The sequence below is a fragment of the Undibacterium sp. RTI2.2 genome (genome assembly GCF_035018705.1).
GTDB lineage: Bacteria > Pseudomonadota > Gammaproteobacteria > Burkholderiales > Burkholderiaceae_D > Undibacterium.
The window spans coordinates 1-46437 of sequence record NZ_JASJXN010000036.1 but is presented as its reverse complement, the minus strand read 5'-3'; the positions used below and the strand labels follow the sequence as shown (position 1 = coordinate 46437).

Here is a 46437-nt window from a genome sequence, read left to right as displayed (position 1 = left end):
AAACAAGAAAACCAATCGCAACAGTGGCCACACCCATGCTCGACTTTACTGGTTTGGGTATTTTGCAAGAAGCTCGACTGAAATAACATTGCAACAACGTAGACGAAAACTAATCAGTAGTTTGTTCACATTACTGATACCCAGCTTTGCCTGGTCAGAAAAGAGTAGCGTCGTCTTGCTGCTGGCGGAAGCAAGCCCTGATCAAAATCCACAAATTCCCGTCAATGATACTTTTCGCAAAACGATGGAGTACGTCGAAAAAGAACTCGATGTTAACTTTGAAATACGGCACTATCCATGGAACCGCTTACTCAAAAATCTCAATCAAGGCGAGGGCTTAGCCTTTGGATTATCCAAGACCAAAGAGCGCCTGCGGACATTACACTTCTCTAACCCTGTATATACAAGCTATGTATGGATGATCACCTTAAGCAACAGCGTTTTTCCATACCAATCTATACAAGATTTAAAAGGTAAAAAAATTGGAATAATCCGTGGCTCTAGTTATGGAGATGAATTTGATGCACAAAAAAACAGTGCGTTCACTGTAGATGAAGACACCTACTCAATTACGTCACGATTACAAAAATTAATTAACAAGCGGACCGATGTTATTTTGGTAGGACATCGTAGCGATAACCCGACCAAAATCGAAAGCATCATCAACAACTTAATCCCAAAACTGTCACTAGAATCCGCCTTGCCAGCGGGTGTGAAGTTTGCCGTATTGCGCAAGCCACTGAGTACCGATCACATCCATTTCGCCATTTTAGCGAGCCAGGATAATGGGATCATCAACCGCATTAATACAGTGATCCATAAAGCAAAAAAAACTAGCGCACTGGAATAATCTGTACGCTAGTCTTCTAAGACTCTTTTAATAGCGCAGCAAGCGACTACTTCTTGGCACCAAAAACCAAAAGTAAACCACCAACAACAATCGCACCAATGCCAGCCCAGACTGGTACATTGACGGTTTCTTTTTCTTTTACAGATAATTCAATTGGCCCTACTTTTAACGCTGTGCTGTCTTTGGTATAGCTAAAGCCGCCATAAATTAAACCCAGCACGCCAGCCAGGATTAAAGCGATAGCGACGAATTTGATTGCATTCATTTTTTGCTTTCCTTGATCAGTGAAATCTCAGTTATACCTCAGTTAAAAATTAACGCCAGAAGGGATTTTCTGGCGGCATTACAAATCTAATGGCGCAGAAATCGTCTTGCCCGACACATGGGTAGTCAGCACAATCGCGGTCGAGGTCGAGCCAAATGCGTTCAGCGCATTGATGATGCGTTGCAGATGTTCGACATCGGTTGCCAGTACCCGCATCACAGCCCCGTCCTCACCCGTTACGGTATAGCAATCAATAATCTCCGGGCAGTCGGCAACGTATTGTGCATAGGGGCGACCTTGCTGAGTCGATAAACGTATCATCGCCGTGATCTGGTAGCCAAGTGCTTTGGGATTGATATCAGCGCGGTAACCACGGATTACCTGGGCGCTTTCCAGCCGTTTGATGCGTTCGGACACAGCCGGTTGGCTCAGATGGATTTGACGACCAATTTCTGCGTGCGTCATGCGGGCATCTTGCTGCAAGAGCTGTAGAATTTTTTGGTCAAAGTTATCGATTTTTTGGGTCACGATTTTTGAGTCACGAATTTTTGGTCACGATTTTCTGGTTACTTAATGATCGTCAGCGCTTGCCACAGGTTTGATAGGTGTCTGCCATGATATTCAAGCCAATCCATTGCAATCGCCCTATTTTGCTGATGGAATGCTCTTTAAAAGAGTGTGCTTACTTGTTACAGTGTAAATCAAATTTACCTAATCTTTTAAAGAAAATACTATGATTTCTCATCAGCAGATCGCCCGCATTGCGCAACAATTCCAGACTCCTTGCTGGGCTTATGACGCTAACATCATTCGCCAGCAAATCGCCCGTTTGCGCCAGTTTGATGTCATCCGTTTTGCGCAAAAAGCCTCAAGCAATATTCATCTGCTGAGCCTGATGCGGGAAGAAGGCGTCATGGTTGATGCAGTCTCGCTAGGGGAAGTAGAGCGGGCGCTGGCCGCTGGCTATGTTCCAGATGCGCAAGCAAAGCATGCGCCCATCGTTTTTACCGCTGATTTACTGGACAAGCATGCCTTAAAGCGTGTGGTAGAGCTGAACATCCCGGTCAATTGCGGCTCACCTCAAATGCTGGAGCAGTTAGGGCAAGCCCATCCCGGTCATGCGGTCTGGTTGCGGATTAACCCTGGCTTTGGTCATGGCCACAGCCGCAAAACCAATACCGGTGGCGAACAAAGCAAACACGGTATCTGGTATGAGCATCTGGCAGAGAGCCTGGCACTGATCGCGCACTATAAACTAACGCTGGTTGGCTTGCATATGCATATTGGCTCTGGCGTGGATTACGATCATTTGCAAAGCGTCTGCGATGCGATGATTGCTCAGGTTAAAACTTGTGCTTGCGATATGTCGGCCATCTCCATTGGCGGTGGATTATCTATTCCTTACCGTGATGGTGAAGCGGTGGTAGATACCGATCATTACTTCCAGATTTGGGCGAAAGCGCGCGAGCAAATTGAGGCGCATCTGGGTCACGGCATCAGCATGGAAATTGAGCCCGGGCGTTTTTTGGTCGCACAATCAGGCATCCTGATCTCTGAACTGCGTGCGCAAAAACAAGTCGGCAATAACTTCTTCGCCTTAGTTGATGCAGGCTTTAACGATCTGGCACGTCCCGCGATGTATGGCAGCTACCACCGTATCAGCGCCCACGCTGCGGATGGCACGCCACGCACGATGGACTTAAAAGCCACTGTCGTTGCTGGCCCACTATGTGAATCCGGCGATGTATTCACCCAAGAAGATGGCGGCGTCGTCACTACCCAAGATTTGCCTGCATGTGAGATCGGCGATTTGCTGGTATTCCATGACACTGGCGCTTATGGTGCCAGCATGTCATCCAACTACAATAGCCGCCCGCTGATACCCGAAGTATTGGTCGATGGCGACCAGATCAAGCAGATTCGTCGTCGCCAGACAGTGCAGGAGCTGATTGCACTGGAACAAATTTGATCGTTTTTCTGAAAATAATTTATCAAATTCAATTAAATTAAATTTAGATCGTCCAATGATAATGCGGCTTCTGGAAGCTTTTCATGCCAGAAGCCGCATTATCATTGGACCTTTAATTTTGGAGGAGCTTCTACTTACTAAACACCAGTTTCAATTCATCACAAAGCCAACATCGGCAAGCAAAACCAAAACCTCGTGCCCTCGCCCTCGATACTGTCAAAACCTATCCTGCCGCCCATTTTTTCTATCAAGGTTTTGCTGATGTGCAAGCCCAGACCTGTACCGCCTTGGTTGCGGGTGCTGCTGCTATCGGCCTGCGCAAACTGGCCAAAAATCTTTGGTTTGAATAGTTCAGGAATACCGCAGCCTTGATCAATCACTTGCACCCGATAAGCACCGTCATGCAAATCAATCATGATCTTGATCGCCATCTGCGCCGAAGAGAATTTGATCGCATTAGAAATTAAATTGGCAAATACTTGCAGCAAGCGTCCGGCGTCGGCATCGACCATTGCCGCCGGTAAGTCGCTATTAAAATCAATGCTCACCTGAAACTCATCGGCATAGGCCTGATTGGCTTCTATCGACTGCTGCGCGAGCAATATCAAGTCGTGCCTTTGCAGATTCAGGATCAAAGCGCCCGCCGACAATTTGTTCATATCCAGAATATCATTGACCAAGGCCAGCAAGCGTTTGCTATTGCGGTGTGCCACTTTGATGAGCTGTTCTGCCTTTTCTGGCAATGCGCCGATGACGCCAGATTCCAGCAAACTTAAAGACCCGCGTATCGACGTCAGCGGTGTGCGTAATTCATGGCTCACCATAGAAATGAATTCAGTTTTAATCGTATCCATCATGCGACTCTCCGTCACATCCTGAAAAGTCCCTATCATGCGTACCGCTTGCTGATTTTCATACACGACTTCGCCGACAGAGCGACACCAGATCGCACGGTTTTTTGCTGTGGTGAGCGGGAATTCAATTTCAAAACCATTCCCGCTATCAATTGCTTTTTGGATTGCCTCTTGGACGATGGGGCGAACATGGGGTAAATAGAAATTAATCGCTTGTTCTAGTGTCGGCTGGAATCCCGGCTCTGTGTCATGAATCAAACACGTCTGATCAGACCAGGTCACTTCTGATGTAAGCAGATTAACGCCCCAGGCACCGACGCCTGCCAGACGCGCCGCAGATTGCAGCAAGGCTTCGCTGCTACGAATTTTTTGTTCATTTTCCCGACGCTCGGTGATGTCGGTTTGGATCGCAATAAAGTGACTTAGCTGGTTGGCCTGATCAAACACGGGTTGCATATTCAGACTGATCCAATACGCCTTCCCTTGCTTGTTGTAATGCAAAATCTCCGTCTTGCATTCGACCGCTTGCGCCAGGCAAGTCATGATGTAATCCACGGTGGCGCGGTCTGTGCCAGGCCCATGCAAAATGCGGTTAGGCTTTTGCCCCATCATTTCGTGCAGGCTGTAGCCCGACATCTTGGTAAAAGTCGTGTTGACCCACTCAGCCTCGCCTCGTGCATTGTTAATAATCACGCCATTATCGGTGTAGCGTGCGACCAAGGATAATTGTTCAAACTGACGGGCGATGGTGTTGAGGCGGGCTGCGCTATCTTCGGCAAGCGCCAGTTTTTTGACTAACACATTGGCTTGTAATTCTACTTCGACCAACTGTGCCAGAGTGCGTAAGCTCTCTTCATCGGCGCTGTCGAAATCCCGTGGCTGGCTATGCACCAAACATAGACTGCCAATCCGAAAACCGTTCGGACTACGCAAAGGCTGGCCTGCATAAAAACGAATATAGGGTTCGCCGGTAACGGCAGGATTGTCGCTAAACCGAGGGTCGGTCAAAGTATCACGCACAACCAGCGGCTGAGCATTCAGAATAGTATGGCCGCAGAACGAAGTGTTGCGAGGCGCTTCTTGTACGTCTAGCCCAACGGTAGATTTGATCCACACGCGGTCTTGATCTACCAGGTTAATCATCGCTATTTCTACCCTGAACAGGCGTTGCGCCAACAAGGTAAGCCGATCAAAACGATACTCTTTTGGCGTATCCAATACACATAAATCCCGCAGCTCTTGCAAGCGATCTGCATCGTTACTCGGGATTGGTGCTTCTAGCATGCAAGCTCCTGGATGAATGCCACGAAATCTATTTGTGGCCGGAGCTTAGAGCATACTCTGAGTGCCGTTTGTATGCTTCACATGCAGGCTGTTCTGAACTGCATTCAACGCCTAAGAGACAATTTTTTACAAAAAAATTCAATTAGTTGATAGATAAAAAACAAAATCCTTTGTCTATACATTCTGCGGCTTACCAAGCATTTTCATGCTGGAGACCGCATTCTGATTGGACATCTGTTTTTGACGTTTTATTTTAAGCAATCACTACTTCGATAAGCTGCGGCTTAATGACCAGCTAAAACTATTCCCGCCGAGCGCAAGATTACCCTGGCATTGTTTAAAAGCCTCGATAAAAGCATCGGTGTGTTCACTGGCATGATCGATGGTCTGGGTAAACGCCAGTGCTCTGATGACGCCGGGCGCGTTGGTAGTTAAAGTGGACGTCATCGTAGCGACAACCTGCTCTTTATCAACCAGCTCAGCAGCACAAGCAAAGACAGCGTCATCGGTAGATTCAAACGTGACGCTTAACTGGTAAGGGCCATCACCTATGGTTTTTGCCAACGCAGTTGGAGTAGAAGTTGATGCCGCAGAAGAACATGCTGACAAGACAAAAACAGCGCAGGCAACAGCCAAAATCGTGGGGACAAAATACTTAGTGACAGAACGAGACATGAATGATTTTTACAAAAACAAATAACACTAGATGATGATGCGGAGCGGCATTCTACCAAGCTATGCGGCGATATCCTGAAATTGCATGTAATTCAGTGTAATTCGATATTGCAGCGTACTACTTTTTACGACCCTCCAATAAAAAAGGAAGGTAAAAGCAAGCGCCTCTACCTTCCTTAACACTTCCTATGCAACAACTGCGTCTTGCTCATCATGGGTTTGAGGTTGACCATGCGCTTGATGAGCAATTGCCGCATGTCTGGCATACACAGCGCTGGCAAAAGCCCGGCCTTGCGACAGGGATCGCAGATCGGTCGTATGCCCGAACAATTTCTTGAGCGGGACATCAGCCACAACTTCTACCCGGCCTGCATGTTCCTCTATACCCAGCACCCGGCCATTACGACGTTGCAGATCACCGATCACATCACCGGCATTGGCCGCTGGTGCATCAACGGTGACTGTCATGACGGGTTCTAACAGGACTGGATTAGCGAGTTTCAGCCCGGATAAAACGGCTTCTTTCGCCGCCACCATAAACGCTATTTCGCTGCTATCTACCGCATGATAATCACCATCCAGCAAAGTAACTTTGATGCCCGTGACGCGATGCCCAAGCGGACCTTGCGCCAGTGCCTGCCGTATGCCTTTTTCTACCGCAGGGAAATATACATTGGGAACTACGCCGCCCTTAATGGCATTCTCAAATGCAAACTCACCATCAAACAGCGCCACCCTCATCACAACACGTGCATATTGCCCTTTGCCGCCAGTTTGCTTAGACACTTTGCCCTCAACCTCGACCGCCGGACCTGCAATCGTCTCTTTGTAGGCTACATGTGGCGCACCGACTTTGACTTCTACACCGGCCTCGCGCCGCACTCTTTCAAGTACGACATCCAGATGCAGCTCACCCATGCCCCATAAAATGGTCTCGCCGGTTTCTGGATTGCCTTCCAGACGTAAAGACGGATCTTCACGACGAAAGCGATCCAGCGCAGTGATCATTTTTGCTCTATCGCTGCTATTACCCGGCTCGATCGCAAGGGCCACAACAGGTTCACCGGCATAGATGGTTTCTAACACCAGCGGCACTACTTTCGACGACAAAGTCTGGCCTGTCAGCACATCTTTTAAACCAGCGATAGCAATAATACTGCCCGCCTCCGCCTGACTAACACCAGTGCGACGATCGGCATGCACAATATACAAACGCCCTACCCTGACTGGCGCCTGCAAACTGGCATTCCAGACCGTATCGCCCTCATGCAAAGTACCGCCGTAAAGTCGTACAAAGGACAAAGAACCATGCTCGTCATGTACCACTTTAAAGATCAGCGCAGCAAGTGGATCTGCCGCCCCTGTCGCAACTGGCACGGCGACATCATTTAACATCGCAGTCGGTGCAGCAACGTCATCCGGTGACGGCAACCAGTTAATCACTGCATCTAGCAATGGCTCTATCCCTGCATTTTTATAAGCAGAACCTGCCAGCACCGGAACAGCGCGACGTGACAAAGTCATCTGGCGCAAGCCTTGTTTAATCTCGGCAAGGGTGAGCGTGTCATTTGTCAGATATGCCTCTGTCAGATCATCATTGGCTTCCGCCGCAATCGCAGCCACATTGCCATAAGCATCTATTGCTTGCGTAGCCAGCTCAGACGGCAAATCACTTGCAGTCATCATGCCAGCGGCATCCCATGTCAATACGCGTTGGTGCAATACATCAATCGCCGCAGAAAAAGTATCTCCCGTACCGACTGGGATCATCAGCGCTACTGGACGCGCATGCAAGCGTGTTCGTACTTGCTCCATCACACGATCAAAGTCAGCCCCAAGCTGATCCATTTTATTGACGAAGATGATCATCGGCACAGCATGTTTTTCTGCCTGGCGCCAGACTGTTTCTGTTTGTGGCTGGATACCCGCGACGCCGCTTAACACAGTGATCGCACCATCCAACACCCGCAACGAGCGCTCAACTTCAATCGCAAAGTCGATATGACCTGGCGTATCGATCAGGGTAAAAGTATGGCCGTTCCAGACACATTGCGTTGCCGCAGCACCGATCGTAATGCCACGTTCTTTTTCCAGATCCATATGATCCATCGTGGCATTGCCATCATGCACTTCACCCGTGCGATGGATTTCACCCGTCTTGAGAAGAATGCGCTCTGAGAGCGTGGTTTTACCTGCATCAATATGGGCGATGATGCCGAAGTTACGGGCGAACTGATGTGTAGAAGTTTTTACAGCATTGCTCAGTGTTGAGCGAAGTGGAGTGGTAGTCATGATGGTACTTTCAACATAGCGAGCGGTCGTGGAATGTCTTGTGGGACAAGCGCCGCGGGAGCCATGCGACCACCCGTTGTTCAGTGGTCCCGCGCGCGTTCTTCGTCTGCTAACTTCATGATATATAGCTCCCGATTAATCAAACTGAAGTAAAAAAATGAGTACAAGATAAGTGATAAAACTATAGGCCTAAAAACAAAAAAGACCCTAGTGGGCCTTTAATTTTTTCATTAAGAATAATCTTAAGATGTCATTGAGGGCGCACTGTAGCAATCCGAAACCTTATAAAAAAGTTTCGAAACATCAGAGGTAAAAAAGAGAATGTCCATTGAGTTCATCAACACAGGATAGCAGGGATTATTTGAGAGTCAAGGTCGAATTACGCAATATGCTGTTTATTATTTGCGCAACATTAAATTGCGAACAATTTTATTCATGTGAAAAAATTAGCGACTCTACTTCTACATAAATGGTGACTTGATAAACAATATCAATAACTACTTAAAGCGCAATCTCATCCAGATGCGTGGAACGAGTATCGGCTACCGGAGGATTATCCGCAGCACGATAGGTCGTCACCAGAGAGAATTTAGTCTGTGTCGTTTGATTACAGCCTGCTGCATGGAACAGATTGCTATGGAACAGCAACACATCACCCTGCCGCAAAGGCACCGTCTTCGCTCGCGCTAACAAACTTTGGTTCTCGGGTAAATCAGCACGCAAAAATAAGGCCGCATCTAATTGCGAAGCAGCGATCGCCAAGCGATGCGAGCCGGGTATCACTAACAGGCAACCATTCTCTACCGTCTCATCGCGTAAAGCCAGCCAGGCGGACACCAGTTCAGCACGCTGAAAATTCCAGTAGCGGCTATCTCTATGCCATCCTGTCACACTAGAAAACCGCGGCTGTTTAGTCATGATGCAATTGTGATGCGACTGCACCAGACGTAAGCCCTCTCCCAAAATCTGCCGCAAAGGCTGCACCAACTGATCATTCATTACCCAGTCAGCTACCAAAGAACTGCGACCGATCACCTGCAACACCCGCCGCGCCGTCAATCCCCCCTCAGCATCCCGCGACACTGGCGCGCCTGGGTAACGTGTATCCGCCTCATACTCAATAGGCGCAATGTGTGACGCCAACTGTTGCTGAGCAAACGCGATCATCTGTTCGCAAACATTGCCATCGACTTGCGCCGGCAATACCAGATAACCGTTTTGTTGAAATTGCTGAAGTTGTTCTTGAGAGAGCATGATCGTACCAAGCCAAATGAAAATCAGATCGGCTATTGTTACATGAAGGATGGGATTGATAACAGATACAGTCTTGTGCTAGGTGTACTGAACAGATCAAAAATATTTTAGTGGTATCAGGTAACAGCGCCAACTCAAAATCAACACCAAATTGTCCATTACAACGGCGATGCAAACCGTTATTCAATCCAAACCCGATAAGTAGATACTGACTCAGTAGTTAATACTTGATACACAGCATCTAGAGAGAAGAATCTGAAAAACTACGACAATATTTTAGCTAAATTCATTTAAGCGTCTCCATTCATAGCACTCAACGTGAAAGAAAAAGGGTAATAATGCAAGGCATTATTACCCTCGATGGAAAATCAGTTAATTATTGTCTACAATTTTTTGGAAGTAATTTGTTTGACAATGTGTCACTGAAACAGCGCCATGAAACATGATTAGACGAATCGGTCGTTGGCAGCATTGAAAACGTCTTCCCTACGATGGTCGCAGATCCTGCCAAAGTAACTAATATTTCACCAGTACCCTTGTTGATCGTGACGTTTGCAATTGAGGCAGGCAGTGTTCGAGTAAAACCCGCTATTTGCAAAGAATCTGGAATTTGATGATTAGATTCGACATACTCGCCAACGACTGGAGTGGCTTGACTAATAATAAATACTGCCTCAGAAATTTTAGCTCGCGTAAGGTAATCTTGGTATGCTGGAATGGCAATTGCCGCAAGAATTCCTATCACCATAAAGGTACCCATTACTGCGGCGATTATTGCTATCACTAAGCCTGCACCAGAATCACCCGAGGAGGCCCCGTTGTTATATTTTGCGTCCCATTTTTCAATGTTTGTGCATGCAAATACGATGCCTTCGACAAGAGCGACAATTGCTGGAATCCCAGTCCAACAAAACAGCAGATAAAAAACACCCCACCATTTTCCAAGGTAAAACCGATGAATCCCTAGGCCACCTAAAAAAATAGCTAAAACTGCTGCAGCGGTTTTATTCTTAGTGCCTTTACCTGGTCGCTGGGGCGCACCACAATTCGGGCACGTTGGTGCACTAATATGTATTTGTTTACCGCAAGCGCGGCAGAAAACCATTTCGCTCATATGTTCCTTGGCTTATTAAGAAGTATTTTATTATTGAATTTACGTGTCACAAAAACATGCTAACTTGGTACACAATAAAATACAATTTATTTACATGTACTTGAAATTTCTGATGAACTTAGCGGAATTCAATTTGATTCTAGTCGACACTTCACTTACTAATTAGCTAATAAAGTATTTGCAATAAAAACCGCAACCTACAAAGAGGTATCTCATGGCATCAGGCAAAATTTTAGTGGCGCAGGGTGGTGGTCCGACTGCGGTGATTAATCAGTCTTTGATGGGTGTTGTGCAAGAAGCGCGGCGCTTTTCGCAGATTACTCGCATCTATGGTGCGCGGCATGGTGTGCGCGGGATTGTGGATGAGGATCTGGTCGATCTGACGCAAGAGACTACTCAGAATCTAGAACTGGTTGCTGCCACGCCATCGTCGGCCTTGGGTTCCACCCGCGACAAACCAGATGCGGCTTACTGTGCAGCGATTTTTAAAGTCTTGCAGGCGCATGAGATTGAGCACTTTTTTTATATCGGCGGTAACGACTCGTCCGACACCGTACGGATTGTTAGCTTGGAGGCGCAAAAAGCGGGCTACCCTTTGCGCTGTATCCATATCCCCAAAACCATCGATAACGATCTGGTCGGCAGTGACCATACGCCGGGTTTCCCCTCTGCAGCGCGCTTTGTGGCACAGGCATTTGCGGGTGCTAATTTAGATAATGCGTCATTACCTGGTGTGTATGTCGGTGTGGTGATGGGGCGGCATGCGGGATTTTTGACGGCGGCTGCGACAATGGCGAAAAAATTCCCGGACGATGGGCCGCATCTGATTTATTTGCCCGAGCGAGTGTTTTCCTTAGATAAATTTCTGGCGGATGTCAAAGCGGTTTATACCCAATATGGTCGCTGTGTGATCGCAGTATCGGAGGGGATTCATGATGCCAGCGGTGCTGCGATTGCCAGCCTGCTCGCCACCGAGGTGGAACGTGATGCGCACGGCAATGTGCAGTTGTCCGGCACCGGCGCCTTAGCAGATTTGCTATGTGATGAGATCAAATCTAAGCTCGGCATTAAACGTGTACGTGGCGATACGTTTGGTTATTTGCAACGCTCATTTATTGGTTGCGTGTCGGATGTTGATCAGCGCGAAGCGCGTGAGGTGGGCGAGAAAGCCGTGCAATTTGCCATGTGGGGGCAGCGTGATGGTTCTGTCGCGATCAAACGTCAAGGCGATTATTCGGTGGATTACGAGTTATTGCCGCTGGATGCGGTGGCCGGTAAAACCCGGGTGATGGAGGATGAGTTGATTGCGGGGAGCGGCACGGATGTGACTGAGGCTTTCCGGCGTTATTTGCGACCATTGTTGGGGTCAGGTATGCCAGATGCGTTTCGCCTGCGTTTTAGTCCGGTGGAGAAGATATTAGGAGTTAAGAAGTAAGCTGCGCGGAAAAGCTGTATAGCAAAGGGATAGCGCTATCGGTAAAACTTGGGCATCTTTTTTTTAAGTCAGCGTAGATAAGATTGCATGTCAGTTGGTTTTGACCTATATTAATACTCACTATGAGTATATTTAATTGTCCACAGAATTACTGGACGATTGGGCAGTTTTTAATAAAATGATGGGGAGTATATTGAAACATACTGCTATCCATGCACTTTAAAACAGTACCTTAAGACCGCACTTTAAAGTCGTACTTTTTGACTGATACAACTCTACGACGCAATGTTCTACGTTAAAGCATGGCGTTTTGCAGTCCCGCTACATCAGTAATTATTTTTTAGACACAGATCAAACTTATGCAAGCACGTCGCAATTTACTCAAAAAAACCTTGATGCTCACTGCCGCGGGCTTGGTAGTGGGTACGCGGCCACTCATCAGCCTTGCCAGCGATCAGGACAAACCGCATGAGCTTGCGCCGCCGCCAGATTTATTCGACTCGCAAGCGCTGGATATTGATTTTTGGGTACAACCACGAACACTGGATTTAATCCGCCCTGCCAGCGGTGAGCGAACTAAAATTTTGTACTGGAAAGATGGTGAAGTCAAAGAATCCGCCTACGAGCAATTGTGTCATCTGTTGCGTGACGTGAATGGCAAAAAAACCGCACCTATCGATCCTAAATTATTAGAAACTCTGTGGGCAACCCAAGCCTTTATCGCCCGTTTTGGTATGACCAAACCGCTAGAGATTTTATCTGGTTACCGCACGCCAGAATCGAATAAGCGTCTGATCGAAGAAGGGATTCCAGCTGCAAGAAAATCGCTGCATCTGGAAGGTAAGGCCGCCGATATCCGCATCGCGCAATTGCATGAAGAAGTACTGGGAGAATTGATACGCAGCTTCCGCCAGGGTGGTGTCGGTTTCTATTATCGTCCCAGCGCACGGGGCGGCTGGATACACACCGATACTGGTTTGCAAAGAACCTGGAAAGGTTGATGGAAAGGTTGGTATTAAGGTTGATAACTACAGTTTTTGCGAGCGGAAACCTCGTCCCAAAAGCAGCCGTCCAATGCCAGTGATCTTAATAGGGTATACGCCCGGATTCTTTTAGATAAGCGACCCAGCGGTGCGTAATCCCATACATCAAAGTCATGATGAAGACCCAGGCCAGATAGCACCGGACTAGCGACGGGTGATATGTCGAGGGCACACTCAGTCGCCTATCATCAAAATTGATCTGCTGATCAAATAACAGTTGCATCGTGATCGCACCCAATACATGAATCAGCATCACATGAACGCAATAAAAAAATAAGGGATGGCTGCCAAACAAGCTCAGCAAGGGTACTTCTTGCTTTACATATTTGTCCATCAACGCCAGCAAAGCTAGGCTAATACTGAGAGTTACGCATAAATACAGTAGGGATGGCGGATACTTATGAATATCGACAAACGACATCAAACTCATCAGCCAGCCACCAGCCTGTGGCGACCAAGGATCTGGATCGCCGTACCAGTTACCGCTACGCAAAGCGATAAAACTCAACATCAACAATGCCGATATCAGCAACAAAGTTTGCTGACGCCGCGCAGGTGGCTGCAACAGCAGCGGACCCAAACAATATCCTGCCGCCATCAAACCTATCCAGGGCATCAGCGGATATAAAACAAAAATACCAAATTGATCACCTAACGGTATCCAACCGCCCTGATGCCATAATTTGAACATGGCAGTCGCGTGCGGGTTATGCAAACTGTCCAGCAAGTTATGCGGCAATAGTAAGGCAGCTGCGACCAGCAAGATGACTGGTCGAGGTAAAAACTGCAATGCTGCCATCACAATCATCGCCACACCAAGAGCCCAAATCACTTGTAGGAATAAACTATCGAATGAAAATTGCCAGCTTAAATTAATCCAGGTCAGCTCCAGAAAAATCAGCAAAGCGCCGCGGCTGAGTAGATAGCGCGCCATATTCCACTTGTCTTGATGCTGACTACGTAGAAACGCTGAGATGCCAGCTAACAACACAAACGTCGGTGCGCATAAGTGTGTAATCCAGCGCGTCCAAAACCAGCCGGGGGTGGTGAGCGTTAAATCAAGAGGATTAAAAGGCGTAGGTGCAAAAAAATCGCGTACATGATCCAGCGCCATCAGGACGATGACCAGACCACGCAAGACATCGATAGCAAGTAGGCGATTTGAAGTTTTCATCACGCTGTCCTCAGAGATATTGCAGCCTTTACTTCACAATAAACAGCGTGAATGCATGCCGAAGGAATAGAACTAAACTTGCTTGTAATCAATAGGTTAGAGGACAATATCCTGATGGTCAAGTGCAAGAAAACGTCTTTATAAAAAATATCTTGATCAGAACACAGGTGAGGAAATAATCACAAAAATAAATGCTGTGCAGCTTCGCGGTCATCATCCATCACCAGTTGGCCCGCTTTGCGCCATAATGTCACACCGTTTTTTAGCCTCTCTTTAGATTCACACATCATGACCAGCCCAAACTTAGAAAATATTAATGTCACCTCCTTCGACAGCATGCCAACGCCAGAAGATTTGCATGCACGCTTGCCGTTGTCCGAGGCTGCCGCAGCCGTTGTCAACCAAGGTCGTGAAGATTTACGGAATATTTTAGAACGCAAAGACCCGCGTCTGTTTGTGGTGGTCGGCCCCTGCTCTATCCATGATCCGGTCGCAGGTCTGGATTACGCCCGTAGATTAAAAGTGCTGCAAGAAGAAGTGAAAGACACCTTACTATTGGTGATGCGCGTGTATTTTGAAAAGCCACGCACTACGACTGGCTGGAAAGGTTATATCAACGATCCTGATATGGATGATTCTTTCCACGTTGATCAGGGCATGGAAAAAGCCCGCCAGTTTTTGCTGGATGTTTGTGAGTTAGGACTGCCAACCGGGACCGAAGCACTTGATCCGATCTCGCCACAATATCTGGGTGACTTAATCGCCTGGACCGCAATCGGCGCCCGCACAACAGAATCGCAAACCCATCGCGAAATGTCATCCGGCTTATCGACACCGGTCGGTTTTAAAAATGGTACGGATGGCGACATCAGTATTGCGATTAATGCGATTTTGTCGGCATCGCATCCGCATTCTTTCCTTGGCTTAAATGGTCAAGGTCGCGTCGCTATTGTGCGTACCAGTGGTAACCAGCACGGCCATGTTGTATTGCGTGGTGGAGATGGTCGCCCCAATTACGATACGGTGTCAGTAGCGATGGCAGAACAAGCCTTGATCAAAGCAAAGTTGCCTGCCAACGTGGTTGTCGATTGCTCCCATGCAAACAGCTACAAAAAACCTGAGCTACAACCTTTAGTCATGGCCGATGTGATTAATCAGGTCGTCAATGGATCTAAGGCATTAGTTGGCTTAATGATTGAATCCAATATCGTCGCTGGCAATCAGCCGATTCCAGATGATTTGTCGCAGCTAAAATATGGTTGCTCAGTGACCGATGGATGTGTCGATTGGGCGACCACCGAGGCTATGCTGCGCGATGCAGCGACTAAGCTGCGGACGATTAAACGCTAATTTTGCTAATTTTTTTGCGCTTAATCTTCTTGGGCTGACTTAACTTCAACACTTAATCAACCCAAGAAAAAATCAACTCATCTCACACTGGCCGTTCTTGTTGCACCCATAACTGCACCGACGGACGTTGCCACTGATGCTGCGCATATGCCAGTAATTTTTCAGGAACCGGATCGCCATTCAAGGCCAAGCGATTGATCATTAAAGCGAGATCGGTATCCGCAATACACCAAGCATCAAACAAGTTGATTGCTCCGTCCTTGATCAGATCATTGGCGGCGGTAATTAGCTTATTGGCAGAGGCCTGAGCCGCGTCTGACAAAGGCGTGGTGATGGGCTTAAAAAATATTCCCTCCGTTGAGCGCTCTTCACGTATCGGCATAAAATCACTACGCAGCCAGGCTTGAATTTGCCTGGCTCTGGCTCTCTGTTGCAAGTCCTCAGGATAAACACGCGCATGTGTAGGAGCTGGAAATAAGTCTTCCAGATATTCGCAAATTGCTGAAGATTCTGACAAATAAAAACCCTCGTGTCCCAAGGTTGGTACGCGGCTAGAAAGCGACAGGCTGGCAAAGTCAGCATGGTGATTTTCTCGTGCGCTTAAATTCACTTTTTTCATTTCAAAAGGAATCGCTTTTTCTGTCAATGTCACAAAACTAGACAGTGCATATGGACTGGTCATTCGAGAATCGACATAGAGAGTGAAGTGTTCTTGCGTCAAAACACGCTCCTTTATTTTGTGGAAGTGATTGAGAAATGATTGAAAAATTATTTAGCTTAGGTGGGTGATTGTACGGGCGCTGTTCGTTGCTTATATTTGTCAGATGAGATCAATAAAGAAAAGTTTCCTTTAATTTACCTTATCTCTGTTTAATACATACGCAACCTCAGTTTTACTCTTCATCTCGCCACGCACCCAGCCTTGCAAAGCATAAAACCGGTCTGCCCGCGTATCTGGTTGCGTACCTAATTTAATCTGGTTTGCGCCCCGCTGAAATAGCCAGTCGGTAGCGAGCGTGAGTAAGTTTTTACCGATACCGTGGCCTTCAAATTGGGGCAAAACAAATCGCGCCCAGATCGAGTTATCTTCGGATGCAGCATAAGAAAATCCGACTACCTGCTGATCCATTTCGGCGACCCAACCATGCCCCAGTTTATCCAGATAATCGATACACATCGCTGGCGTAACGGCATTGGGATTGGTCAAGACATTTTCTTTTACGGCAAAGCGGATTTCCATGATGACGGGGATATCTTCGATGTTGGCTATTCTGTAGCTCATGGACATAGTATTGAGTCTAATAAGTTAGACTGATAATTAAACAGACTCAAACAATAAGCTGTTCTGTCTAATAAAGCAAAAATCCCTTGATCAGCAAATGCTATTCAAGGGATTTTCTATATCGTACTACCTATGTTGATCGTCTTATTTTTTACCGCTACCATCCAGACTCAATGCGCCGCTGCCGTGGATGATGACAAATAACAGGCCGCCCATCATAGAAATATTTTTCATGAAGTGGATCATCTGATTTTGTGCCTGATCGGCTGGCACACCCCAAAAGTTATGGAAAATTATCGCAGCGGAGGCAGTAAAAATCAGCATCGCGGCGGCAGCCCAACGTGCTTTCCAGCCGAGGATAACCGCTAAACCGCCACCAAGTTCGACAATAATAGCGGCGATAGCGGCTAACTGTGGCAAAGGCAAACCTTTGCTGGCGATGTAGCCGACGGTACCGTCAAAACCGGTAATTTTACCTGCGCCAGAAGCGACAAAAATCAATGCGATTAAGATGCGGCCAACTAAAGGGCCAAACTTATTCAGTGCGTTCATATTTTTATACTTTCTAAATAGAGATCAATACATTATTGGATAAGACACTGGTGCTTTAAAAAACTAAACCTGCAATTACTCAAAATTGACAGCAAATTACGCCGTCAAAGTTCCTGCCCGAAAATCATTAATCGCCTGGAATACTTCTGCCTGACTATTCATCACAAAAGGACCGTATTGCACTATCGTTTCACGCAATGGCTGACCGGCGATGAGCAATGCACGAGTTGGACCTTTAGCGCGAATCCGTACACCGTCGCTGTTGCTGTCGTTACGCAAAATTGCCATGCGTTGCTGCGCTAAGGTTTTCTCGCCTATCTGTAATTCACCACGATAAACGTAGATAAATGCATTCATGCTGTCAGCCATCGCCTGGGTAAATTCAGCGCCGTCTTCCAGATTGATATCCAGATATAAGGGCTCGGTCACCGCACGTTGCATCGCACCTGTTACGCCATGACTGGCGCCTGCAATCACGCGCACCGTGGCACCATTGGTTGTAAATTCTGGAATATCCGCATGTTGGAAATCTTTGTACCAGGGCGTCATCATTTTGTCCTTAGCAGCCAAATTGAGCCAGAGCTGAAAACCCTCCATGCGCCCTTCTTTTTGCTCAGGTAATTCCGAATGAATCACGCCACGGCCAGCAGTCATCCACTGTACGCCGCCGTCTTCCAGCAAACCCTCGTTACCAGCACTGTCGTGATGGCGCATGCGGCCGGAGAGCATGTAAGTGACGGTCTCAAAACCACGGTGCGGATGATCGGGAAAGCCGCCGATATAGTCCTGCGGATCATCAGTACCAAACGCATCCAGCATCAAAAACGGATCAAGCCGGTACTGCAAGTTTTGCGTTAACACGCGAGTCAGCTTGACGCCATCGCCATCCGACGTTGCCAACCCAACGATGACTTGCTCCACCGTGCGTGGCTGAAGAACAGTTTCGGAAGTAATTGCAGATGTCATGATGGACTCCATGTTGATGAAAACAATATCAAATTAAAAAATATACTCATTATCAGTATATTTTAATTGTCCATATATTATTTGGACAATAAGGCATTTTTACTAAAAATAATGGGGAGTATATAAAAATCTACCCTCTCCCCATCTTTTTAGCCGGACTTTTAAAGCTGACTTAAAAGCGGTGATTTAAGCAATGCCCGATATCAGTCAAGCATTATTATGCTGCAAGGGCCAATTCAATTTGCTGGATTTGCTCGTGCGCAGAAGCGAACGCGGCTTTCTCTGCATCTGGCCCCATTGCCAAGCCTTCAGCAAAAATAAACTGTACATCGGTCATACCCAAAAAGCCCAGGAAGGTTTTTAAATACGGTGTTTGCGTATCATTAGGCGTGTTGCGATACAAGCCACCACGGGTTAAGACGACGACGACTTTTTTGCCAGTTAATAATCCTTCTGGGCCATTTGCACCATAGCGGAAAGTGACTTGCGCACGTGAGATGGCGTCGATCCAGTTTTTCAATTGCGCTGAGATACCAAAGTTGTACATCGGCACGGCGAGGACTACGGTATCGGCGGCCTGAATTTCGGCGATTAAAGCGTCATCCAACGCAACACGGGCAGCTTGTTCTGTCGAACGATTTTCAGCGGGTGTGAACAAAGCACCCAAAGCAGCGCCATCCAAAGTCGGATGCGGTGTCGCACCCAGATCACGCACAGTCAACTGTGCATCTGGTGTGGCCGTACGCAAACGTTGTACGACGACATTGGCTAAATTGCTGGAATGGGAGGCATCAGCACGGACGCTAGAGTTGATTTGCAAGATATTCATTTTGGAACCTTTTCATGTGAAGTTGTAGTGCATGCACTGTAGCTGTTCCGAAATCAATGCAGAAGACCTTAATTTGGATATCATTGTGCCGATAATGGAACAATAAAGTACAATCGGATGCAAACAACGCAAAATCACCCCCCCGTTAACGCCCTTCAGCCACCACCCTTCAATGAAAGATCAGCATGAGCCTGGAAGCCAATGATTTACTGCTATTTGCCCGTGTGGTGGATGAAGGTAGTTTTAGTCGCGCCGCCGAGCGTTTGGGCTTGCCCAAATCCACCTTGTCGCGCCGGATCACGGAACTGGAATCGCAATTGGGCGAACGCCTGTTATTGCGCACCACCCGCAAACTCAGCGTGACTGATTTTGGGCATGCCGTTTTAGCACATGCGCATCAGGTGACGGCAGAAGTGGAATCGACCATGGCCTTAGCGCAGCACCGGCAAGTGCAGCCCAGTGGGCGCTTGCGGGTATCGATGCCGAATGATTTTGCGAACGATGTGCTGGCCAACTTGCTGGCGGATTTTATTGCGACTTATCCGGCGATCTCATTAGAACTCGATTTATCCGCACGACGGGTTGATCTGATTAGTGAGAATTTTGATGTGGCAATCCGCATGGGAGATTTACCCGACGACGCCACTCTTGCTGCCCGTCGCTTGCTGGTCGCTACGGTCGGCCTGTATGCGGCGCCCAGCTATCTGGAAAAACGTGGCATACCGCACGAGCCGGAGGCCTTGATGGAACATGATTGCCTGCGCATATTGACGCGTAATGGCGAGCCTGCCGTCTGGTCATTTATCCGTGATGAAGAAAGCTGGAAAGGCTCGCCGCCCGCAAGGGCGATTGCAAATTCGCCAGACGCACTGGTACGACTGGCGCGATCAGGCGCGGGGATTACGATGCTGTCTGATTATTTTGCAGAAGACATGATCAAGAGAGGCGAGTTAGTCCAGGTGCTGTGTGACTGGCAGATGCCCTCCGTCACTGCATGGGCAGTTTTCCCCGGAAGGCGCTTAATGCCAGCCAGAACACGGGTGTTTTTGGATGCGCTACAAGCCCATTTTTCCGGGTCTGGCTGCCAAATAATGGAAAACCAAATCAGCGCAAGAAAATCTGCCAACAAAGCGCTTGTCTAATGCTGAAATAAGCTGAGATTGTTTTGCTTATTAATGTCGCCATCACCGCAAAAAATGGATTAAGGGTGATGGCTAATTTAAATAATTTTCAGAATACGCTGAGCGAGTATTCATACAAAAATACTAGCTCAGCGCAGATCATTAAAACTTAAAGTTACCTGCATCCAGCACTAAAGTCGCCGCGCCACAAGCTGGCGTGACAGCTTCACGATTACCGCTAGTGGTGGATTGACTGCTTTCCCACACATCAGCTACTGCGCCGTGTTTCATAAATTTATATTGAATCGCCGTTGATGGCGGCAACTGGATAGTCTGCGACCAAGGCACGTTAGCACCACTTCCCTCAATTGTCATACTGGTCGCTGGCGTCCAATTACTCAGCTCATTTCGGTTGCCCAATACATAGACATTTTGGCCAACAACGGTATTAGCGTTGGCCACGCGGAACTTGACGCTCACCGTTGTGCAGGTTGTTCCGCCAACTGTGCCGCCACCGCCAGTGCCTGTGATTTTTTGGTTAATATGCAGAGCAACAGCGGGTACGGTAGAACCACCATTTGCCGCAATGCTGACGGTCGCAATCCCATTGCTGCCAACAACAACGCTGTCACTGGTGCATGCCGTTTTAGCGGCGTTCAACTGGCCATGTACGACGTTGCAATAAGTGCCCGCCGCCAAACCTGTTTGGAATGATGCATTCCAGACTGAGGCATCATTATTGATCGCCACAAAACCATTCGCGCCACGGCTAAACGCAATCTGATTAATTGTGCCATTGGTGAAATTACCCACACCCTGACCAGATGTAGCGGCGCGAAAAGCCACCATATTAGCGATATCAGACCAGCGATGAATAAAATCCCAATCGACATTAATTTTGGGATTACCACTCGCATCAAACGGACTGGCACTTGGTGCGTTCTGATCCTTATTACTAAAGCGGAAACCCGAGTGAATTTGCGCATGCCCATACGGCCAGGCCAGCATAAAAATATTCGCCAGATCGTAGCGTTTTGTCCCCTGTGTATCATTCGTCACACCGGTGAAATTGCTGGCATTCATTGAATCACCGTTGCGCTCTGTGTCCCAATTATTTACAAAGACAGTGGCTTTAGAACTATCCACAAATCCCCATGTGCCGCCCCAATTGCCCGGAGTGCCCATATAAGTACGAATTTGTGAAAGTTGATTGCCATTGGTAGACCGGAAAGTCTCACGCATGGCCGCAGCAAACTTAAATTCGTTGATGGTACCCGCCGAAAAATAGTCAGCGCGGTTGACGGTACCGTCCGCAATAATCTCCTGCGTTACCCAAACTGGCTCGCCAGCAGAAGTCGTGCTGGCGACGCTAGTAACAAATGCCTGCAAGTCAGCGGGTGCCATATGTTTAGCCGCATCAAAGCGGAAACCATCGACGCCCATGCCCAACAATTTGGTCAGATAATTTTTGACCTGTCCACGCACATACGTGCCTTCGGTTTTTAAATCCGGCAGACCGACCAAGCGACAAACGATGACGTTGTTGCGGTTATTGTTGTAATCACTATCCTGGATATCACATGCCGGATGGAAGTCGTTTGTCCCAAAGTTAGGGTATTGCAAGCTAGTCGAATTCCAGGTCGATCCGTCCGAACCAGTACCTGATCCGGCCGCCATATGATTCACCACCACATCTGCATAAATCCGCACTTTGGCTGCATGACAGGTGTTGATCATGGACTGAAATTCTGCCTCCGTACCCATATTACTTTTCAGCGCGGTAAAGTTCACCGGCTGATAAATGTCGTACCAGGTATTCAGATTGGCAGAGGCATGTGGCGGCGATATCTGCACACCACCATAACCTTGCGGCCCCAGCCAGTTTGTACATTCTTTAGCAATATCATTCCAACGCCAATGAAACATCTGCACCGAGGTATCAGCCGGATTAAAGTTAGCCGCTTGTGCTGGCAACGATGCGCCCAGCATGCCAAAGGCAATGGAACTTGCCAACACACTGCGACCAAACAGGCGGCGCAATGCGGGTGTATGTTGATGACGACTTACCGATTTAACGCGTGAATCTACTTTCATGTCTACTCCGTTATTTTTTAAGGTTTGGAAAGTCCCAAAATGCGCCGCGCCATGCCAGCCGTCTATGCGGAGTGCAGCTTGCGGTGTAAGGCAAATGGGTAACAAAAAAGCGTAGCAAAAGACCATGCCAGCATGTACAGCCTGGAAGACAGCAGAGATAATTATGCTAAGGGATGAGAGCTACTTCCGATTATTAATGTAGCATAACTACATTTATTTAATAGGTAAAACATCATTTTTTGAGAAAAATCAACCAAAGTACTTTGGATTTTGTAACTCAGCTACATTTATTCTACTAAAAATAATTGCTTAAAGAATCTAGCTGAAATCAAGCTAGAGCTTCAAAAACAACCATTCCTGCAACAAGCCCGATTTAGTGCTTTTGAACAATAAACCTGCTGCTATACTCGTTTTCGCTCAAGTTTTCGCTCTCTCACCCTAGACTCTTACATCAACGCCAATGTCGATATCTGATCCCGCTCAATTACTACAACGTATACCGGAGTTGCAGTCCTTAGTTGATGACCCGAAAATTAGCCGGGCGATTGAGAGTGGCGATCCGTTCAAAGTATATCGGGCGCTGGTGTTGGCGAAGTTATTCCGCCGTCTGCCCGAACACGCCGATGTCCTGCGTCTGCTGACCAGTGAACGGCGTTTGTTTGCCAAGCCACTCAGGGGGACACCATCGCTGGGCAATATCAACTCGGTCGGCTTTGGATTTGTTGGCAAGGCAGAAAAGGATCTGGACGATAGCTATATTGCTTTGCATGCGTTTGTCATTTTGTTTGTGATACCGCTGATACCGCTCGGTGCGTATGTCGTCAAAAGTACAGGGTCACGCAAATGGCAAATTTACGCCCGTGCGCCGCTGGGGATTTTAGGCTGGCTGTACACGCGTGGTCTGGCATTGAGCGCGGTGGTGTTGGTGCTGTCTGGCGCGGCGCATAGCTATCACGAATCTAACTCGCAAGACCTGCTGTTGCTCAATGGCTTTGATGTGCCGTTGACAGTCAATTTTGATCATCAGACCATCACGTTGCCGGCTCAGGGCAGAGCCACGGTCAATCTGAAAGCAGGAAAAGTTCACGGTACCGCGACTGCGACCAACTCCGCCAAAGTGGCTGAAGCGGCCGGCGTGATCGATCAATTTGATGAAACCCTCAACAGCAGCGACAGTTACAGTATCTGGAACATCGCAGGCGCTGCACCGCTATTGCTGAATACGATCGTGTACAGTAAAGTCGCCCCCGAGAATCCTGAAAATCAAGGCAGCCAGATAGTGTATTGCGGCAAGCGTTTTATTGAACTGAGCAACGTCAAATACGCATTTGAAGAGCCGCCAAAAACCATGAGCATGAGTAAGCATGAATCCAGCATCAGCATTAATCATCTGACCGTCGCCACCAGCGACAAGACGCCAGGCGTGCTTGCTTGCATCAACTACGCGATGGATCATGGTTTAGAAAAAGAGATTGCCAAAGCGACCGAAGCATTGGCGCAGCTGCATGACTGGGACATACGCTACTCCAGCGCCGCGATTGTGACTGCGCAGAGTGTGTCGAACGCAGAGGCTATGCGAGTTGCTGGCCGTATCATGCAAGCCAAACCTGGCGATGTAGTGTACGAGCGCATGGTGCAAAATATTCGTGAAGCAGCTGGTCAGCACGAGGCTTTGTTAAGTGAATATGGTGAACGCGCAAAACAGCAACCCGACTCCGCCAATGCGCAATATTTGTTTGCCTCTTTGCTGTCTGGCGATGAGGGAATTAATGCGATGCAGAACCTGACGCAAAAATTCCCGCAAGATCCCAATATCCTGCGCAGTCTGGTCTGGCGCAAAGCGGCGCATGGTGACTATCAGGGCGCAAACAATGACATCACGCGGCTGCATAAGTTATCCCCTAGCGATGCAGCGCGTTTGCTGGATGTTGAAGTCCGTATAAAGGTCGCTTTGCGTCGTGGCTTTGAGGCGATGAATTTACTCAATGCGGCGGTACGTGACAAGGTGGCAGATAACCGTGCCGGACATGCCGCAGACTTTGGCTTAGTCGCCCGTTATTTTGGCGCTGATCCTGAGATCTACCTGAAAGCCTTGCCGGGTGATGAGCAAAATTTTAGAGCCTTGGATTTTTATCGGGTGCGTGCTGGCTTGCCCGTGACATTGCCGCAAAACGCCCTGCTTCCAGAAATCAAATTAGCAATGGCTTTGCGCAATGCGCCAGCGACCGCCCTCACCATAGCGCGCGATCTCAGCCGCAACCAGATAAGCAGTTTAGGAACCGACCAGCTCACCCTGCTGTATGGCGAGGCTGTGCGTACCAACGACAAAGTATTGCTCATCAAGTTGCAAGGGATTTTACATTTATCAAAAACGGAAGAAACGGCTCTGCAAGGATATTTACGCGGTGAAGATATCTCGCTGGAGCAGTTTGATATTGAACTGGATATTCAGGCTGCCGCTTATCTGATCCGGTCCCGCAATACTCAACTGGCAGCGGCGGAGCGCAGCGCCCTGCGCGCCCGCGCCGCTAGAACCGATCTTCTGCATGGCGTCATCAGTACCGCACTCAATCAATGGCAAGGCTAAACCCATGGATACAACAACTAATTCCAAAATAAATAAATCCACAACCAAAGGGACTCAGATTGCTCAGCGCGCTAGCCTGGTGCTGGCCTTGTGGTTGGGTTTCTGGCTGCTCGCCATCGGCTTGGTGATAGGGCTGTTATGGATACCGTTCGCCCAATTGCATTACCGTTCATCGTTGCAGTTCACTGGCATCGTGGCAGGGCTTGCGGCTTTGAGTCTGGCGTACTCACTACGCCCTCGCCGACGTGAAAAAACTACCGCCTCCACTGCCAAGCCACTATCGCGCGAGACCGCAGCGCCGCTGTATGCCATGGTAGAAAAAATCGCTGCCAGGCTGCATATTCAAGCGCCGGTAAATATCCATTTAATCGGTGCTGCCAGCGCATTCATCAGCGGCAAACGCAACTGGCAAGGCAAAATTAAAACCCTAGAGGTCGGCCTTGGTTTGCCCTTGCTTGGTACCTTGTCTGAGCAAGAATTAGGTTCTGTCATCGCGCATGAATTTGGTCATTTTGTGGCGGGTGATTTATCGCTCGGACCTTGGGTGTACCGCACCCGCATGTCGATTGCGCATACCGTTACCGATCTGGATGATTCTTTATTTTTTCTGGATCTGTTATTTAGCTATTACGGCAAATGGTTTTTGCGTTTGTCGTCCAGTGTCTCGCGAGCGCAAGAGTTTGCGGCAGATGCGCTGGCATCCAAAACCTTCGGCATCGTCGCTACCCGTACCGCGCTGGAAAAAGTCCATCTGATTGATCCTATGTGGTCGACCTATCTGGACTATGAGCTTGGTCCCGCCATCAACCGTGGCGCACGGATGCCGATTTTTGAAGGCTTCCGTCGCTTTAGCAAACTAGGTGTCAAGCGCGCTGCAGTGCAGGTGGCGATCAAACGTGCGGAGACCCGCAAGGCATCCGAGTTTGATACCCATCCATCATTGGAAGAGCGGGTAAGTGCCTTGGTGCCAGGCGCTAAACCTAGCTTTCCTCCGCTGTCCCATTGCTGGGAATTATTGGGAGGCGAACAAGCTACCGAAGCCGCCTGGTATGCCTTGTTTGATGCCGACAAACTAACGACGAGCGACTGGGATGCGTTTGGCGAACAGGTGCTGCAAACACAAATCCAGCAACGTTTTGCCGGTAGCTGGATGGACCCCAAGCAACTAGCGTTCACTGAACTGGTGACAATGGCGCAGCGTCCAGAGGACTCTTGGGATAAATTAAAACCAGAAGGTGTGAGTTTTTTATCGCCGCAAGGCAAACGTAATCATGTGCTGGATATTTTAGAAGAATGGATTGCAGCCTGCCTGATTCATCGTGGCTTCAAACTCAAAGCAACGCCAGGTCAGCCCTGGGTAATGCTGCGTGAGGATAAAGCCATACAACCGGCGGAGCTGTTACAACAAGCCTTAGGCGGCTCGCTGCGGTCGGTACAGTTGGCGCAGTTTGACTTAAAAATTTGATTTGGAGTTTGATCTAGAAATTTGATTTAACCCAGATTTTCCGTTGCAACAGAGACAAGTGTGCCTTTGGCGAACTAACTGGCTAGACGCGACGACGACGCAAGCTGCATCTTGCTAGGAGGAGCAACAACGCCAGGCAGTTCGCCAAAGGTGCAATTGTCGCTGTAGCGTTTCCACTCAAATCGCGGTGGTGCTATCCCTCTGAAGACCGCACGCCGCCTGCGTTTTTTGCGAAGTGGTAGCGGTCCAATGGAAAATCTGGGTTTAAGCTTGGATGCGCAGTGTGATCGGCTAAGATAATTTATGAGAATAATTTATGAGAATAATATATTTATACTAGGTAATAGTATTTTTAATCGTCCAAGGGTTACTTGGACAATATGCCCTATTTATCAATATACTCCCCAATAAATATCGTTTACTGAGATAGATAACAGGTGAACTAATGAGCGTACTCCACCTGTATTTTTTTCCTTAAGACTGCCGCAACACCTGCATACAATCGGCATACCCAGCCTGAATACGTTCTTGCTCCACATGCCGTCCGTGCTGCACTACCAGGCGACCGCCAACACGCACATCACGCACCAGATTATCGTTGCCTGCAAAAATCCAGGTATTGAGTAAATCTGCCACTGGCAAGCCTTGCAGATTAGGATGCTGATCATCCAGCACTAACATATCAGCCCGTTTACCAATCGCGAGTTGGCCAACCTGGCGGCCGGATGCCTGCGTTCCACCTTGCAAACTGGCATGCCATAAAAAATCACCAACGCGGCGCTGCCCTGTTTGACTGGCGATATTGCGGCCTTGCAGCCGCAGCCGCTGACCGTATTCCAGCCAGCGCAATTCCTCGATGGGACTTTGCGAAGCGTGACTATCGCTGCCGATGCCAAAGCGACCTTGCGCCGCGATGTAATCCGGCAGATCAAAAAATCCATCGCCCAAATTACCCTCCGTCGTTGTGCAGATACCCGCGACGGCCTTGCTGGCGGCAACCGCCGCCAATTCGGCTTTATCCAGATGGGTGGCATGCACCAGACACCAGCGATGATCGACTTGCTGGGTGTCCAACAACAACTGCACTGGTCGTTTGCCGCTGTGCGCAATACAGGCATCGACTTCTCTCTGTTGTTCGGCAATGTGAATATGAATTGGCCTGTTCGCTGGCAAAGCAGCGACTAATTCCTTGATCTGTGCCACGTTAGCAGCGCGGAGCGAATGCGGTGCGACACCGACCTCAACCTGACCATTACGTGCGGTTTCTAACTGGCTGATCAACTGCAAAATCTGCTTGGTATTGGTAGAGAAACGACGCTGGTCATGCCGCAGCGGCACGTCACCAAAATCGGCAAAGCTATACAGCACCGGCAACATGCTGATTCCCATGCCGGTAGTATGTGCGGCAGCAATCACGCGTTGCGCGGTCTCTGCCATGTTGGCATAAAACCCGCCGTCAGGCGCGCGATGCAAGTAGTGGAATTCGCACACGCTGGTATACCCATGGCGCAGGCATTCCATATACAACTGGGCGGCAATCGCCTCCATCTGTTCAGGCGTGATTTGCAACGCCATGCGATACATCAGGTCGCGCCAGGTCCAGAAACTATCCGGTCCCTCGCCTGCGATTTCGGTCATACCCGCCATTGCACGCTGGAAGGCATGAGAATGCAAATTGATCATGCCAGGCAGGACAAATTCTTCCTGTACCTCGTGTGCGTCAGGCGTCACATCACAAATGACTTCTGTAAGATCACCGTCTGCACTCCAACTCAATCTGACGTTCTTGGCCCAACCATCAGCAAGACAAGCATTGCGGGCAAATAAAGTAGCACTCAAGACTGCACCATGCTGGTTGAAGTAGGCGGATTCGCCTGAGGTTTTAATTGAAAGTGCGATTGCTGTTGTGCCCATTCCAGGCAGGTTGTGAGTAACTGTCGCAGTAATGGCTGCACTTGTGCCGCCAGATCAGGGCGATAGGCATAGGGTGCTGGCTCATCCATGTAGATGCACTGACTCATTTCTAGCTGCACTGCATGGACACCATCATGCGGCTGACCATAATTACGGGTGATGTAACCGCCTTTAAAGCGACCATTAAATATATGGCTATAAGTTTGCGCCTCTGCTGACGTTTGCAGGCAATGCATCAGCGCTTGCTGCAAACCGGGATCACAGGATTTTTGATCTGCGGTACCAAAATTCAGATCAGGTAATTTGCCTTGAAAAAACCGTGGGACTTGCGACGCAATCGAATGGGCATCCCACAAAATCACTGTCCCAAACTGCGCACGCAAGCGATCCAGCTCTTGCTGCAATTGATCGTGATACGGCTGCCAGTAAGTCGCAATACGTCGCTGCACTTCTGCCGCATTGGGCGTTTGACCTGCGGGATATAAAGCTTGTTTGGTAAAGGTATCGACCGGGCACAAGCCCGTTGTATCCAGCCCCGGGTACAGATTACTGTCATCGCGGGAACGATTCAGATCAATCACATAGCGTGAGTAATCGGCATGGATTACTGAGGCGCCCAAGTCTTGCGCCATGTTGTAGAGCAAGGGCAAATGCCAGTCGGTATCGGCTTTATCAAAAGCCACAGACTCTAACTGGGCGCTGACTTCGGGCGGGATGTTGGTGCCGACATGCGGCATAGAAATCAATAAAGGCACACTGCCTTGCTGGAAATGGAATACGGGTTGCATGATGAACTTCTCTTGAAAAAAACTCTCAGGTGTATCGTAATTGTAGTGACTTATTGCTGCCGGGATTGTTGTCGCTGAGTTCTTAGATATTAAACACGTCTAAAAACTTTTTAATGAGACCTGATCATGATAAGTAGGGTGCGCGGAAGCGCACTGGCATACTTACTGTTCGTTACGGTTTGCTAAGGATTACTGCGGTACACATAGCGCATCCTGCTACAGCACGTCGATTAAACGGTTTTTAGAAAGTCAAATGGATCGTCCAGTCATTCTGCGGCTTCGCAGAGGTTTTCCTTCTGCAAGCCGCAGAAGTATTGGACTATCCTTTATAAATTCCACAGGCAAAATAAAGATCGTCGACTCGTTCTACGTAGGTGCTTTTTTGCTCTAAGACTTTGGTGATCGGGTTTGGCCACTTGTAGTCAACCCAGCCTTTGCCTTCTTTGCTGGCAGCGACTTCCGTCATTTTACGGACGAAAAAAACGCCGTCCACATCTTTCAACTCACCTAAACTTTTACCGATCAATTTAGGGTTAGCACCATGTGCCAGCGTCGGACCACCGCCTTTGACCGTGCCGGCAAAGATATATAAATCTTTCACGAGAAACTGTCCTTTGGGATCATTGATCTCGGCAAATGTTTTTTCTTTACCATTGGCTTTGTAATAGGCAATTACCTTCTTTACCAGATCGGTTGCCTCTTGCGCGCTGCCGTGCTCGACAGCCAAGGCGCTACCGGTAAATGAGATGGCAAATACACCGGCGAATACGGTCGCTACCAATATTTTGATGAATGCTTTCATATTGTCTCCTGTTATATTATTAGAGTTGCCACAGAATTATTGAAAAAAACTGTTGGCGGTTTTAGCATAATCCATCCTTAAGTCAGACACAAACTACTTATGCATGAATTAGAACAACACGACATGTTAGAGACGGCAGAAGTTGTACTGGCTGTTACAACCCAAATGTAACAATGGATGGTTAATGCGCTTATAATTTTTAGGTAACTTTCTAAGACGTATTTAAGTTTTAACCTCAAGTTTTAACCTCAAGTTTTAATATCGAGTTTTAATAGATCGCCCCTATGAAAAATCCAGATAGCGACCAACCTGCGCAAGACCAGTCAGACCATGTCGAAGACGAACTGGACGACGTGGATGGCGAGCCTCTGCAAGAGGCTAAGAATGCCTTATCGGATGCTTCAGCGGATACTTCATCAAGTGAGCCATCAAGTGGGCAGACAAGCGCGCCCTCCAACTTCGCTCCTATCTCTATTTCGACTAGGCTGCCCCGCGCCAACAATCGCATTTATAAACGTTATCTAGTTAAATGGCGCATGGCGATTGTGTATGAAGGTGGCATGGGCAAAAAGACTTTCCATGGACGCGTCAACGAGATATCGCTGGGAGGTTTGAGTATCCATTGCGATCACAATGTCTTTTATGAGGGTAAAGTGATTTTGCTACTGGCATTGCCGCCGCTGAATGCAGGCACTAAAGAGAAGATTCTGGAAATTAGTTGCCGCATGAATTACACCATCTTGTCACAAAAATTATTTCGCATCGGTCTGGAGTTTGTGGATTTCCGCAGCGGCGATAAAAAATTGCTGGAAGAGAGGCTAGAGATTAGCAATGCGGGTGGAATTTCGTACTCAGAAATGTGAGTTTGAACCGAATCAAGCCTCACGTTTTTAGCGCCAGCTCTGTCACAAGTCCCACACCACTCTTACCGCCACTAATTAGCTGGCAAGAGCGGGCCTCATCAGCTTAGTTTATGCTTAGTTTTTGCTTAATTTTTACTATATGCCGTGGATTGGCAGTTGCGTACATCTTGCTCCGAAAAGTCGAGTTTGATGATATCAAAACGGGCTTTTTCTTCTGCACTGAGCGCACGTAATTGGTAAGCAAATTTGTTAGTAGTGAGGGTACGTGCGCCAATGCGGGCGCTGTGTACGCCTTTATTGCTGAGTTTATTCAAATGCGCTTTGGCTGCATCTTCGGTTTTAAATACGCCGAGTGAAATGCCAAATCGCAGATTTGATTGATCCACCACAATGAAAAAATCGGTGATGCCAAGACGACGTAATTCACCGGCTTTTTTGTCGGCACCATCTTTGCTGCCTTGGGATGGAATAAATACCATATAGGTCACGGTATCTGCATCGACCACATTAATCCGTGATTGACGATCACCGAGCGCCAAGGTTTTTAGTTTGTCTTCAATCTTGCTTGCATCTGCTTGTAAAAAATTACCGATTTGCAGACAAGCCTGCACGTCATTTTTTCGTTCCTCGGGCACTTGCGCGGGTGCCAGCGCCAGGCTGGCAGAGATCACATGCAACTGATCGCTGTTCAGTTGCTTAACCATTCTTTGCGGCTCATGGGCATCCATGTCCCAGTTGCCAAGATAGCCTAGATTGAAGGCGATTAAAAACGCATTCAGTATTAGCAAGCTCCAGAAAAAAAATCTCAGCATAATTTATTCATGATTAGAGGTGGATGCGGTATTTAGCTTGTTAATGGTTGACTGCTCTTGCTAAAGCTGCGGTTGGCTGAAGTTGACAGTAGTGTGCATCGATGCAACTACGGCCAAACCCGTCAACACCAGATTATCCACATGCTGACAGGCAATGCCAAGATCCGGCGTCAAATGAGGAAGAAGATAAGTTGCAGCACCGCCTGAAATGAGACAAGTCACTGGCGTATTTTGCAAAGCCTGCCAGCGTGCAACGGCGCGTTCTAAAGCACCGACCTGGGCATTTATGCAGCCGCTGACTATCGCAGACTCGGTATTATCGGCGAACAAATTTATCAGTGAAATACTCTCAGCAACATGGGGCAATTGCGCGGTATTTTTTGCCAGTGACTGCGCCATTAGTTTTAAACCGGGCAAAATCATCCCGCCGTGAAACACGCCATCGGCGCTCAGCGCATCTATCGTCGTCGCGGTGCCGCATGTGGCAACAATGAGCGATTGCTGCGGATACAAGGCATGCGCAGCAATGGCAGTGGCAAAACGATCGCAACCTAATTGTGCTGGATTGCGATAGCCGTTTTTAACCCCGGCAACTTGCGCTACCGAGGCAAAAAATTCGGGCACGAGCTTGGTGGCTGCCATCGAAAACGCTTGCTCCAGATAATTAAATAAAGTCGCTTTGAAGTCGCCGCCAGCAACATTAGAAATCACAATACGATTGATCAATATGCCCTGCACTGGGAGTGCTTTCCAAGCAACGGGTAATTGGTCTGACTCAGCGTGACTGACGGAATCAAACAGCAACCATACCGGTACCGCACGCAAGGGCAAGTCGGTCAAACCAGATTCGGCAAGCACTGCCCATTTGATGCGGGTATTTCCGGCGTCGATTAATAGCAACATGCAGGCGTTTTCCTCAATCTACTGTTTGTGATGGCGCTTTGGTTCAGACGCCTTGGTTTAGATGCTTTGGTTTTTAGGACTAGCACTCTTTACGTTCTATATTTTTATGGAACCGGACGCAAGGATACATCACCTGCCACGACGGTCACCTGCCCTTGCTCGGTTTGCAATACCAGACAACCCGTTGCATCTACGCCCAATGCGATCCCTGCATGCCGTTGCTCACCACCATCCAATATCAACACATTTTGCTGCGCATAAGCATGCAGCGCATTCCAGCGTGCGGCAAAGGCTGAAAAACCGTGTTGCTGGAATTGTTCTAAGGCCTTTGCCAGCGCATTAAGCAGATGCGCCATCAGTAAGTTTCTGTCCATTTGTGCCAGCCATGGCGCATCGGCTACGGCCTGCCCAATCTCGGCTTCCAGCGCCTCGGGCACGCGCAAGTTGAGGCCTATACCGATCACCGCCCACATCGCGTCGTCATTGGTGCTGGCGGTCTCTATCAATATGCCGGCCAGCTTTTTTTTGTCTTTGAGTATGTCATTTGGCCATTTCAACTGCACCGGCACACCAAGGCTCAACAAAACCTCGGCCACTGCGGTACCAACCGCTAACGGCAAGCCAGATAAACTTTGCGCACTGCCAGCTTGTACACCACGTTTAAAACGCCACGCCAAAGAGAATGTCAACACGCCGCCCGGTGCTGAATGCCAGACACGACCAGCACGTCCGCGACCAGCGGTCTGACGTTCTGCAATCCTCAGCAATGGCGCTTGCAAGTCGCCTAAACGCGCCATCAGATCCGCATTGGTTGAGCCGGTTTCAGCTACGACCTCAACATCTACCTGCGCACCATACTGATCGCGCAGAGGCAAAATCTGGTTGGTACTTAATGGGCTGAGTGGGCTGAGTATGCCGGGTGTACCGGGTGTACTTGTGATTGTTGTTGTCATACGGATAGGACTGCGTGATTTAAAAAATGCTTTATTGGTCAATAAGAGCCAGAGCTTAAAAACCGATCAAAAAAAAAAGACGAATACAGCCAGAAAAGCGAAAGAGTTTTTCTGAATAAAACAATATACTCCCCCTCATTTTTCATAAAAATGACTGATTGCCCAGAATTTATATGGACAACTTAAAATACTCATTACCAGTATATTAAATTTACGACTAACAGCTTCGGCAGATTTTACAGATAATCAAGTATTCATATCAAACTTCGCCGCGCTTGCTGGTGGCGCATTTGTATGCAAATTTCTAAACAATTTACAAAATAAAAACGGCACCGGAGACTAGCTGCGGTGCCGTTTTTTGCAATTACATTGGCTTAGCTTGCTTGCAAATAATGCATGCCTAGCATTAGATTACGCTTCGCCGTCTGCTGCATCGGATGTTGCCGTTTCTGGCATTGGCGCGAATGCTGCTTTTTCTGCTTGCAACAAGGCTGTGCGTTCATCGGCTTCCCAAGTTTCTTTCAACTTGCGAGCGCGGTGGAATGCCAAGCCTGTACCTGCCGGAATCAGACGACCAACGATGACGTTTTCTTTCAGGCCGCGCAGGGTATCTTTCTTGCCCATAATCGCTGCTTCTGTCAGAACGCGTGTAGTTTCCTGGAAGGACGCTGCCGAGATGAAAGAATCTGTCGACAAGGATGCTTTAGTGATACCGAGCAAGATATTTTCATATGTCGCAGGGATACCGCCAGCAGCAGCAACTCTATCGTTTTCACCTAACAAATCAGAACGTTCAACTTGCTCACCGATGATGTAGTTTGCATCGCCTGGGTTAACCACAACAACGCGACGCAACATCTGACGTACGATCACTTCAATGTGCTTGTCATTGATCTTAACGCCTTGCAAACGGTACACGTCCTGAACTTCATCAACGATGTAACGTGCCAGCGCTTCGATACCCAACAAACGCAGAATGTCTTGTGGATCGGCTGGGCCGTCAACAATCATCTCACCTTTGTTCACAACTTGACCGTCATGTACCAAGACTTGTTTGTCTTTGGTGATCAGGAATTCGTGTTTCTCGCCGTCCATGTCGGTGATTTCCAGACGTTGCTTACCTTTGGTTTCTTTACCAAACGCAACCGTACCTGTGACTTCAGCCAACATACCTGCATCTTTTGGTGAACGTGCTTCAAACAACTCAGCAACGCGCGGCAGACCACCGGTAATATCACGAGTCTTTTGTGATTCAGTCGGGATACGTGCCAATACTTCACCAACGTGAACTTGCTGACCATCTTTGACCGTAATCAGAGCACCGACTTGGAAGCCGATCGTTACTGCGTGCTCGGTACCAGAGATCTTGACTTCTTCACCTTGTTCGTTCAACAGTTTAACCTGTGGACGAACCGCTTTGCCTGCAGTACCGCGACGTTTTGCATCGATTGCGACCAGTGTAGACAAACCAGTGACATCATCGACTTGTCTAGCAACGGTAACGCCTTCTTCGACGTTTTCAAACTTCACAGTACCGGTGTATTCAGTAATGATAGGACGTGTCAGTGGATCCCAAGTCGCCAACGCTGTACCAGCTTTGATGACCATACCATCTTTAACGATCAATGTTGCACCGTAAGGTACTTTATGACGTTCGCGCTCACGACCGTGGTCATCCGTGATCAAGACTTCGCCGGAACGGGAAATCACAATCTGGTCGCCTTTGCCGTTAGTCACATAACGCATGGTAACGGTGAAACGAATCGTACCGTTGGACTTAGCTTCAACGGAAGACGCAATCGCTGCACGGGATGCGGCACCACCGATGTGGAAGGTACGCATTGTCAACTGAGTACCTGGCTCACCAATCGACTGCGCAGCGATAACACCAACTGCTTCACCCGCATTGACCATAGAACCACGACCGAGGTCACGGCCGTAACACATAGCGCACAAACCATAGCGTGTGTCGCAAGTTAGTGGCGTACGTACTTTGACTTCGTCGATACCCAGACGTTCGATCTCTTCTACAGCGTTTTCATCCAGCAAGGTACCTGCATCATACAAATTGGCCTGTGTTTCTGGATTGACGATATCGTTGGCTGCAACACGACCCAAAATCAGATCACGCAAAGGCACGTTGACTTCACCGCCTTCAACAATCGCTTTCATTGACGCACCGTTGGCTGTACCGCAATCATCTTCGATCACGACCAGATCTTGGGTAACGTCAACCAGACGACGTGTCAAGTAACCGGAGTTCGCTGTCTTCAACGCGGTATCGGCCAGACCTTTACGTGCACCGTGAGTGGAAATAAAGTATTGCAACACGTTCAGACCTTCGCGGAAGTTCGCGGTGATCGGTGTTTCAATAATCGAACCATCCGGTTTCGCCATCAGTCCGCGCATACCTGCCAACTGACGAATCTGTGCAGCAGAACCACGCGCACCGGAGTCAGCCATCATGTAAATCGCGTTGAAAGATTCTTGCGTACCTTTAGTACCATCACGGCGAATGACGTCTTCTACCTTGAGTTGATCCATCATGGCTTTACCGACTTCATCACCGGTCTTGCCCCAGATATCGACAACCTTGTTATAACGCTCACCAGCAGTTACCAAACCGGACGCATATTGCTGCTCGATCTGTTTCACTTCATGCTCAGCCGCTGCAATCAGGGTAACTTTTTGCGGTGGTACCAACATGTCATCGATACAGATTGAGATACCAGCGCGTGTCGCGAGGCGGAAACCCATTTGCATCAGTTGATCAGCAAATACAACCGTTGCACGCAGGCCGCACTTACGGAACGATGTATCGATCAGTTTGGAAATTTCTTTTTTCTTTAACGCACGATTGAGTACGGTGAACGGCAAACCTTTTGGCAGAATTTCTGACAAAATTGCGCGCCCAACCGTGGTTTCGTAACGTTTGATCGTTTTGACGAATTCACCCGTTTCCAGATCTTTTGGAAATTCTGTAATACGCACGGTGATACGTGTGCTGAGTTCGACTTCCTTGTTGTCCCAGGCGCGGATCGCTTCTGAAACATCAGGGAACATCATGCCCTCGCCCTTACCGTTAATTTTTTCACGGGAAGCGTAGTACAGGCCTAATACGATATCTTGCGAAGGTACGATAGACGGTTCGCCGTTAGACGGGAACAGAATATTGTTGGATGCCAGCATCAGTGTGCGGGCTTCCATTTGCGCTTCGATCGACAAAGGAACGTGAACCGCCATTTGATCGCCGTCAAAGTCGGCATTGAATGCGGCGCAGACCAGTGGATGCAACTGGATCGCTTTACCTTCAATCAACACTGGCTCAAACGCCTGAATACCCAAACGGTGCAATGTAGGCGCACGGTTCAACATGATCGGATGTTCACGGATCACTTCTTCCAAGATATCCCAAACCACTGGCTCTTGGATCTCAACTAATTTTTTTGCTGCTTTGATCGTTGTTGCCAGACCCATCAATTCCAATTTATTGAAAATGAAAGGTTTGAACAATTCCAACGCCATCAATTTTGGCAAACCGCATTGATGCAATTTCAGCTGTGGACCCACCACGATAACGGAACGACCGGAGTAATCAACACGTTTACCCAGCAAGTTTTGACGGAAACGACCGCCTTTACCTTTGATCATCTCAGCCAGAGATTTCAATGGGCGCTTGTTGGCGCCAGTCATTGCTTTACCGCGACGACCATTGTCTAACAGGGAGTCGACGGCTTCTTGCAACATACGCTTTTCGTTGCGGGTAATAATTTCTGGTGCGCGCAATTCCATCAGGCGCTTCAGACGATTATTACGGTTAATGACGCGACGATATAAATCGTTCAGATCGGAAGTCGCAAAACGACCACCGTCCAGCGGTACCAAAGGACGCAATTCTGGCGGCAATACTGGCAGCACTTCCATGATCATCCAGTCTGGCTTGATACCGGAACGTTGGAATGCTTCAAGTACTTTCAGACGCTTAGCATATTTCTTGATCTTGGCTTCAGATTTTGATTCTTTCAGCTCAACGCGCAAAGTCTCTGCATCACGGTCGATGTCGATAGAACGCAGCAATTCACGGATACCTTCTGCACCCATGAACGCCGTGAACTCATCACCATGCTCTTCATACTTAGCAGCGTAATCATCTTCCGACATGATCTGGCATTTTTTCAGCGGAGTCATACCAGGATCGGTCACAACATAGGCTTCAAAATACAAAACACGTTCGATATCCCGCAAAGTCATATCCAGTACCATACCCAAACGGGATGGCAGTGACTTCAGGAACCAGATGTGTGCAGTTGGAGAAGCCAACTCAATATGACCCATGCGCTCACGACGCACTTTAGCCAAAGTAACTTCTACACCGCATTTTTCGCAGATAACACCGCGATGCTTCAAACGCTTGTACTTACCGCACAGGCATTCATAATCTTTGATAGGGCCAAAAATTTTGGCGCAGAACAAACCGTCGCGCTCTGGCTTAAAAGTACGATAGTTAATGGTTTCCGGCTTTTTTACTTCGCCGTAGGACCACGAACGGATTTTCTCGGGAGACGCGAGACCAATTTTGATCGCGTCGAATTGTTCGTTAGGCTGAACTTGCTTGAATAGATCGAGCAGTGCTTTCATGTGTGTCACTCCAGTGAGGTAAACGCTAGTGCTGGATGGTACAAGAGTTTTTTGCTTAAACCCTGTTCGCATCAACGGGAGAGCCTAGGTTTTAAGTAGGTTCCGCCAATACCGGGAACAAAAAATTCTAAACGGCTATAAATACTAATGCCGTCTCTAAGTTTTTGCTCAGAGACGGCCAATACTGCTAGTTGTCGCTTAATCCCGTGAGAGATCGATATCGATACCGAGGGAGCGAATTTCTTTGACCAACACGTTGAAGGATTCCGGCATACCGGCATCGATCACGTGATCGCCCTTGACGAGATTTTCGTACACTTTGGTACGACCATTCACGTCATCCGACTTCACTGTCAACATCTCTTGCAAGACATACGATGCGCCGTACGCTTCCAAAGCCCAAACTTCCATCTCACCGAAACGCTGACCACCGAACTGCGCTTTACCACCGAGTGGCTGCTGAGTAACCAGAGAATAAGGACCAGTAGAGCGAGCATGCATCTTGTCATCAACCAAATGGTGCAGTTTCAGTACGTGCATATAACCAACTGTCACGCTACGTTCAAATGCCTCACCAGTGCGACCATCATACAAAGTCACTTGATTCTTCGAAGGTGTCATACCGAGTTGTTTAGCGATATGGTCAGGATAAGCCAAATCAAGCATGCGACGAATTTCGCCTTCATGCGCACCATCGAACACCGGTGTTGCAAACGGAACGCCGTTTTTCAGGTTACTTGTCAATTCCAAAATATCGGAATCAGAAAAACCATCGATGTCTTCTTTCTTCCCAGATTCGTTATAAATCTGTTTCAAGAAGGCGCGTAGCTCTTCGATTTTCACTTTGGCTTTTAACATTTCACCGATGCGCAAGCCTAGACCTTTAGCTGCCCAGCCCAAATGCACTTCCAGAACCTGACCAACGTTCATCCGTGAAGGAACACCCAATGGGTTCAGTACGATGTCAGCTGGAGTACCATCCGCCATGTAAGGCATGTCTTCGATAGGAACGATACGTGAAACCACACCTTTGTTACCGTGGCGACCCGCCATCTTGTCACCAGGTTGCAAGCGACGTTTAACAGCAAGGTAAACCTTGACCATTTTTTGTACGCCCGGTGGCAGTTCATCGCCCTGTGTCAACTTGGTACGTTTTTCTTCGAAAGCCAGATCGAACTGATGACGTTTTTCAGCGATGGAATCTTTAATCGCTTCCAAAGCTTTAGCTGCATCATCATCCGCCGGACGAATATCAAACCAGTGATATTTATCCAAATCAGCTAAGTATTCCTTAGTAATCTTGCTGCCTTTTGCTAATTTAGCTGGGCCGCCATTAGCGACTTTGCCGATCAACATACGTTCCAGACGTTCAAAGGCATCACCTTCAACAATACGTAACTGATCATTCAAATCAAGACGATAGCGTTTCAGCTCATCATCAATAATTTGTTGAGCACGTTTGTCGCGTTGGATACCTTCACGAGTGAACACTTGAACGTCAATAACAGTACCAACCATGCCAGATGGCACACGCAAGGAAGTATCTTTAACGTCGGATGCTTTTTCACCGAAAATCGCGCGCAGTAGTTTTTCTTCTGGTGTCAGTTGTGTTTCGCCTTTTGGCGTTACCTTACCAACCAATGTGTCGCCAGCAGTTACTTCAGCACCGATATAAACGATACCGGCCTCATCCAGACGTGCCAACTGATTCTCAGCCAGATTAGAGATATCACGAGTGATTTCCTCTGCACCTAACTTGGTATCACGAGCAACAACAGATAACTCTTCGATGTGAATCGATGTGTAACGATCATCAGCTACTACTTTTTCAGAGATCAGAATCGAATCTTCAAAGTTATAACCATTCCATGGCATAAATGCAACCAGCATGTTTTGACCGAGAGCCAATTCACCCAGATCGGTGGAGGCACCGTCAGCCAAAACGTCCCCCTTCGCAACCATATCGCCGACTTTGACGATAGGACGTTGGTTGATATTGGTATTTTGGTTAGAACGTGTGTACTTGATCAAGTTGTAGATGTCTACACCGACTTCACCAGCTTGTGCTTCAGCATCATTCACACGAATAACGATACGACCCGCATCGATGTAATCGACTTTACCGCCACGCAATGCTTGTACTGTTGTACCAGAATCGACTGCGACAGTACGTTCGATACCTGTACCGACAAATGCTTTTTCAGGGCGCAAGCAAGGAACTGCTTGACGCTGCATATTGGCACCCATCAAAGCGCGGTTCGCGTCATCGTGCTCCAGGAAAGGAATCAAAGATGCTGCGACAGAAACTACCTGACCTGTTGCCACGTCCATGTACTGGATACGCTCTGGAGAAACTAGAATCGTTTCACCCGCTTCACGGGCAGACACCAATTCATCAACTAATGTGCCAGCACCGTCAATCGTCGCATTCGCCTGAGCAATAATGTAACGACCTTCTTCAATCGCGGACAAGTAATCGATTTGTTGCGTGATTTTACTATCAACTACCTTACGATATGGCGTCTCTAGGAAACCATATTCATTCAAACGAGCGTACAAGGCCAGTGAGTTGATCAAACCAATGTTTGGCCCCTCTGGTGTCTCGATCGGGCAGACGCGGCCATAGTGAGTCGGATGAACGTCACGCACTTCAAAACCTGCACGTTCACGTGTCAAACCACCAGGTCCAAGTGCAGATATACGGCGCTTGTGCGTGATCTCAGACAATGGGTTGGTTTGATCCATAAACTGAGACAGTTGTGAGGAACCAAAAAACTCACGAATTGCAGCAGAGATAGGCTTGGAATTGATCAAGTCATGCGGCATCAGGTTGTCGGCTTCAGCCTGACCCAGACGCTCTTTGACCGCACGCTCAACACGCACCAGACCAGCACGGAATTGATTTTCAGCCAACTCACCAACACAACGAACACGGCGATTACCCAAGTGATCAATATCGTCGACTTCACCGCGACCATTGCGCAGTTCCACCAAAATCTTAATCACTGCCAGTACGTCTTCGTTAGACAAGGTCATCGCGCCAGTCAACTCATCACGACCGATACGGCGGTTGAACTTCATACGACCAACAGCGGATAAATCGTAACGATCTTCGCTATAGAACAAGCCATTGAACAGGGCTTCGACTGAATCTTCTGTTGGCGGTTCGCCTGGGCGCATCATACGATAAATTGCGACGCGAGCAGCCATCTGATCCGCTGTATCGTCAGCACGCAAAGTCTGAGAAATATAAGAACCTTGATCCAAATCGTTGGTGTACAAAGTCTGGATAGTTCCAACCTTCGCGTCACGCAAGCGACCCATCAATTCTTCTGTCAATTCATCATTTGCATTAGCAATAACTTCACCAGTATCGCCATCGACGATATTTTTAGCTAATACGCGACCCAACAGATAATCTTCTGGAACCGAAATATGCTTAATACCAGCAACATCGATCTCACGTACATGCTTGGCATTGATACGTTTATCTTTGGCGACAATGACTTTACCGGCTTTATCAGAGATATCGAAACGTGCAACCTCGCCACGCAGACGCTCAGAAACGAATTCCATTTCAGCGCCGTCATTATGCAAAGTAAAGTTATCAAATACGAAGAAGTTTGCCAGTATCTGCTCGTTGTTCATGCCAATAGCACGCAACAAGATAGTGACCGGCATCTTGCGACGACGATCGATGCGGAAGAACAAAATATCTTTAGGATCGAACTCAAAATCTAACCATGATCCACGGTAAGGAATAATCCTTGCCGAAAATAATAATTTACCTGATGAGTGAGTCTTACCTCTGTCATGCTCAAAGAACACGCCAGGGGAACGGTGCAACTGAGAAACGATAACCCGCTCAGTACCGTTGATAACGAAAGAGCCTGTAGTCGTCATGAGTGGCAATTCACCCATATAGACTTCTTGCTCTTTCATTTCTTTAACAACTGGTTTAGTTGGCGATTCTTTATCAAGAATTACCAAACGTACCTTGGCACGTAAAGGAGATGCAAAAGTAAGGCCGCGCTGCTGACATTCCTTGACGTCAAAAGCTGGATCACCTAAAACATAGGATAGAAATTCTAGACGTGCGAACCCGTTATGCGACACGATCGGAAATATAGAGGTAAAGGCTGACTGCAAGCCCTCATTTTTACGCGCAGACGCTGTTTTGTCGGCTTGTAAAAAACCTAAATATGACTCGAGCTGGGTCGCCAGCAGGAACGGAACGTTGTGAACGTTAGCGCGTTTCGCGAAAGACTTACGAATGCGCTTCTTCTCAGTAAATGAGTAGTGCATGGACACTCCGTTAGTGACAAGGAAGGATGGAGAATTCAGGATTCAAAATGCAATTTCAGTTGAACTTGCAGAAAGAAACCTCAAGTCTCAGCCCTTAACCTTATGAATTTCCAGAACAAAAAAATACAACTGAAACGACATTATCTAAACAACATCATTACAACGACAAAGAAGCCAAAGAGGAACCTTCTCTTTCGAGAAGATTCCTGCCTTTGACTTGGGCAAATCCCAAGATCTGCCTTATTTTTACAAAATTACTTAATTTCTGCTTTCGCGCCAGCATCTTCCAATTTCTTCTTAGCAGCTTCAGCATCAGCTTTAGAAACAGCTTCTTTAACTGTTTTCGGTGCACCATCAACTACGTCTTTGGCTTCTTTCAAGCCCAAACCTGTCAATTCACGAACTGCTTTAATTACGCCAACTTTATTTGCGCCAACTTCAGTCAGAACCACGTTGAATTCTGTTTGCTCTTCTACAGCAGCAGCTGGACCAGCGGCTGGACCAGAAGACATTGCAGCAGCAGATACGCCAAATTTTTCTTCGAATGCCTTAACCAAGTCGTTCAAGTCCATTACGGACATCGCGCCTACGGCTTCCAGGATATCGTCTTTGCTAATTGCCATTTGAAACTCCAATTTATAAATTACATTAATTCAGTATTTGACGAAAAATCTTATTCAGCAACGGCTTCAGTAACTTCTGCTACTGGTGCTGCAGGTGAATCAGACTCTTTCTTTGCTGCGAGAGCTGCCAAAGCGCGTGCGAAGCTGGATACAGGAGCCTGCATCATACCTAACACTTGCGCCAACAACACTTCACGAGCAGGAATGCTTGCCAATGCCATAACGCCAGCTTTATCTAGCGATTTGCCAGCATAGTTGCCTGCCTTTACGACTAGTTTGTCATTGCTTTTTGCAAAATCTTGAACAACTTTTGCAGCTGCAACAGCATCTTCCGAGATCGCATAGATCAACGGACCAGTCATTTCAGAAGCGAGGCTTGCAAACACAGTTCCCTCAACAGCACGACGTGCAAGTGTATTTTTCAATACACGCATGTACACACCTTGAGCACGTGCGTTAGCACGCAATTGCGTCAAATGACCGACCTGGATACCACGATATTCAGCTACGACGATAGTCTGAGCAGTTGCTACTTTTGCAGAGACTTCAGCGACGACGGCTTTTTTATCATTCAGATTGAGACTCACGGTCAACCTCCAATTATGATACTCAGTCTTCACATCAGGATGATGTGTCTCCCTCATATCGTTTCGAACACGGCGTCCGAAGTTAGGAGTTTTACTGGATTAACAGTATGTAACTACAAAACTTACCCGGGTACACCATCTGCGTTGGGTACTTGAGATTACTCTCTTGCGATTTAACTTAACTTATTAGAAATAAATTAAGCCCAACGGTCTTTGACACTCTGACTAATTAAAATTTATTAGCCAGCCCAAAGATTGGCCGTACATCTTTATCAATGTACGGACTTAATTCTTAATTAACCTGCCAGATTGCTATGGTCAACGCGTACACCAGCACCCATTGTGGATGACAGAGAAATCTTACGCAGATAAACACCCTTGCTGGAAGCTGGCTTCGCTTTATTCAATGCCTCAACTAACGCTACCAAATTTGCCTTCAGATCACCATCAGCGAAAGATTTACGACCGATAGTTGAATGGATAATCCCTGCTTTATCTGTACGGTATTGAACTTGACCTGCTTTTGCATTTTTAACTGCTGTCGCAACGTCTGGAGTCACAGTACCAACTTTTGGATTAGGCATTAAACCACGTGGGCCTAAAATCTGACCTAAAGTACCAACGATACGCATTGTATCTGGAGATGCAATAACGATGTCGAACGGCATATCGCCGGCTTTAACACGTTCAGCCAAATCTTCCATACCAACGATGTCAGCACCGGCAGCTTTTGCTTCCTCAGCCTTAGCGCCTTGCGCAAATACCGCAACGCGAACTGTTTTACCAGTACCGGAAGGCAATACAACTGAACCGCGAACTACTTGATCCGATTTCTTTGGATCAACACCAAGTTGGATTGAAACGTCGATGGATTCATTGAACTTTGCTGTTGCGCATTCTTTGATCAAAGTTACCGCATTATTAAAAGAGTAAACTTTTAAACGATCAACTTTAGTTTTGAGCAATTTTGCTTTTTTAGATAACTTAGCCATTACAATCCCTCTACCGTGATACCCATGGAGCGCGCAGAACCCGCGATAGTGCGCACTGCTGCGTCCATATCAGCGGCAGTCAAATCAGCGCGTTTTGTTGTCGCGATTTCTTCTGCTTGCTTACGTGTAATGCTACCAACTTTATCAGTATGAGGCTTCGCTGAACCTTTAGTGATACCAGCTGCTTTTTTGATCATATAGGTTGCTGGAGGCGTCTTCATCACGAAAGTGAAAGACTTATCAGCAAATGCAGTAATCACAACAGGAATCGGCATACCTGGTTCCACACCCTGGGTCTGGGCATTAAACGCCTTGCAGAATTCCATAATGTTCAAACCACGTTGACCCAAAGCTGGTCCGATTGGCGGGGATGGGTTTGCTTTACCAGCTGGTACTTGCAGCTTGATAAAACCAATAATTTTCTTTGCCATGATGGCTCCTTCATTAGTTGAGTAGTAGCGCCCGGCATAGCAGTAAATGCAATGATGGGCTCCTCTGTTTACCGCTTTTCAGTTTTTAAATTATTACTAACCTACCGTACTGAATGACGTTAATTTTTTACACTTTTTCTACCTGACCAAAATCCAGCTCTACTGGAGTTGCTCGTCCGAAAATCGTAACAGTGACTCGAACTTTCGATTTCTCGTAGTTCACTTCCTCAACATTACCGTTGAAGTCAGTAAATGGACCATCTTTAATTCGAACAACTTCACCCACTTCATACAATATTTTTGGTCTTGGCTTCTCAACGCCGTCTTGCATTTGCTGCAAAATCTTATCAACCTCACGCTGAGGGATAGGCGCAGGCTTATTTGATTTTCCACCTATAAAACCTGTAACCTTGCTGGTATTTTTGACCAAATGCCAAGTATCGTCAGTCATTTCCATCTCAACGAAAACATAACTTGGAAATAAGCGGCGCTCTGTTACTGCTTTTTTACCGTTCTTTACTTCAATAACTTCTTCGGTAGGAACCAAAATCTGTCCGAATTTATCTTGCATTTCTGCACGCTCAATGCGCTCCATCAAGGCGCGCTGTACGCTTTTTTCCATACCAGAATAAGCATGAACTACATACCATCTTTTAGCACTTTTAGGCACAGAAACACTAGGTTCCGCACCATCTTGATCTTCCTGAATGTGCTCAGTCATTATGATTTCCATCCAAGAACTACATCTAACAATAGAAATTCGAGAAATTTATCAGTGCCCCAGAGAAAAAGAGCCATTACCAATACAAATCCAAATACAACAGCAGTAATTTGACCAGCCTCCTTACGAGTAGGCCAAACAACCTTTTTTACTTCGCGCACTGAGTCTTTGGCAAAAGAAACAAAGTTACGCCCTGTTTCTGACGACCAGATCAATCCAACAGCAACCAATAAACCAACAACTAACGCTGCCGCACGAATATAACCCGGCTGATTCACAAGGACATAAAAAGCAGCAACACCAGCAACCGCAGCAACAATCGCCAGAATGATTTTATATTTATCATTCGTTGTGCTTACAGTTTGTACGGATTGGTTAGACATACTTTATTTACTTTCGGCGCCTTGTGGCTTTGATGGTGGCAGGGGCGGTAGGAATCGAACCTACAACCTTCGGTTTTGGAGACCGACGCTCTGCCAATTGAGCTACACCCCTACAACTTAGAACGACTTGACGAATATAGCGGCCTTGGCAAGCCGCTATATTTACTTCGAAATCAACTCAAAAACTTCTACGAACTCTGACTGAATTAATCGGCCAAGATTTTAGCAACAACACCCGCACCAACTGTACGACCGCCTTCGCGAATC

The 46437-nt window shown here is 47.7% G+C and carries 37 protein-coding genes and 1 tRNA gene; 9 read left to right on the top strand and 29 right to left on the bottom strand.

The genetic code is table 11. The features are described from left to right. On the top strand, positions 1-850 hold an 850-nt coding region (locus QN395_RS16845; protein WP_323493112.1), incomplete at its 5' end, for a substrate-binding periplasmic protein. A gap of 46 nt (positions 851-896) precedes the next feature. Here QN395_RS16845 and QN395_RS16840 read toward each other — a convergent pair. After that, the gene (locus QN395_RS16840; RefSeq protein ID WP_322120283.1) at positions 897-1115 is read right to left on the bottom strand and encodes a hypothetical protein; all 219 of its coding nucleotides are present in this window, start codon (positions 1113-1115) and stop codon (positions 897-899) included. Between the two features lie 78 nt (positions 1116-1193). Beyond that, on the bottom strand, positions 1194-1643 hold the full coding sequence (locus tag QN395_RS16835; RefSeq protein WP_322120284.1) for an Lrp/AsnC family transcriptional regulator: 450 nt from the start codon (positions 1641-1643) through the stop codon (positions 1194-1196). Between the two features lie 205 nt (positions 1644-1848). Here QN395_RS16835 and lysA point away from each other — a divergent pair, with 205 nt between their 5' ends. Beyond that, a complete protein-coding gene (gene lysA, locus QN395_RS16830) occupies positions 1849-3084 on the top strand; it encodes a diaminopimelate decarboxylase (protein WP_322120285.1) in 1236 nt (411 codons plus the stop codon). Positions 3085-3242: 158 nt separating this feature from the next. Here the strand turns inward: lysA and QN395_RS16825 are convergent, their stop codons facing one another. The 5 genes from QN395_RS16825 to QN395_RS16805 form a co-directional block, all read right to left on the bottom strand. Then, positions 3243-5222: an ATP-binding protein gene (locus tag QN395_RS16825; protein WP_323492419.1), complete on the bottom strand. Its 1980-nt coding sequence runs from the start codon at positions 5220-5222 to the stop codon at positions 3243-3245. Between the two features lie 264 nt (positions 5223-5486). Continuing rightward, entirely contained in the window at positions 5487-5897 is a 411-nt protein-coding gene (locus QN395_RS16820) for a hypothetical protein (protein WP_323492418.1), read from the bottom strand. A 186-nt stretch (positions 5898-6083) separates the two neighbouring features. Continuing rightward, on the bottom strand, positions 6084-8189 hold the full coding sequence (gene fusA / locus QN395_RS16815; protein WP_323492417.1) for an elongation factor G: 2106 nt from the start codon (positions 8187-8189) through the stop codon (positions 6084-6086). 501 nt (positions 8190-8690) lie between these two features. After that, a complete protein-coding gene (locus tag QN395_RS16810; RefSeq protein ID WP_323492416.1) occupies positions 8691-9443 on the bottom strand; it encodes a phytanoyl-CoA dioxygenase family protein in 753 nt (250 codons plus the stop codon). A gap of 376 nt (positions 9444-9819) precedes the next feature. After that, on the bottom strand, positions 9820-10557 hold the full coding sequence (locus QN395_RS16805) for an NINE protein (protein ID WP_323492415.1): 738 nt from the start codon (positions 10555-10557) through the stop codon (positions 9820-9822). A 214-nt stretch (positions 10558-10771) separates the two neighbouring features. Between QN395_RS16805 and QN395_RS16800 the strand changes: the two genes are divergently transcribed. Both QN395_RS16800 and QN395_RS16795 read left to right on the top strand, forming a co-directional pair. Continuing rightward, positions 10772-11992: a 6-phosphofructokinase gene (locus QN395_RS16800; protein ID WP_323492414.1), complete on the top strand. Its 1221-nt coding sequence runs from the start codon at positions 10772-10774 to the stop codon at positions 11990-11992. A 359-nt stretch (positions 11993-12351) separates the two neighbouring features. Beyond that, complete coding sequence (locus QN395_RS16795; RefSeq protein ID WP_322120294.1) at positions 12352-12993, top strand: YcbK family protein; 642 nt, start codon at positions 12352-12354, stop codon at positions 12991-12993. Positions 12994-13078: 85 nt separating this feature from the next. On the opposite strand, the gene QN395_RS16790 is transcribed toward QN395_RS16795, so the two are convergent. Beyond that, complete coding sequence (locus tag QN395_RS16790; RefSeq protein ID WP_323492413.1) at positions 13079-14209, bottom strand: DUF1624 domain-containing protein; 1131 nt, start codon at positions 14207-14209, stop codon at positions 13079-13081. 288 nt (positions 14210-14497) lie between these two features. Here QN395_RS16790 and QN395_RS16785 point away from each other — a divergent pair, with 288 nt between their 5' ends. Beyond that, positions 14498-15559 (top strand): 3-deoxy-7-phosphoheptulonate synthase, encoded by a 1062-nt coding sequence (locus QN395_RS16785; RefSeq protein ID WP_323492412.1) that lies wholly within the window; start codon positions 14498-14500, stop codon positions 15557-15559. 82 nt (positions 15560-15641) lie between these two features. On the opposite strand, the gene yfcF is transcribed toward QN395_RS16785, so the two are convergent. The 5 genes from yfcF to QN395_RS16760 form a co-directional block, all read right to left on the bottom strand. After that, a complete protein-coding gene (gene yfcF, locus QN395_RS16780) occupies positions 15642-16280 on the bottom strand; it encodes a glutathione transferase (RefSeq protein ID WP_323492411.1) in 639 nt (212 codons plus the stop codon). Positions 16281-16409: 129 nt separating this feature from the next. After that, positions 16410-16841, bottom strand: coding sequence for a GNAT family N-acetyltransferase (locus tag QN395_RS16775; protein WP_323492410.1), 432 nt, complete (start codon positions 16839-16841; stop codon positions 16410-16412). 144 nt (positions 16842-16985) lie between these two features. After that, the gene (locus tag QN395_RS16770) at positions 16986-17393 is read right to left on the bottom strand and encodes a DoxX family protein (protein ID WP_323492409.1); all 408 of its coding nucleotides are present in this window, start codon (positions 17391-17393) and stop codon (positions 16986-16988) included. Between the two features lie 96 nt (positions 17394-17489). Then, positions 17490-18359 carry a pirin family protein gene (locus QN395_RS16765; protein WP_323492408.1) on the bottom strand — a complete coding sequence of 290 codons (870 nt, stop codon included), beginning with the start codon at positions 18357-18359 and terminating at the stop codon, positions 17490-17492. 217 nt (positions 18360-18576) lie between these two features. Further along, the gene (locus QN395_RS16760) at positions 18577-19188 is read right to left on the bottom strand and encodes an FMN-dependent NADH-azoreductase (RefSeq protein WP_323492407.1); all 612 of its coding nucleotides are present in this window, start codon (positions 19186-19188) and stop codon (positions 18577-18579) included. A gap of 185 nt (positions 19189-19373) precedes the next feature. On the opposite strand from QN395_RS16760, the gene QN395_RS16755 reads away from it, so the two are divergent. Continuing rightward, positions 19374-20330: a LysR family transcriptional regulator gene (locus tag QN395_RS16755; protein WP_323492406.1), complete on the top strand. Its 957-nt coding sequence runs from the start codon at positions 19374-19376 to the stop codon at positions 20328-20330. Positions 20331-20471: 141 nt separating this feature from the next. Here QN395_RS16755 and QN395_RS16750 read toward each other — a convergent pair whose 3' ends face one another. Next, a complete protein-coding gene (locus QN395_RS16750; protein ID WP_323492405.1) occupies positions 20472-22403 on the bottom strand; it encodes an alpha-amylase family glycosyl hydrolase in 1932 nt (643 codons plus the stop codon). 460 nt (positions 22404-22863) lie between these two features. Here QN395_RS16750 and QN395_RS16745 point away from each other — a divergent pair, with 460 nt between their 5' ends. Further along, complete coding sequence (locus tag QN395_RS16745) at positions 22864-24990, top strand: hypothetical protein (RefSeq protein ID WP_323492404.1); 2127 nt, start codon at positions 22864-22866, stop codon at positions 24988-24990. A 4-nt stretch (positions 24991-24994) separates the two neighbouring features. Further along, positions 24995-26455, top strand: a complete 1461-nt coding sequence (locus QN395_RS16740; protein WP_323492403.1) for a M48 family metallopeptidase — start codon at positions 24995-24997, stop codon at positions 26453-26455. Positions 26456-26929: 474 nt separating this feature from the next. On the opposite strand, the gene QN395_RS16735 is transcribed toward QN395_RS16740, so the two are convergent. The 3 genes from QN395_RS16735 to QN395_RS16725 form a co-directional block, all read right to left on the bottom strand. After that, positions 26930-28369, bottom strand: coding sequence for a formimidoylglutamate deiminase (locus tag QN395_RS16735; protein ID WP_323492402.1), 1440 nt, complete (start codon positions 28367-28369; stop codon positions 26930-26932). Further along, positions 28291-29157 (bottom strand): N-formylglutamate deformylase, encoded by an 867-nt coding sequence (hutG, locus tag QN395_RS16730; RefSeq protein ID WP_323492401.1) that lies wholly within the window; start codon positions 29155-29157, stop codon positions 28291-28293. Before hutG ends, QN395_RS16735 begins: the two co-directional genes overlap by 79 nt. Positions 29158-29476: 319 nt before the next feature. Continuing rightward, positions 29477-29959 carry a cache domain-containing protein gene (locus QN395_RS16725; RefSeq protein ID WP_323492400.1) on the bottom strand — a complete coding sequence of 161 codons (483 nt, stop codon included), beginning with the start codon at positions 29957-29959 and terminating at the stop codon, positions 29477-29479. 284 nt (positions 29960-30243) lie between these two features. On the opposite strand from QN395_RS16725, the gene QN395_RS16720 reads away from it, so the two are divergent. Continuing rightward, positions 30244-30822, top strand: a complete 579-nt coding sequence (locus tag QN395_RS16720; protein WP_323492399.1) for a PilZ domain-containing protein — start codon at positions 30244-30246, stop codon at positions 30820-30822. 125 nt (positions 30823-30947) lie between these two features. On the opposite strand, the gene QN395_RS16715 is transcribed toward QN395_RS16720, so the two are convergent. The 12 genes from QN395_RS16715 to QN395_RS16660 all read right to left on the bottom strand — a co-directional run bounded on the left by QN395_RS16715 (position 30948) and on the right by QN395_RS16660 (position 46282). Then, positions 30948-31634, bottom strand: a complete 687-nt coding sequence (locus QN395_RS16715; protein ID WP_322120311.1) for an SPOR domain-containing protein — start codon at positions 31632-31634, stop codon at positions 30948-30950. A gap of 60 nt (positions 31635-31694) precedes the next feature. Beyond that, positions 31695-32537, bottom strand: a complete 843-nt coding sequence (locus QN395_RS16710) for a type III pantothenate kinase (RefSeq protein ID WP_323492398.1) — start codon at positions 32535-32537, stop codon at positions 31695-31697. A 104-nt stretch (positions 32538-32641) separates the two neighbouring features. Then, positions 32642-33490 carry a biotin--[acetyl-CoA-carboxylase] ligase gene (locus tag QN395_RS16705; protein ID WP_323492397.1) on the bottom strand — a complete coding sequence of 283 codons (849 nt, stop codon included), beginning with the start codon at positions 33488-33490 and terminating at the stop codon, positions 32642-32644. Positions 33491-33901: 411 nt separating this feature from the next. Beyond that, on the bottom strand, positions 33902-38128 hold the full coding sequence (gene rpoC, locus QN395_RS16700) for a DNA-directed RNA polymerase subunit beta' (RefSeq protein ID WP_322120314.1): 4227 nt from the start codon (positions 38126-38128) through the stop codon (positions 33902-33904). Positions 38129-38326: 198 nt separating this feature from the next. After that, positions 38327-42433 carry a DNA-directed RNA polymerase subunit beta gene (gene rpoB, locus QN395_RS16695; protein WP_323492396.1) on the bottom strand — a complete coding sequence of 1369 codons (4107 nt, stop codon included), beginning with the start codon at positions 42431-42433 and terminating at the stop codon, positions 38327-38329. 254 nt (positions 42434-42687) lie between these two features. Then, positions 42688-43056, bottom strand: coding sequence for a 50S ribosomal protein L7/L12 (rplL, locus tag QN395_RS16690; RefSeq protein WP_322120316.1), 369 nt, complete (start codon positions 43054-43056; stop codon positions 42688-42690). A 50-nt stretch (positions 43057-43106) separates the two neighbouring features. Beyond that, complete coding sequence (rplJ, locus tag QN395_RS16685; RefSeq protein ID WP_323492395.1) at positions 43107-43643, bottom strand: 50S ribosomal protein L10; 537 nt, start codon at positions 43641-43643, stop codon at positions 43107-43109. A gap of 296 nt (positions 43644-43939) precedes the next feature. After that, entirely contained in the window at positions 43940-44635 is a 696-nt protein-coding gene (gene rplA, locus QN395_RS16680; protein ID WP_323492394.1) for a 50S ribosomal protein L1, read from the bottom strand. After that, positions 44635-45066, bottom strand: a complete 432-nt coding sequence (gene rplK, locus QN395_RS16675; protein ID WP_186886082.1) for a 50S ribosomal protein L11 — start codon at positions 45064-45066, stop codon at positions 44635-44637. Before rplK ends, rplA begins: the two co-directional genes overlap by 1 nt. A gap of 127 nt (positions 45067-45193) precedes the next feature. Beyond that, the gene (gene nusG / locus QN395_RS16670) at positions 45194-45787 is read right to left on the bottom strand and encodes a transcription termination/antitermination protein NusG (RefSeq protein ID WP_323492393.1); all 594 of its coding nucleotides are present in this window, start codon (positions 45785-45787) and stop codon (positions 45194-45196) included. Next, complete coding sequence (secE, locus tag QN395_RS16665; RefSeq protein WP_322120320.1) at positions 45787-46170, bottom strand: preprotein translocase subunit SecE; 384 nt, start codon at positions 46168-46170, stop codon at positions 45787-45789. Before secE ends, nusG begins: the two co-directional genes overlap by 1 nt. Before the next feature lie 36 nt (positions 46171-46206). Next, a tRNA-Trp gene (locus tag QN395_RS16660) sits at positions 46207-46282 on the bottom strand. Between the last annotated feature and the right edge of the window lie 155 nt (positions 46283-46437).

Excerpts from the sequence above, each read along its gene's own strand:
- QN395_RS16770 (WP_323492409.1), bottom strand. The coding sequence starts at position 17,393 with ATGAACGCACTGAATAAGTTTGGCCCTTTAGTTGGCCGCATCTTAATC.
- QN395_RS16720 (WP_323492399.1), top strand. The coding sequence starts at position 30,244 with ATGAAAAATCCAGATAGCGACCAACCTGCGCAAGACCAGTCAGACCAT.
- QN395_RS16790 (WP_323492413.1), bottom strand. The coding sequence starts at position 14,209 with ATGAAAACTTCAAATCGCCTACTTGCTATCGATGTCTTGCGTGGTCTG.
- QN395_RS16735 (WP_323492402.1), bottom strand. The coding sequence starts at position 28,369 with ATGGGCACAACAGCAATCGCACTTTCAATTAAAACCTCAGGCGAATCC.
- rplK (WP_186886082.1), bottom strand. The coding sequence starts at position 45,066 with ATGGCAAAGAAAATTATTGGTTTTATCAAGCTGCAAGTACCAGCTGGT.
- QN395_RS16825 (WP_323492419.1), bottom strand. The coding sequence starts at position 5,222 with ATGCTAGAAGCACCAATCCCGAGTAACGATGCAGATCGCTTGCAAGAG.
- QN395_RS16765 (WP_323492408.1), bottom strand. The coding sequence starts at position 18,359 with ATGACATCTGCAATTACTTCCGAAACTGTTCTTCAGCCACGCACGGTG.
- fusA (WP_323492417.1), bottom strand. The coding sequence starts at position 8,189 with ATGACTACCACTCCACTTCGCTCAACACTGAGCAATGCTGTAAAAACT.
- QN395_RS16820 (WP_323492418.1), bottom strand. The coding sequence starts at position 5,897 with ATGTCTCGTTCTGTCACTAAGTATTTTGTCCCCACGATTTTGGCTGTT.
- hutG (WP_323492401.1), bottom strand. The coding sequence starts at position 29,157 with ATGCAACCCGTATTCCATTTCCAGCAAGGCAGTGTGCCTTTATTGATT.
- rplL (WP_322120316.1), bottom strand. The coding sequence starts at position 43,056 with ATGGCAATTAGCAAAGACGATATCCTGGAAGCCGTAGGCGCGATGTCC.
- QN395_RS16705 (WP_323492397.1), bottom strand. The coding sequence starts at position 33,490 with ATGACAACAACAATCACAAGTACACCCGGTACACCCGGCATACTCAGC.
- QN395_RS16810 (WP_323492416.1), bottom strand. The coding sequence starts at position 9,443 with ATGCTCTCTCAAGAACAACTTCAGCAATTTCAACAAAACGGTTATCTG.
- rpoB (WP_323492396.1), bottom strand. The coding sequence starts at position 42,433 with ATGCACTACTCATTTACTGAGAAGAAGCGCATTCGTAAGTCTTTCGCG.
- QN395_RS16760 (WP_323492407.1), bottom strand. The coding sequence starts at position 19,188 with ATGAATATCTTGCAAATCAACTCTAGCGTCCGTGCTGATGCCTCCCAT.
- QN395_RS16805 (WP_323492415.1), bottom strand. The coding sequence starts at position 10,557 with ATGAGCGAAATGGTTTTCTGCCGCGCTTGCGGTAAACAAATACATATT.
- secE (WP_322120320.1), bottom strand. The coding sequence starts at position 46,170 with ATGTCTAACCAATCCGTACAAACTGTAAGCACAACGAATGATAAATAT.
- lysA (WP_322120285.1), top strand. The coding sequence starts at position 1,849 with ATGATTTCTCATCAGCAGATCGCCCGCATTGCGCAACAATTCCAGACT.
- rpoC (WP_322120314.1), bottom strand. The coding sequence starts at position 38,128 with ATGAAAGCACTGCTCGATCTATTCAAGCAAGTTCAGCCTAACGAACAA.
- QN395_RS16775 (WP_323492410.1), bottom strand. The coding sequence starts at position 16,841 with ATGAGCTACAGAATAGCCAACATCGAAGATATCCCCGTCATCATGGAA.
- QN395_RS16725 (WP_323492400.1), bottom strand. The coding sequence starts at position 29,959 with ATGAAAGCATTCATCAAAATATTGGTAGCGACCGTATTCGCCGGTGTA.
- QN395_RS16785 (WP_323492412.1), top strand. The coding sequence starts at position 14,498 with ATGACCAGCCCAAACTTAGAAAATATTAATGTCACCTCCTTCGACAGC.
- rplA (WP_323492394.1), bottom strand. The coding sequence starts at position 44,635 with ATGGCTAAGTTATCTAAAAAAGCAAAATTGCTCAAAACTAAAGTTGAT.
- QN395_RS16795 (WP_322120294.1), top strand. The coding sequence starts at position 12,352 with ATGCAAGCACGTCGCAATTTACTCAAAAAAACCTTGATGCTCACTGCC.
- QN395_RS16840 (WP_322120283.1), bottom strand. The coding sequence starts at position 1,115 with ATGAATGCAATCAAATTCGTCGCTATCGCTTTAATCCTGGCTGGCGTG.
- QN395_RS16750 (WP_323492405.1), bottom strand. The coding sequence starts at position 22,403 with ATGAAAGTAGATTCACGCGTTAAATCGGTAAGTCGTCATCAACATACA.
- QN395_RS16755 (WP_323492406.1), top strand. The coding sequence starts at position 19,374 with ATGAGCCTGGAAGCCAATGATTTACTGCTATTTGCCCGTGTGGTGGAT.
- QN395_RS16710 (WP_323492398.1), bottom strand. The coding sequence starts at position 32,537 with ATGTTGCTATTAATCGACGCCGGAAATACCCGCATCAAATGGGCAGTG.
- QN395_RS16800 (WP_323492414.1), top strand. The coding sequence starts at position 10,772 with ATGGCATCAGGCAAAATTTTAGTGGCGCAGGGTGGTGGTCCGACTGCG.
- QN395_RS16740 (WP_323492403.1), top strand. The coding sequence starts at position 24,995 with ATGGATACAACAACTAATTCCAAAATAAATAAATCCACAACCAAAGGG.
- QN395_RS16745 (WP_323492404.1), top strand. The coding sequence starts at position 22,864 with ATGTCGATATCTGATCCCGCTCAATTACTACAACGTATACCGGAGTTG.
- QN395_RS16715 (WP_322120311.1), bottom strand. The coding sequence starts at position 31,634 with ATGCTGAGATTTTTTTTCTGGAGCTTGCTAATACTGAATGCGTTTTTA.
- nusG (WP_323492393.1), bottom strand. The coding sequence starts at position 45,787 with ATGACTGAGCACATTCAGGAAGATCAAGATGGTGCGGAACCTAGTGTT.